The organism is Arthrobacter sp. Soc17.1.1.1 (genome assembly GCF_036867195.1).
In the GTDB taxonomy this organism is placed as follows: Bacteria; Actinomycetota; Actinomycetes; order Actinomycetales; family Micrococcaceae; genus Arthrobacter_D.
Map to the genome: position 1 here is coordinate 56,589 of NZ_JBAJII010000001.1, position 57,671 is coordinate 114,259.

Annotated in this window: 52 protein-coding genes (2 of these 52 cut by a window edge); 35 read left to right on the forward strand and 17 right to left on the reverse strand. The window is 71.1% G+C overall.

Features of this window, described 5'->3' with window-relative positions; all coding sequences use genetic code 11:
- Window positions 1-1,292: the 3' portion of a carboxyl transferase domain-containing protein gene (locus V6S67_RS00280; RefSeq protein WP_334208342.1), read on the forward strand. Its footprint begins 205 nt before the window's first position; only the last 1,292 of its 1,497 coding nucleotides appear in the window; the start codon falls outside the window, past its left edge; its stop codon occupies window positions 1,290-1,292.
- 21 nt (window positions 1,293-1,313) lie between these two features.
- On the opposite strand, the gene V6S67_RS00285 is transcribed toward V6S67_RS00280, so the two are convergent.
- Complete coding sequence (locus V6S67_RS00285) at window positions 1,314-2,423, reverse strand: GTP pyrophosphokinase (protein WP_334208343.1); 1,110 nt, start codon at window positions 2,421-2,423, stop codon at window positions 1,314-1,316.
- A gap of 149 nt (window positions 2,424-2,572) precedes the next feature.
- Here V6S67_RS00285 and V6S67_RS00290 point away from each other — a divergent pair, with 149 nt between their 5' ends.
- A complete protein-coding gene (locus V6S67_RS00290; RefSeq protein ID WP_334211478.1) occupies window positions 2,573-3,397 on the forward strand; it encodes an alpha/beta hydrolase in 825 nt (274 codons plus the stop codon).
- A 30-nt stretch (window positions 3,398-3,427) separates the two neighbouring features.
- Here V6S67_RS00290 and V6S67_RS00295 read toward each other — a convergent pair whose 3' ends face one another.
- Genes V6S67_RS00295 through V6S67_RS00305 form a run of 3 tightly spaced genes read right to left on the reverse strand, consistent with a single transcriptional unit; the run spans window position 3,428 to window position 5,832 of the window.
- Window positions 3,428-4,216, reverse strand: coding sequence for an isocitrate lyase/PEP mutase family protein (locus V6S67_RS00295; RefSeq protein ID WP_334208344.1), 789 nt, complete (start codon window positions 4,214-4,216; stop codon window positions 3,428-3,430).
- A complete protein-coding gene (locus tag V6S67_RS00300; protein ID WP_334208345.1) occupies window positions 4,209-4,850 on the reverse strand; it encodes an alpha/beta hydrolase in 642 nt (213 codons plus the stop codon). Before V6S67_RS00300 ends, V6S67_RS00295 begins: the two co-directional genes overlap by 8 nt.
- Before the next feature lies 1 nt (window position 4,851).
- Complete coding sequence (locus V6S67_RS00305) at window positions 4,852-5,832, reverse strand: ring-cleaving dioxygenase (RefSeq protein WP_334208346.1); 981 nt, start codon at window positions 5,830-5,832, stop codon at window positions 4,852-4,854.
- A 154-nt stretch (window positions 5,833-5,986) separates the two neighbouring features.
- Between V6S67_RS00305 and V6S67_RS00310 the strand changes: the two genes are divergently transcribed.
- The 5 genes from V6S67_RS00310 to V6S67_RS00330 all read left to right on the forward strand — a co-directional run bounded on the left by V6S67_RS00310 (window position 5,987) and on the right by V6S67_RS00330 (window position 9,757).
- Window positions 5,987-6,469: a PGPGW domain-containing protein gene (locus V6S67_RS00310; RefSeq protein ID WP_334208347.1), complete on the forward strand. Its 483-nt coding sequence runs from the start codon at window positions 5,987-5,989 to the stop codon at window positions 6,467-6,469.
- 130 nt (window positions 6,470-6,599) lie between these two features.
- Window positions 6,600-7,523, forward strand: a complete 924-nt coding sequence (locus V6S67_RS00315) for a carbohydrate kinase family protein (RefSeq protein ID WP_334208348.1) — start codon at window positions 6,600-6,602, stop codon at window positions 7,521-7,523.
- Between the two features lie 35 nt (window positions 7,524-7,558).
- Window positions 7,559-8,086 (forward strand): YbhB/YbcL family Raf kinase inhibitor-like protein, encoded by a 528-nt coding sequence (locus V6S67_RS00320; protein WP_334208349.1) that lies wholly within the window; start codon window positions 7,559-7,561, stop codon window positions 8,084-8,086.
- 47 nt (window positions 8,087-8,133) lie between these two features.
- Complete coding sequence (locus tag V6S67_RS00325) at window positions 8,134-8,943, forward strand: HAD family hydrolase (protein WP_334208350.1); 810 nt, start codon at window positions 8,134-8,136, stop codon at window positions 8,941-8,943.
- Window positions 8,921-9,757 carry a glycerophosphodiester phosphodiesterase family protein gene (locus tag V6S67_RS00330; RefSeq protein WP_334208351.1) on the forward strand — a complete coding sequence of 279 codons (837 nt, stop codon included), beginning with the start codon at window positions 8,921-8,923 and terminating at the stop codon, window positions 9,755-9,757. The genes V6S67_RS00325 and V6S67_RS00330 overlap by 23 nt, the downstream gene beginning before the upstream one ends.
- A 261-nt stretch (window positions 9,758-10,018) precedes the next feature.
- Here the strand turns inward: V6S67_RS00330 and V6S67_RS00335 are convergent, their stop codons facing one another.
- Both V6S67_RS00335 and V6S67_RS00340 read right to left on the reverse strand, forming a co-directional pair.
- Window positions 10,019-10,279, reverse strand: coding sequence for an ANTAR domain-containing protein (locus tag V6S67_RS00335; protein ID WP_334208352.1), 261 nt, complete (start codon window positions 10,277-10,279; stop codon window positions 10,019-10,021).
- A gap of 187 nt (window positions 10,280-10,466) precedes the next feature.
- Complete coding sequence (locus V6S67_RS00340) at window positions 10,467-11,123, reverse strand: response regulator transcription factor (protein WP_334208353.1); 657 nt, start codon at window positions 11,121-11,123, stop codon at window positions 10,467-10,469.
- 491 nt (window positions 11,124-11,614) lie between these two features.
- Here V6S67_RS00340 and V6S67_RS00345 point away from each other — a divergent pair, with 491 nt between their 5' ends.
- Window positions 11,615-19,834, forward strand: a complete 8,220-nt coding sequence (locus V6S67_RS00345; RefSeq protein WP_334208354.1) for a choice-of-anchor G family protein — start codon at window positions 11,615-11,617, stop codon at window positions 19,832-19,834.
- A 62-nt stretch (window positions 19,835-19,896) separates the two neighbouring features.
- On the opposite strand, the gene V6S67_RS00350 is transcribed toward V6S67_RS00345, so the two are convergent.
- Entirely contained in the window at window positions 19,897-20,895 is a 999-nt protein-coding gene (locus tag V6S67_RS00350; RefSeq protein ID WP_334208355.1) for a hypothetical protein, read from the reverse strand.
- Between the two features lie 52 nt (window positions 20,896-20,947).
- Window positions 20,948-22,276 (reverse strand): uracil-xanthine permease family protein, encoded by a 1,329-nt coding sequence (locus V6S67_RS00355; protein WP_334208356.1) that lies wholly within the window; start codon window positions 22,274-22,276, stop codon window positions 20,948-20,950.
- Window positions 22,277-22,376: 100 nt separating this feature from the next.
- On the opposite strand from V6S67_RS00355, the gene V6S67_RS00360 reads away from it, so the two are divergent.
- Together V6S67_RS00360 and V6S67_RS00365 are read left to right on the forward strand one after the other, a co-directional pair.
- A complete protein-coding gene (locus V6S67_RS00360; RefSeq protein ID WP_334208357.1) occupies window positions 22,377-23,228 on the forward strand; it encodes an SDR family NAD(P)-dependent oxidoreductase in 852 nt (283 codons plus the stop codon).
- On the forward strand, window positions 23,228-24,595 hold the full coding sequence (locus V6S67_RS00365) for an aldehyde dehydrogenase family protein (RefSeq protein ID WP_334208358.1): 1,368 nt from the start codon (window positions 23,228-23,230) through the stop codon (window positions 24,593-24,595). The genes V6S67_RS00360 and V6S67_RS00365 overlap by 1 nt, the downstream gene beginning before the upstream one ends.
- Window positions 24,596-24,599: 4 nt before the next feature.
- On the opposite strand, the gene pgm is transcribed toward V6S67_RS00365, so the two are convergent.
- Complete coding sequence (gene pgm / locus V6S67_RS00370) at window positions 24,600-26,231, reverse strand: phosphoglucomutase (alpha-D-glucose-1,6-bisphosphate-dependent) (protein ID WP_334208359.1); 1,632 nt, start codon at window positions 26,229-26,231, stop codon at window positions 24,600-24,602.
- 119 nt (window positions 26,232-26,350) lie between these two features.
- Between pgm and V6S67_RS00375 the strand changes: the two genes are divergently transcribed.
- On the forward strand, window positions 26,351-26,518 hold the full coding sequence (locus V6S67_RS00375; protein ID WP_334208360.1) for a hypothetical protein: 168 nt from the start codon (window positions 26,351-26,353) through the stop codon (window positions 26,516-26,518).
- A gap of 157 nt (window positions 26,519-26,675) precedes the next feature.
- On the opposite strand, the gene V6S67_RS00380 is transcribed toward V6S67_RS00375, so the two are convergent.
- The 3 genes from V6S67_RS00380 to V6S67_RS00390 all read right to left on the reverse strand — a co-directional run bounded on the left by V6S67_RS00380 (window position 26,676) and on the right by V6S67_RS00390 (window position 31,251).
- A complete protein-coding gene (locus V6S67_RS00380; RefSeq protein WP_334208361.1) occupies window positions 26,676-28,199 on the reverse strand; it encodes a long-chain-fatty-acid--CoA ligase in 1,524 nt (507 codons plus the stop codon).
- Window positions 28,200-28,347: 148 nt separating this feature from the next.
- Complete coding sequence (locus V6S67_RS00385) at window positions 28,348-29,811, reverse strand: peptide MFS transporter (protein WP_334208362.1); 1,464 nt, start codon at window positions 29,809-29,811, stop codon at window positions 28,348-28,350.
- Window positions 29,812-31,251, reverse strand: a complete 1,440-nt coding sequence (locus V6S67_RS00390) for an amidase (protein ID WP_334208363.1) — start codon at window positions 31,249-31,251, stop codon at window positions 29,812-29,814.
- 171 nt (window positions 31,252-31,422) lie between these two features.
- On the opposite strand from V6S67_RS00390, the gene V6S67_RS00395 reads away from it, so the two are divergent.
- The 4 genes from V6S67_RS00395 (at window position 31,423) to V6S67_RS00410 (ending at window position 34,283) form a co-directional block, all read left to right on the forward strand.
- The gene (locus V6S67_RS00395) at window positions 31,423-31,749 is read left to right on the forward strand and encodes a rhodanese-like domain-containing protein (protein WP_334208364.1); all 327 of its coding nucleotides are present in this window, start codon (window positions 31,423-31,425) and stop codon (window positions 31,747-31,749) included.
- Window positions 31,750-31,838: 89 nt separating this feature from the next.
- Window positions 31,839-32,810 carry a prephenate dehydratase gene (gene pheA, locus V6S67_RS00400; protein ID WP_334211479.1) on the forward strand — a complete coding sequence of 324 codons (972 nt, stop codon included), beginning with the start codon at window positions 31,839-31,841 and terminating at the stop codon, window positions 32,808-32,810.
- Between the two features lie 44 nt (window positions 32,811-32,854).
- Entirely contained in the window at window positions 32,855-33,829 is a 975-nt protein-coding gene (locus V6S67_RS00405) for a DNA topoisomerase IB (protein ID WP_334208365.1), read from the forward strand.
- Between the two features lie 88 nt (window positions 33,830-33,917).
- On the forward strand, window positions 33,918-34,283 hold the full coding sequence (locus V6S67_RS00410) for a hypothetical protein (RefSeq protein WP_334208366.1): 366 nt from the start codon (window positions 33,918-33,920) through the stop codon (window positions 34,281-34,283).
- A gap of 13 nt (window positions 34,284-34,296) precedes the next feature.
- On the opposite strand, the gene V6S67_RS00415 is transcribed toward V6S67_RS00410, so the two are convergent.
- Window positions 34,297-35,406, reverse strand: a complete 1,110-nt coding sequence (locus tag V6S67_RS00415) for a diacylglycerol/lipid kinase family protein (RefSeq protein WP_334208367.1) — start codon at window positions 35,404-35,406, stop codon at window positions 34,297-34,299.
- Between the two features lie 68 nt (window positions 35,407-35,474).
- On the opposite strand from V6S67_RS00415, the gene serS reads away from it, so the two are divergent.
- Complete coding sequence (gene serS, locus V6S67_RS00420) at window positions 35,475-36,755, forward strand: serine--tRNA ligase (protein WP_334208368.1); 1,281 nt, start codon at window positions 35,475-35,477, stop codon at window positions 36,753-36,755.
- Between the two features lie 44 nt (window positions 36,756-36,799).
- On the forward strand, window positions 36,800-37,639 hold the full coding sequence (locus tag V6S67_RS00425; RefSeq protein ID WP_334208369.1) for an HAD family hydrolase: 840 nt from the start codon (window positions 36,800-36,802) through the stop codon (window positions 37,637-37,639).
- A gap of 14 nt (window positions 37,640-37,653) precedes the next feature.
- On the opposite strand, the gene V6S67_RS00430 is transcribed toward V6S67_RS00425, so the two are convergent.
- From V6S67_RS00430 to V6S67_RS00445, 4 genes are all read right to left on the reverse strand, one after another.
- The gene (locus tag V6S67_RS00430) at window positions 37,654-37,974 is read right to left on the reverse strand and encodes a DMT family transporter (protein WP_334208370.1); all 321 of its coding nucleotides are present in this window, start codon (window positions 37,972-37,974) and stop codon (window positions 37,654-37,656) included.
- Window positions 37,971-38,348, reverse strand: coding sequence for a DMT family transporter (locus tag V6S67_RS00435; protein WP_334208371.1), 378 nt, complete (start codon window positions 38,346-38,348; stop codon window positions 37,971-37,973). Before V6S67_RS00435 ends, V6S67_RS00430 begins: the two co-directional genes overlap by 4 nt.
- Window positions 38,349-38,399: 51 nt before the next feature.
- Window positions 38,400-39,029, reverse strand: a complete 630-nt coding sequence (locus tag V6S67_RS00440; RefSeq protein WP_334208372.1) for a hypothetical protein — start codon at window positions 39,027-39,029, stop codon at window positions 38,400-38,402.
- A 159-nt stretch (window positions 39,030-39,188) separates the two neighbouring features.
- A complete protein-coding gene (locus tag V6S67_RS00445) occupies window positions 39,189-39,755 on the reverse strand; it encodes an inorganic diphosphatase (RefSeq protein WP_334208373.1) in 567 nt (188 codons plus the stop codon).
- Between the two features lie 169 nt (window positions 39,756-39,924).
- On the opposite strand from V6S67_RS00445, the gene dacB reads away from it, so the two are divergent.
- The 18 genes from dacB to V6S67_RS00535 all read left to right on the forward strand — a co-directional run.
- Entirely contained in the window at window positions 39,925-41,361 is a 1,437-nt protein-coding gene (gene dacB / locus V6S67_RS00450) for a D-alanyl-D-alanine carboxypeptidase/D-alanyl-D-alanine endopeptidase (protein ID WP_334208374.1), read from the forward strand.
- A gap of 72 nt (window positions 41,362-41,433) precedes the next feature.
- Window positions 41,434-42,567 (forward strand): zinc-dependent metalloprotease, encoded by a 1,134-nt coding sequence (locus tag V6S67_RS00455; RefSeq protein ID WP_334208375.1) that lies wholly within the window; start codon window positions 41,434-41,436, stop codon window positions 42,565-42,567.
- A complete protein-coding gene (tilS, locus tag V6S67_RS00460; protein WP_442884671.1) occupies window positions 42,560-43,708 on the forward strand; it encodes a tRNA lysidine(34) synthetase TilS in 1,149 nt (382 codons plus the stop codon). The genes V6S67_RS00455 and tilS overlap by 8 nt, the downstream gene beginning before the upstream one ends.
- Window positions 43,709-43,711: 3 nt before the next feature.
- Entirely contained in the window at window positions 43,712-44,263 is a 552-nt protein-coding gene (gene hpt, locus V6S67_RS00465) for a hypoxanthine phosphoribosyltransferase (RefSeq protein WP_334208376.1), read from the forward strand.
- 175 nt (window positions 44,264-44,438) lie between these two features.
- Window positions 44,439-46,496 (forward strand): ATP-dependent zinc metalloprotease FtsH, encoded by a 2,058-nt coding sequence (gene ftsH / locus V6S67_RS00470; RefSeq protein ID WP_334208377.1) that lies wholly within the window; start codon window positions 44,439-44,441, stop codon window positions 46,494-46,496.
- Between the two features lie 59 nt (window positions 46,497-46,555).
- Window positions 46,556-47,173 (forward strand): GTP cyclohydrolase I FolE, encoded by a 618-nt coding sequence (folE, locus tag V6S67_RS00475; RefSeq protein WP_334208378.1) that lies wholly within the window; start codon window positions 46,556-46,558, stop codon window positions 47,171-47,173.
- A 10-nt stretch (window positions 47,174-47,183) separates the two neighbouring features.
- Window positions 47,184-48,095 (forward strand): dihydropteroate synthase, encoded by a 912-nt coding sequence (folP, locus tag V6S67_RS00480; protein ID WP_334208379.1) that lies wholly within the window; start codon window positions 47,184-47,186, stop codon window positions 48,093-48,095.
- Window positions 48,092-48,499 (forward strand): dihydroneopterin aldolase, encoded by a 408-nt coding sequence (gene folB / locus V6S67_RS00485; RefSeq protein WP_334208380.1) that lies wholly within the window; start codon window positions 48,092-48,094, stop codon window positions 48,497-48,499. The genes folP and folB overlap by 4 nt, the downstream gene beginning before the upstream one ends.
- Complete coding sequence (gene folK / locus V6S67_RS00490) at window positions 48,496-48,990, forward strand: 2-amino-4-hydroxy-6-hydroxymethyldihydropteridine diphosphokinase (protein ID WP_334208381.1); 495 nt, start codon at window positions 48,496-48,498, stop codon at window positions 48,988-48,990. The genes folB and folK overlap by 4 nt, the downstream gene beginning before the upstream one ends.
- A gap of 6 nt (window positions 48,991-48,996) precedes the next feature.
- Window positions 48,997-49,482, forward strand: a complete 486-nt coding sequence (locus V6S67_RS00495; RefSeq protein ID WP_334208382.1) for a DUF3180 domain-containing protein — start codon at window positions 48,997-48,999, stop codon at window positions 49,480-49,482.
- On the forward strand, window positions 49,475-49,990 hold the full coding sequence (locus V6S67_RS00500; RefSeq protein ID WP_334208383.1) for a PH domain-containing protein: 516 nt from the start codon (window positions 49,475-49,477) through the stop codon (window positions 49,988-49,990). The genes V6S67_RS00495 and V6S67_RS00500 overlap by 8 nt, the downstream gene beginning before the upstream one ends.
- Window positions 49,987-51,768, forward strand: a complete 1,782-nt coding sequence (locus tag V6S67_RS00505) for a PH domain-containing protein (protein ID WP_334208384.1) — start codon at window positions 49,987-49,989, stop codon at window positions 51,766-51,768. The genes V6S67_RS00500 and V6S67_RS00505 overlap by 4 nt, the downstream gene beginning before the upstream one ends.
- The gene (locus V6S67_RS00510; RefSeq protein ID WP_334208385.1) at window positions 51,755-52,693 is read left to right on the forward strand and encodes a Rossmann-like and DUF2520 domain-containing protein; all 939 of its coding nucleotides are present in this window, start codon (window positions 51,755-51,757) and stop codon (window positions 52,691-52,693) included. Before V6S67_RS00505 ends, V6S67_RS00510 begins: the two co-directional genes overlap by 14 nt.
- A gap of 74 nt (window positions 52,694-52,767) precedes the next feature.
- Window positions 52,768-53,697, forward strand: coding sequence for a pantoate--beta-alanine ligase (gene panC / locus V6S67_RS00515; RefSeq protein WP_442884672.1), 930 nt, complete (start codon window positions 52,768-52,770; stop codon window positions 53,695-53,697).
- 53 nt (window positions 53,698-53,750) lie between these two features.
- Complete coding sequence (gene lysS / locus V6S67_RS00520) at window positions 53,751-55,253, forward strand: lysine--tRNA ligase (RefSeq protein ID WP_334208386.1); 1,503 nt, start codon at window positions 53,751-53,753, stop codon at window positions 55,251-55,253.
- Window positions 55,254-55,255: 2 nt separating this feature from the next.
- Window positions 55,256-55,453, forward strand: coding sequence for a hypothetical protein (locus tag V6S67_RS00525; RefSeq protein WP_334208387.1), 198 nt, complete (start codon window positions 55,256-55,258; stop codon window positions 55,451-55,453).
- A gap of 82 nt (window positions 55,454-55,535) precedes the next feature.
- Window positions 55,536-55,880 (forward strand): histone-like nucleoid-structuring protein Lsr2, encoded by a 345-nt coding sequence (locus V6S67_RS00530; protein ID WP_334208388.1) that lies wholly within the window; start codon window positions 55,536-55,538, stop codon window positions 55,878-55,880.
- 124 nt (window positions 55,881-56,004) lie between these two features.
- Window positions 56,005-57,671 carry the 5' portion of an ATP-dependent Clp protease ATP-binding subunit gene (locus tag V6S67_RS00535; RefSeq protein WP_334208389.1) on the forward strand. 841 nt of this gene lie beyond the right edge of the window, so only the first 1,667 of its 2,508 coding nucleotides appear in the window; its start codon is at window positions 56,005-56,007; the stop codon falls past the right edge of the window.

Genomic DNA, 57,671 nt, shown 5'->3' on the forward strand with positions numbered 1-57,671 from the left:
TCATCGTCTCGGAGTTCACCTTCCTGGCGGGCTCGATCGGTGCCGCCGCGGCGCACCGCATCACGGCGGCCGTCCGCCGCGCGACCGCGGAGCGGCTACCCCTGCTCGCTGGCCCGGCGTCGGGCGGCACACGCATGCAGGAGGGGACACCCGCGTTCCTGTCGATGGTGGAGATCACCGGGGCGGTCCGCGCGCACCGGCAGGCCGGGCTCCCGTACCTCGTGTACCTCCGGCACCCGACGACGGGGGGCGTCATGGCGTCCTGGGGCTCGCTCGGCCACGTCACCGTCGCCGAGCCGGGGGCACTCCTCGGCTTCCTCGGGCCGCGCGTGTACGAGGCGCTCCACGGGGAGCCCTTCCCGGCGGGCGTGCAGACCGCGGAGAACCTCTTCGACCAGGGCCTCATCGACGCCGTCGTGCCGCCCGGGCAACTGGCCGGGATCGTGGACACGGCGCTCGCCGTCCTGCTCGCCGACCCGCCGGAGCTTCCCGAGGAACCCTCGACGTCGTCCGTGCAGCCCGGCACCGCGGACGCCTGGACCTCCATCCTGATCTCGCGCAACCGCCGCCGACCTGACCTCCGCCGCCTCCTCGCCTACGGTGCCCGGGACGTCCTGCCCCTCAACGGCACGGGCCAGGGGGAGAAGGACCCCGGACTGCTGCTCGCGCTCGCCCGCTTCGGGAGCCGGCCCTGCATCGTCCTCGGGCACCAGCGGCCCCGGAAGCCCGGCGACCCCGGGATGGGCCCGGCGTCGCTGCGCGAGGCACGCCGCGGGATGAAGCTCGCCGAAGAGCTCGGGCTGCCGCTGCTGACCGTCATCGACACCGCAGGCGCGGATCTCTCCAAAGCGGCGGAGGAGGGCGGGCTCGCCGGGGAGATCGCCCGGTCCCTGCACGATCTCATCGGTCTGGCCTCACCGTCGGTGTCCGTGCTGCTCGGGCAGGGCGCCGGCGGAGGGGCGCTCGCGCTGCTGCCGGCGGACAGCACCATCGCCGCGGAGCACGCCTGGCTCTCGCCCCTGCCGCCCGAGGGTGCGAGCGCCATCGTGCACCGCACCGTGGACCGGGCGCCGGAGATGGCGGAGGCGCAGGGCGTGAAGGTCGCGGCGCTCATGGCGCGCGGCGTCGTCGACCACGTGGTGGACGAGCGCCCCGATGCCGCCGAGGAGGGACGGGCGTTCTGCGAGCGGATGGCGACGGCGATCGAGTACGAGCTGGCGCGGGTCGGGGCCCTGCCGGCCGCCGACCGCCTCGAGCGGCGTGCGGGGAAGTACCGGGCAGGGGCGGGCTGACGCGGGGCGTCACCGGACCCGTCAGCGCACCGGGTGCTGCGCCCGGTACAGCTCCATCTGCCGGTGCCGGCGCTGCAGGCTGTCCCGGCGGGGTGTGTTCTCCGCGTCGGCCGGCTCGGCGGTCAGGTCGATGTGCCGCTCGCCGTAGTGCCAGAGCAGCATGTCGTCGAGGAGCCGATCGGGGCCTGGCGAGTACCGGTGGTCGAGGGCCTTGCGCACCGTGGTGATGGTGTCCGCCTGCAGCAGCGACACCAGTTCCAGCGTGGTCTTGAGGCCGTGCGCGGCGAGCAGCTCTGCCGCCCAGCCCCAGTTGTCGTCCGTCTTCCGGTCCACGTGCGGCAGCAGGGTCTGCCAGATGTCCCGGATGCGGTTCGGCGTCAGGGGCGCACTGCCCTCGCCGTCCTCGTCCCAGAACCCCGTGACCGTCTCGTACCGCTCGTGGAGTTCCGCGAAGGCCGACTCGACGGTCTCGAGCATGGCGGCCGTGCCGGTGAACTGCCGGTCGAAGTAGGGGCTCCAGGCCTTCGGGTTGGAGGCCTTGAAGCGGATGTCGTGCTCGATCTCCGACCAGGCGTGCGCGAGCACGGTCCGCACCTGCACCTCGAACAGGTAACTGCCGGCGGCCTTCGTCTCGGGGTCAACGGTCTGCTGGAATGCACGGACCACGTCGCTGTGGATGGTGCGCATGATGAGGTGGCGGCTCGAGTAGCCGTAGGTGCCGGACTCGATGGACCCGATGTCCTTCTCCCGGTCGCCACGGCAGTCGAACTCCTGGCGCTGCCGCTTGAGCAGGTTCGCCGCGAGATCCACCTCGTGCGGGAGCGTGGTGATGATGCGCACGCCCACCAGGTCGGTGAGGTTGCGCAGGGGATCCGGGAACACGAGGATCGGTGTTGCCCCGGCGTCGGGGGACGGCAGGGTGCGGGAGGCCTTGTCGCGGAAGGACTCCACGGTCTTGGTGCGGGCCGTGACGAACAGCGGCTTGAGGTCCGTGCCGTCGAAGATGCGCTCGATGCTGTCCCGCATGGCCGAGGTGACGCGGTCGAGGGCCGGCCGGACGCGCTCGTACTCACGCGTATGCGCCTCGACGGCCGGCCTCAGCCGTTCGTCGAGATCATCCCATGCGCCCATGCACCGTGCCTTTCCGAAGGGGAGACTTCATCGTAGCCAACGCGGGCGACGGTTACGCTTCAGCTGTGAATCCGGTGAGGCCCGTGGGCCGACGCTCCCTCCTCGCCCTGCTCGCCGCCGCGGGGGCCGCCGTCCTGACAGCCTGCGGCATCAGGGGCACCGGGGCCGGGAGCGGGTCCGCCGGAGGTGCGGCTCCCCAGCGGTACGGCTACGGCGAGGACCCCAGTCAGTTCGCCGATCTCTACCTCCCCGACCGCGGGGTCCGCGGCGTCGTCGTCATCATCCACGGCGGGTACTGGCGTTCCACCTACGGTGCGGAGCTGGGGGAGCCGCTCGCCCGTGACCTCGCGGGCCGCGGGTACGCCTGCTGGAACCTGGAGTACCGGCGCGCGGGCAACGGAGGCGGCTGGCCCGCCACGTTCGACGACGTCGCCGCCGGCATCGACGCGCTCGGGAGGGCCGCGGCGGAGCACGGCCTGGACCTCGGGTCGACGACAGCGCTCGGCCACTCGGCGGGCGGGCACCTCGCGGTCTGGGCCGCAGGCAGGGCCCGGCTGCCCTCCGGAGCGCCCGGCTCCGGGATGCCCGCCGTGCCGCTGACCGCCGTGGTCAGCCAGGCAGGGGTACTGGACCTCGGCGAGGCGCGGGAGCTGCGACTGAGCGACGGCGCCGTGGAGAACCTGCTGGGAGCCCCCGGGGACGCGGAACGGTACCGGCTGGCGGACCCGATGACGGCGATCCCCCTCGACATCCCCGTCTACGCGGTCCACGGCACGGAGGACACCACGGTGCCGCCCAGCCAGGCCGAGAACTACGTCGCGGCGGCGACCGCGGCGGGCGCGGCGGCAGAACTGGTCCTCGTCCCCGGGGACCACTTCGACGTCATCACCCCGGGAACCGAGGCCTGGGAGCGGATCGTGGGCCTGCTCGACGCCGCCGCCGGCGCAACGGACCCCGGCCCGCCCGAGGGCTGACCGGGGTCCGCTGCGTCCGTCGAGGCGCGCTCAGTTGAGCGGGAGCGTGCCCTCGGGCAGGGCGCCGCCGGCGAGCAGCTCCCGTGCGGAGTCCGCCAGGGCGGTGAGCGCGACGCGCTGCGTCCACGGCCCGTAGGAGATGCGGGCCACGCCGAGCTCCTGCAGGCGCGACGGCGCGAGGCTGCCCGGGACGTTGATGACGCTCAGGCGCTGCGGGCCGAAGGCCTCCACGAGGGCGGTCACGGCGCGCTCGTCGAGCAGGCCGGGGACGAAGACGTTCGTGGCGCCGAGGTCGAGGTACGCCTTGCCACGCTCCACGGCGTCGGCCAGGACGTCCGCCGGATCGCGGTCTCCAGCCTTCACGAAGGCATCCGTCCGCGCGTTCAGCACGAAGTCGACACCCTCCGACGTCCCGGCCTTCAGGACCGCCTCCATCTGCGTGACGGCGTCTGCCAGCGGCCGCATCTGGTCCTCGATGTTCGCGCCGACGATCCCGACGCCGATCGCGCGGCGGACCGTGTCCCCGGGGTCGCCGTAGCCGGCTTCGAGGTCGGCGGAGACCGGCAGGTCCGTCGCGGCGGCGATCCGCCCGACGGCGGTGATCATCTCCTCGAGCGGGATGTTCTCGCCGTCCTCGTAGCCGAGCGACGCGGCGATGGAGTGGCTCGCCGTGGCGAGCGCCTTCGTGCCCGGGATGCCGGCGATCGTCTTCGCACTGATGACGTCCCAGACGTTGACGACCTGGAGGATCTCCGGGGCGGAGTGCAGCCGGGCGAGCGTGGTGGCCTTCGCCGCGGTATCGGTGCGTATTTCAGTCATTGAGTACCTTCCGGGTATGCGAGGCGATCCAGGCGGCTGCGCCGTCCACCTCGGTGGGATGGATCCCGTGACCGCCCTCGCGGACGTTCCGGTCTACTTCGGCGCCGCGGCTCTCGAGGATCGAACCGACACGGATCACGCTGTCGATCGGCGCCATGGCGTCGGACTCCCCGTTGAACAGGGCGATCGACGAGCCGGAGAGGTCCGCGTCGATGGTACGCCCCTCCAGCGGGAACATGCCCGAGAACGCGACGGCGCTCCGGACGGCGTCCGGGTGGAGCAGCGCCGTGGCGAGCGCGATGTTCGCCCCGTTGGAGAAGCCGACGGCGACGAGCGGCCGGTCGGTGATCCCGTGGTGGTCGCGCGCCCAGCCGATGAAGGCCGCGAGTTCACCCGCTCGGCGCACCACGTCGTCGACGTCGAACACGCCTTCGCCGAAGCGGCGGAACCAGCGGTTCAGCCCGTGTTCCTGCACGGGTCCTCGCGGGGCGAGGTAGCCCGCGCCGGGGGCGAGGCGCTCCACGAGCGGCAGGAGGTCGTGCTCGGTACCGCCCGTGCCGTGCAGGAGCAGCAGCACGGGCGTGCCGGCCGCTCCTGCCGCGAACAGGTGCGGCCAGTCGGAGGGTGTGCTCATGTCAGCTCCTGAAGAAGGCCTGGACGGCGGGGTTGTTCTCGGCCGGCAGGTCGATCTTCGCGACCGAGTGCGCGATGGCCTCGCGGTTGGGCTCGAGCCACGGCGGCAGCTTCAGGGAGCGGCCGAGCTCCAGCAGGGGCTCGTCGATGTCGAACCCCGGGGTGTCGGTGGCGATCTCGAGGAGCGTGCCCCCCGGCTCGCGGAAGTAGATCGAGGTGAAGTACTGCCGGTCGAGGATCGCCGTCACCCCGTAGCCGCGCTCGGCGAGCTCCTGGCGCCAGAGCTCCTGTGTCTGCTGGTCGGGGACGCGGAACGCGATGTGGTGCACCGTGCCGCCGGCCACGAGGCCGCGCTCGCCACGCGGGTCAGTGACGACGTCGACGACCGTGCCGGGCTCGCCGGCATGCGTGCTGAGGCGGTAGCGGCCGTCCTTCTCGGCGAGGACCGTCATGCCGAGGTCGCGGGTGAACGTCTCGAGGGTGGCGGTGGGGTCCTGGACGGTCAGGACGGAGGAGTGCTGGCCGCGCACCGCGTACTCGGCGGGCACGGAGGCGGAGTCCCAGGGGTTGCGCGGGTCGGAGAGGGAGGAGGCCACGAGGTCGATCTGCAGGCCGTCGGGGTCGCGGAGCGAGAGGCGCTCCTCGACGGATGACGCGCGGGAGACGGTGGACTCCACGCCGAGGGCCTTGAAGTGCTCCTGCCACCAGCCGAGGGTGCCCTGCGGCACGGAGAAGGCCGTGGTGGTCGACTGCCCGCTGCCGATGCGCCCGCTGCGGATGCCCTGCCACGGGAAGAACGTCAGGAGTGAGCCGGGGCGGCCTGATTCGTCGCCGTAGTACAGGTGGTAGGTGCCGGGGTCGTCGAAGTTCACGGTCTTCTTGACGAGCCGCAGGCCCAGTCCCCTGATGTAGAAGTCGATGTTCCTCTGGGGGTCGCCGGCGATCGCGGTGACGTGGTGGAGACCTTCGGTTTGTACAGTCACGCTGTCCTCCTTGGTGGGGCCGGCCGGGCGGGCGCCGGCATGTCCATGCAAACGCATGAATTCTGGGTTTTGTTCCCCGCCCCGGGGAGCCGTGCGCCGATCGGCAGCCTGCTGACCGTCGTGGGCTATCGGCTTCCTGTGTCATCCTGTTCGCATGGCAGCGAGAGAGCGGGTCTCCGGATGGGTCCGCCGCACCGGCATCGAGGTGGTCGGCTGGACCCTCGTGGTACTCGGTGTCGCGGCCCTGGTACTGCCCGGCCCGGGGCTCCTGATGCTCGCCGCCGGCCTCGCGGTCCTGTCGCAGCAGTACCACTGGGCCCGCCGCTACCTGGCGCCCCTGAAGCGGAACGCCTACCACGCGGCCGCGCTCGGGGTGAAGACCATCCCCCGGATCGCCGTCAGCTGCGTCAGCGCGCTCGTGATCATGAGCCTCGGCGTGGTCTGGATCCTGCAGCCCGGCGTGCCGGCCTGGTGGTTCCTCGCGGACAGGTGGTGGCTGTTCGGGGGAGCGGGGACCGGCATCAGCCTCATCGCCTCCTCGATCATCGCCCTCGTGCTGATTGTGTACAGCGTCCGCCGGTTCCGCGGCCGCCCGATCCCCGCACGCCCGCACGGACTGCGCGCCGGGACGGAGTAGGCCCGCTCCGCCCACCCGGGACGGTGGCCGCGGAACGCCGGTCCTCCCGTCCGAGCCGCAGCGTCCGCGAGGCGGGGCCGAGGCGAAGCTGCCCCGATGACGGGGGTGCGGCGGCTGGTACGTTGAGGGGGTGCTCACCGTGATCGGGGAAACCCTCATCGACGAAGTCGTCAGCGACACCGCTCCCATGCGCGCGCACGTGGGCGGCAGTCCGATGAACGTGGCAGTGGGGCTCGCGCGTCTCGGGCATCCCGCCCAGTTCGTGGGCCGGTACGGGGACGACGCGTACGGGCGGATGATCGAGAAGCATCTCCGCGACAACTCGGTCCCCTTCCCCGTGAAGCCGGATGCCTCGCCCACGAGCGTGGCCACCGCGCGCCTCGGCCCCGCGGGAGGGGCGTCCTACGAGTTCCGGCTCGTCTGGGACCTGCCGGGCCTCGCGGCGCAGAAGGACAGGCTCCTCGACGGCACCACCCTCCTGCACACCGGGTCCATCGCCACGATGCTCACCCCCGGGGCCGATGACGTCCTGGCCCTCGTGACGGCCGCCCACCCCCTTGTCACCGTCACCTACGACCCGAACTGCCGGCCCACGATCATCCGTGATGTCGCGTTCGCCCGGGCCCAGGCCGAGAGATTCGTCGCCCTGGCCGACGTCGTGAAGGCCTCCGACGAGGACCTCGAGTGGCTCTACCCCGACCGCAGCGCCGAGGACACCGCCCGTGCCTGGCTGGCCGCCGGCGCCGCCGTCGTCGTGGTGACCCGTGGCTCCTCCGGACCCTGGGGCGTGAGCCGGGCCGGCGAGGCCTCCGTCCCCGCCCCCGTCACCAGCGTGGTGGACACCGTGGGCGCCGGGGACTCCTTCATGGCCGCCCTGGTGGGATCCCTCGTGGACCTCGAGCTCGACGGCGCCCATCGCCGGGAGGAGCTGCGCCGAATCACCCTCGGACAGCTGACCGCCATGCTGCAGTACGCGGCCCGGGCTGCGGCCGTCACCGTCTCCCGCGCGGGCGCCAACCCGCCGTCGCGGGACGAGATGGCATCCCCGGCCTGACCGCCGCGTACCACGACGACCCGAGGAGCACACCCATGACCCGCGACCCCTACGCCGACCTCCCGCAGGTACCCGAGTTCACGCTGACCAGCGAGACCGTCACGCACAACCAGCCCCTCGACCCCGCGCAGGCATCCGGCGTGATGGGTGCGGGCGGCAAGGACGAGTCGCCGCAGCTCAGCTGGAGCGGCTTCCCCGACGGCACGAAGAGCTTCGCCGTGACCGTCTACGATCCCGACGCCCCCACTGCGAGCGGCTTCTGGCACTGGTCCGTCGCCAATCTCCCCGTGACCACCACATCCCTGCCCGCGGGCGCGGGGACCGACGGCTCCGGGCTGCTGCCCGAGGGTGCGGTACAGCTGCGCAACGACGGCGGTTTCGCGGGCTTCGTGGGCGCCGCACCGCCGGAGGGGCACGGCCCCCACCACTACCACGTGGTGGTGCATGCCCTGGGCGTCGAATCCGTGGACATCTCGCCCGAGGCCTCACCCGCCTACCTCGGCTTCACCCTGTTCTCGAGCACGATCGGCCGGGCCCGGCTGGTCGGCACCTTCGAGCGGTAGGCCGGGGCGCCGGTAGGGTGGTAGTCCGGAACCTGAAGGAGTCAGCGATGCGCCTCGTGGCGAGCGACATGGATGGGACCGTCGTGGGCCACGACGGCAGGATGAGCGAGCGCACCGTGCGTGCGTTCCGCGCGTGCATGGAGGCGGGGGTCGACGTCGTCTTCGTCACGGGCCGCCCTCCGCGCTGGCTGCAGCCCCTGCGGGACCAGCTCGGCCACACCGGGACGGTCATCTGCTCCAACGGAGCCCTGACCTACGATCTCGAGGCAGAACGGGTCCTCGACGCCCAGCTGCTGGAGCCGGAGGCCGTCTACGCGGCCCGGGACATCATCCGCGGGCTCTTCCCCGGAGCGACATTCGCCGCCGAGACGGTCACCGGGTTCAAGATCGAATCCGGATTCGCAGAGGCGGCCACCTCGGAGCTCCTCGGCGGGATCTCGGCGCAGCCCTTCGAGGAGTCCCTGCCGGGCGAGCACGTCGTGAAGTTCCTGGCCCGGGAGAGGACCGTCTCGCCCGACCAGTTCCTCGCCGCCGTCCGGCCCGCGGTGGCCCACCTCGTCTCGACGACGCACTCGGCGCCCACCATCGCCCTGCTCGAGATGGCCGTTCCGGACATCAACAAGTCCGTCACCCTCGCCCGGTACGCGGCGGAACGCGGGATCGACGCCGCGGACGTCGTCGCCTTCGGGGACATGCCCAACGACGTGCAGATGCTCGACTGGGCGGGCCAGGGGTACGCGATGGCCTCGGGCCACCCGGACGCGCTCGCCGCCGCGAACCTCGTGGCACCGCCGTTCGAGGAGGATGGTGTGGCGCAGGTGCTGGAGGAACGGCTTGCGGCGCTCCGCACGGCCTGACCCGGGCCGCTACCACTACCTGGTCGACCGCTCCGCGCCGCACGACGGCGCCGTCCCCATCGCGTTCGCGCACCGCGGGTTCGCCCCGGACGGCGGTGAGAACACCATGGACGCCTTCGCCCGTGCCGTGGGGCTCGGCTTCCGCTACCTCGAGATCGACGTCCGCGCGTCCAGCGACGGCGTGGTGATGGTGTTCCACGACGAGGCCCTGGACCGTGTCACGCCCGCCCGCGGCCCGGTGGCTGCAAGGACGGCCGAGGAACTCGCGGCCCTGCCGGTCGGCGGGGCCGGCGGCATCCCTCCGCTCGAGGACGTCCTGCTGCGCTGGCCGGATCTCCGCCTGAACATCGACATCAAGAGCGACGACTGCGTGCGGCCCTTCGCGGAGCTCGTCAACCGGCTCGGCGTGCACGACCGCGTGCTCGTCGCGTCCTTCTCGGACCGTCGACGCCGGAGGGTGCTGCGTCTGCTCGACGCGCCGGCGGCGTCCTCCGCCGGCATGGCGGTGAACGCCCTCCTGAAGGCGACCGCGCCGCTCGGACTGGCGGGACCGGTCGGCCGGCTGGCCCGTGTCCAGGCCCTCCAGGTCCCCGAGGTGTACCGCGGTGTGCGCGTGGTGACGCGCCGGTTCGTCGCCGCGTGCCATGCGGCCGGCCTCCAGGTGCACGTCTGGACCGTCAATGAGCGCGAGGACATGGACCGGCTGCTCGACCTCGGCGTCGACGGTCTCGTGTCCGACGCAGGGGACGTCCTCGTTTCCTGCCTGCAAGACCGCGCGGCGCGTCCGCCGTCCGCGCCGCCCTCCGGGGCGTGAGCGCCGGAGGGGCAGGAGCCCGGTTGCAGCCACTCCCGCAACCGGGCTCCCTGGGTGTCGGTGCACCAGCGCGGTATCGCGCCCGCCTCTGATCCACCGAGTCCGTGCCTGCGCCGCGGGCGCCGCAGGAGTCTGCCGATGCCCCCAGGTGCCGCGGACGTCCCACCCACCCGTGGTCGGACGTGCCCGCCGCCCTTCGGGTCTACATCGTTGTAGAACGATGACATGTCACAGCCGGGACAGTCAATCGGTATCCGCGCGCTACGTCCGCCCGGCCGACGACACGAGACCGCGGGCGAGTTCGGCCACCGTGACGTCGAAGGTGCGCGCCGTCTGCTGCAGGTTGGACAGTGCTGTGACGCGATCACAGTCGTGCTTGCCCATGACGATCCCGACAGCCGTGTCGACGAGCCTACGGCCCTCCAGGGCGGCCTCGAATTCGTCGTCCGTAGCTGTCCGCCGGAAGGAGGGGGAGCGCAGGAGGTCCGCCCCGGGATACGTGACGGCGTCAGTGTTGTTCATGGGCCCCAATCTGGTTCGGATCGGCTGTTCACCGCGCAGGCAGGAAGAACTCCGTCCCTCCTGCTGCAGGCATCCGCCCCCGAATGCGCCACGCGTACCCACAGGCTAACGCCAGAGCGATCAGCTGACCACTCTGCGGCACGGACCACCGGGGCAGGGCCGACCGCCGGAGGGATCCGTGCGATGGTCAGGGAAGCGTGATGCCGGCCCTGACGGCGAGCACGGCCAGTTGCACGCGCCCCCCGACGTTGAGGTTCGCCATGATCTTGGTGATCTGTGCCTTCACCGTGGCCTCGCTGACGTGCAGCGCTCCCGCAATCTGCGCGTTCGTCCGGCCGGCCGTCAGCGCAGCGAGGATCGCCCTGTCGCGGGTGGGCAATCGCTTGATCAACTGGACCTCGAAGGAGTCCTCGGGCTCGGTGGGCACGGGGAACCGCTCGAGTTCCGGCGGCATGGAGAAGATGCTCTCGCCCCGGTGGATCATCCGGATGGCGGAGCCCAGGTCGGAGGACACGGAGTACTTCGACAGGTAGCTGACCGCGCCCGCCCGGTAGGCGTCGCACATGACATCGAAGGTGGTGGCCGAGGACAGCATGGCGACCTTCACCTGGGGAGCGCGAGTGGTGATCTCCTGCACGGCCCGGACGCCGTCGACGTTGCGCACCATCGTCTCCATGAGCACGACGTCGGGCGCGAGCGCCAGCGCATCCTTGATGGCGGCGTCACCGGTCGAGCTCACCGATTCGAGCTCGATGTGCGACAGCCCCTCGAACAGCCGCTCCATCCCGAGCCGGACGAGATAGTCGTCGTCCACGAGATGCACGCGGAGCATCTGATGTGCCACAGCTGAGACCTTCCCCCATGAAACCAGTGACCTGCACGTCACTTTGCAGTGGCTCGAACCGCCCAACACGGTCCACCCCACCCGTAAGACATATCCGAATCCGCCCCGGATCACCACGCCGGACACCTGCTTTAGCGGATCGGACCCCAGAATTAGCGGCTCGGCTACCTGTTTCTTTCGCTCTTCTTGCGGGATCGGGACGCCCGCCGGTACGCGGAAGGCTGTCGGCCGGCGGAGCGGCCTCCCGTCCCCCGGACGCCCGGTCCACCCGATGGAGCTGACCGACCGGACGACCGGCCTGTCGGATGGGACAGTCCGGTCTCGCTGGAGAGCCAGCCCTCGCTGGCCTGTTGCGTCCATACCCTCACGATGGGTTCCCCACGTCGTGGCGGGCCGGTCTCGATTCACCGCAGCAGGGGGCACACATGTTCACGAGAAGATCGACGCGAGGGGTCCTGAAGAGCCTTGTCGCGGGAAGTGTCGCGGCGTTGATGGTGGCAGGACCAGCCACCAGCGCCATGGCGGCACCGACGGATCGATCGGAGGCGCTCGGCCGGTTCCTGGGCGGTGAGGCCCTGGGCATCGACCTCGACACCCTCGCTGCTGTCCGGGGGGCCCTCGAACAGAACCCGAGCGGCAACCACCCGGCCGGTCCGACCGCCAACCCCCTCACTGCCGAGGTACTCAGCACCCTCGGCGTGAACCTCGACGGGACTCTGCAGCTCTTCGGCCCCAATGGCATCATCCAGCTCGGAGCCGCGGCCCAGTACGCGGAGGCGGCCGACAACGGCGACGCCGTCGCGGCTTCCGGTGCGGTCAGCGACCAGGGCGGCATCTCCCTCGGGGGCGCAGGCACGCCTCCCTCCGACGCCCGCATCTCACTCACGCCCGTGCTCGGTTCCGTGCCGGGAGCCGGCGCGGCCGTGTCGCAGCTCGACGTCCAGCTCGGCGCACTCGGTTCGATCGCGTCGCAGACGCAGGGAGCTCCCGTGGTCAGCGACTACCTGATCGCCGACGCCCGGCTGGACCTGACGAGCCCTCTGGTCGGATCGACCGTCTCGGGGACCGTCAACGCACTTCAGGCCACGGTGAACAGCGTGGAGGGCCTCCTCGAGACGGCCCTCGGTGCCCGACTCAACGTCCGCGGTCTCGCGACGGCGACGGCGGACGTCGACATCGCCGAGCCGAACCTGCAGGCACTGCTCCCCACGGCCTTCACCTCGACCACCACGCCGGGCGTCACCCTCGACCTGCAGACCGGTCAGGTGTCGGTCGACGTCGACACGGTCCTCGCGGCCAACGGCCTGGACATCAACGACCTGCCGCCGAACAGCCCCCTTCTGAGCGGTGCGACCGGTGACGCCATCGCACGCGCCGTCCTCACCACGCTGATCGAGGCCGTCGACCAGGTGGAAGCGAACCTCATCACGACGGTCCGCTCGCTCGCCGTGACGGGCAAGGTCGCCGTCACCGTGGATCTCCCCCTGCTGCCGGACGTCGTCGTCGGTGTGGCGCTGGGCGGAACGCTGAATGACATCACCGTCACGACGACGGGCGCGACGGGCGCCGTCCTGGGACTGCTGAACGTCGACAGCCTGGTGAACCTCGCGGTCGACGGGGTCCTCAGCGGAGTGGTGGAGCCGGCGCTGGCCCTCGTGAGCACCACGCTGAACGGGGTGGCAGCGGGCCTGCCCACTGCCGTCGTCGACCCGATCCTCGACGTCGTGGAGTCCGTGGTCCTCATCCGCGCCAATGTGCAGCCGCAGGCAGGCGATCTCGGCACGGGGTCCTTCACGGTCCGTGCCGTCGATGTCCAGGTACTTCCCGGATCCGGGCTCGCCACCGTGAACCTCGCGTCATCCACGGTGCGCGGCACCGCCTACGTGGCACCCGCCCCCGCGATCGCGCTTACTCCGTCGACCGTCACCGCCGGTGGATCGACGACCGTGACCGGTTCCGGGTTCACGCCCGGTGAGAGCGTCACGGTCCGCCTGCCGAACATCAACGGAGGACCCGCGCCGACCGTCACGACCGCTGCTGCCCCGGACGGGACCATCTCCGTCATCCTGCCCGTCCCGGCCGCCTACCCCGTCGGCCTGGCCGGCGTGGTCGCCACCGGCGCGCAGTCGAACCGCCCCGCAGCGGCAGAGCTGACCGTGACCGCGCCCGCCTCCGACCCTGCCATCACCCTGGACCCCGCCACGATCAGCGTCGGCGGGACCACCACCGTCTCCGGCACCGGGTTCGCCCCCGCCGAGGCGGTCACGGTCAGTCTCCCCGCGGCCGGCGGCGCCGCCCCGAGCGTCACGGTGACGGCCACTCCGGAGGGCACCATCTCCATCCCGCTGACGGTGCCCGCAGGCTACCCGGGCGGCACCGTCGATGTGACGGCCCGCGGGGTCGTCTCCGCGGATCCCGCCACGGCGGCCCTCACCGTCACGGCCATCACCTACACCCCGACGATCACCGTGGATCCGGCCACCGTCATCGCAGGGGATGACGTCACGGTGACCGGCGGCGGCTTCGCCGCCGGTGAGACCGTCACGGTCTCCATCCCCGGCGCTGACGGTGGCGACCGCATCTCCGAGGATGTCACCGCCGGTACTGACGGGACCATCACTGCGACGCTTCCTGTTCCGGAGGACTACCCCGCGGGCGACGTCGATGTGACAGCGGTCGGCCCGGTGTCGAACGCACCCGCCAGTGCCGACCTGACGGTGGACGCGCCAGTCGTCTACGCCCCTGCCATCACTTTGGACCCGGCGACGATCGTCGCCGGCGGCAGCACCACGGTCACCGGCACCGGTTTCGCTCCCGGTGAGACCGTCGAGGTCTCGATCCCCCGCGCCGGCGATGGTGCCCCGATCTCGGTCGGCGTCACCGCCGGCCCTGATGGAGACATCACAGCGACGGTGCCGGTGCCCGCGGACTACGTCCCGGGCAACGTCACCGTGACCGCGCTCGGCGAGGTATCGGACACTCCCGCCACGGCGGAACTCACGGTCACCTACGAGCCCGGCATCACCCTGGACCCCGCGACCCTCGTCGCCGGCGGCAGCACCACGGTCACCGGCACCGGCTTCGCTCCCGGTGAGACCGTCGAGGTCTCCATCCCCGGCGTGAACAACGGCGACCCCATCTCGGTGGATGTCACCGCCGCTGCCGACGGGGGCATCGAGGCTGTCCTCGTCGTTCCCAGCGGCTACCCCTTCGGTGGAGTCGTGGTGACTGCTAAGGGCCAGGTGTCGAAGACCCCTATGACCGCCGACCTCGCCGTGACCTACGACCCCGCCATCACCCTGGACCCCGCGATCGTCGTCGCCGGCGATGACGTCACAGTGACCGGCGACGGCTTCGCCGCGGACGAGACCGTCACGGTCTCGATCCCCGGCGCCAACGGCGGCGCCCGGATCGAGGTCGAGGTCGGTGCCGACGCGGAGGGCACCATCTCCGCCACGCTGCCCGTCCCCGCCGACTACCCGGCCGGCACCGTCGACGTGACGGCGCTCGGTGGAGTCTCCGAGACTGCTGCGACGGCCGACCTCGAGGTCGTGTACCGGCCGACGGTCACGGTCCCCGAGCGCATCGTCGCCGGTGACCGCATCCCGGTGACCGGCAGCGGGTTCGTCCCGGGCGAGATCGTCGCGGTCTCCCTCCCGGATGCTGCCGGCACGCCGATCACCGTGGAGGTCAGTGCCGATCGTTACGGCGCCATCACCGCCACCCTGCTGGTCCCCGGGAACTACCCGGCTGGAGCGGCCGATGTGACAGCGACCGGCGAGGTCTCCGGTGTGCCCGTGACGGATCGGCTCACGGTCGTCTACGAGCCGTCGGTCACCGTCCCCGAAGTTGTGGTCGCAGGCGGAGGCATCGCGGTCGACGGCGAAGGATTCGCCTCCGGCGAGACCGTCGTGGTCTCGATCCCCGGCGCGAACGGTGGCGCTCCGATCGAGATCAGGACGACCGCGGATGCCGACGGCGGCATCACCACGACGCTGCCCGTGCCGACCGACTACCCGCTCGGTCCGGTCGACGTGACCGTGGTCGGCAACGTCTCGCGCACCCCTGTGACGGAGGAGGTCCTGGTGGAGGAACCGGCGACCACCTACACCCCCGGGATCGGCCTGGAGCCGGCGACGGTGGTGCCTGGTGGCACCACGACGGTGACCGGCGAGGGCTTCGCCCCGGGTGAGACCGTCACGGTCTCCCTCCCCGGCGTGGGTGGAACGCCGATCCAGGTCGAGGAAACGGCAGACGGCGACGGCGCCATCGACGTCGGCGTCACCGTCCCCGGGAACTACCCGGTGGGTCCGGTCGACGTGACCGTGGTCGGCGACATCTCGAAAACCCCGGTGACCGGGGAACTCATGGTCGAGGAACCGGACGTCGTCTACACCCCGGTGATCGCCGTGGACCCGTCCACGGTCGTCGCGGGTGGCAGCACGACGGTCACGGGTACCGGCTTCGCCGCCGGGGAGACCGTCACGGTCTCCCTCCCTGGCGTCGACGGTGGCGCCCCGGTCTCGGTGAGCACCACCGCCGGGCCTGACGGGGTCATCACGGCGAATCTTCGCGTCCCCGCGAACTACCCGGCCGGCGACGTCACCGTGACAGCGCTCGGTACTGTGTCGAAGGCGGGAGGGAACGACGACCTGGTGGTCGTGTACGAGACGTCGATCACCGCCGCTGAGACGGTGATCGCCGGTGACAGCACGACGGTCACGGGCGCCGGCTTCGCTCCGGGTGAGACCGTCACGGTCTCCCTCCCTGGCGTCGACGGTGGCGCCCCGGTCTCGGTGAGCACAACCGCCGGGCCTGACGGGGTCATCACGGCGAATCTTCGCGTCCCCGCGAACTACCCGGCCGGCGACGTCACCGTGACCGCGCTCGGCGCCGTGTCGAAGACGGCGGCGACCGACGATCTGTCGGTGGCCTACGAGCCGTCGATCACCGCCCCCCGGACCGTGCTGGCGGGCAGCGACGTCACTGTGATCGGCGGCGGCTTCGCTCCGGGTGAGACCGTCACGGTCTCCATCCCGGGCTTCGACGGCGGCGCCGACATCCTGGTGCAGGTCACCGCAGGTTCTGACGGAACGATCTCCGCGACGCTCGCGGTGCCGGGCGCCTACCCGGCCGGCGACGTCACCGTGACCGCGCTCGGTACTGCGTCGAAGACGGCGGCTACCCATGAGCTGTCGGTGACCTACCGGACCACGATCACGGTCCCCGGGACGGTGACCGCCGGTGATGACATCGCTGTGACAGGCGGCGGCTTCGCCCCCGGTGAGACCGTCACTGTCTCCATCCCCGGTGCTGCCCAGGGTGATGCCCTGATCGACGTCGAGGTCACTGCAGGTGCCGATGGGACCATCACCGCCAACCTCCAGGTTCCGGGGAATTACCCGGCGGGAACCGTCGACGTGACGGCGCGCGGTGCAGTCTCCGCGACGCCGGCGACGGCTGACCTCACGGTCGACTACGAGACCGCCATCACCGTGGATCCGGCGACCGTGGTGGCCGGGAGCAGCACGACGGTAACCGGTGACGGGTTCGCTGCGGGGGAGACCGTCACGGTCTCCATCCCCGGGGTGAACGGCGGGCAGGCGATCTCGGTGAGCACTACCGCGAACGATGACGGTGAGATCAGCGCGACGCTGCTCGTGCCGGGCACCTACCCCGCGGGCGACGTCGTCGTGACCGCGCGCGGCGCCGTCTCGGATGCCGAGGCGACCACGGTGCTGGCAGTCACGTACGAGACGGCGATCACGCTGGATCCGGCGACGGTCGTGGCCGGGAGCAGCACGACGGTGACCGGTGACGGGTTCGCCGCGGGGGAGACCGTGACGGTCTCCATCCCCGGCGTGAACGGCGGGCAGGCGATCTCGGTCGACGTCACCGCGAACGATGACGGCGGAATCGACGCGATCATCGTGGTCCCCGGCGGATACGTCCCGGGTACGGTGACGGTGACCGCGCTCGGTGCGGTGTCGAAGACGGAGGCGACCACTGAACTGGCGGTCACCTACGATCCGACGATCACCGTGGATCCGGCGACGGTCGTGGCCGGCAGCAGCACGACGGTGACCGGTGTCGGGTTCGCCGCCGGCGAGACGGTGACCCTCTCGATCCCTGGCGTGAATGGAGGGGCTCCGATCTCGGGGACCACCACCGCGAACGATGACGGCGAGATCACCGCGACATTGCTCGTGCCGGGCACCTACCCCGCGGGCGACGTCGTCGTGACCGCGCGCGGTGTCGTGTCCGCGACGGCCGTCACCGCCGGGTTCGAGATCACCTACCGCACGGCCATCACGGTTCCGGCAACGGTGGCCGCGGGTGGGGACCTCGGGGTGAGCGGTACCGGGTTCGCCGCGGGTGAGACGGTGACCCTCTCGATCCCTGGCGTGAACGGAGGGCCGGCAGTCTCGGGGACCACCACCGCGAACGGTGACGGCGAGATCATCGCGACGCTGACCGTGCCGGGCGACTACCCCGCGGGCGACGTCGTCGTGACCGCCCGCGGCGCGGTGTCCCGAGTGGCTGCCACGGACACGACGGCGGTCACCTACGATCCCACGATCACCGTTCCTGCGACCGTCGTCGCAGGCGACGGCATCACCGTGACCGGCGACGGCTTCGCCCCGGGTGAGACCGTCACGGTCTCGATACCCGGAGTGGACGGTGACGAACAGATCTCGGTCGGGACGACCGCGGGTGCCGAGGGGACCATCACGGTCACCGTCCCGGTGCCGGCCGACTACCCGGCCGGAGCGGTCGAGATCACTGCGGTCGGCGCCGTCTCGGGGACTCCGGTGTCCGGAGACCTGGCAGTCATCTACACCCCGTTGATCACCCTGGATCCGTCGACGGTCGTCGCCGGTGGCTCCACGACGGTGACCGGCGGCGGCTTCGCCCCGGGTGAGACGGTCAGGGTCTCGATCCCCGGTGTGGACGGCGGAGATCCGATCGAGGTCGAGGTCCCAGCGGATGAGGACGGCGCGATCGACGTCGACATCACCGTGCCGGGCGGCTACCCGGCCGGCCCGGTCGAGGTGACCGTGGCCGGCGACATCTCGGACACCCCGGTGACCGAGGAACTCACCGTCGAGGAGATCGACGACGCCTACACCCCGTCGATCACCCTGGACCCGTCGACGGTCGTCGCCGGAGGTTCCACGACGGTGACCGGCGGCGGGTTCGCCCCGGGCGAGACGGTCGAGGTCTCCATCCCCGGCGTGGACGGTGGCGACCCGATCCTGGTCGAGGACATCGCGGACGGAGAAGGTGCGATCGAAGCCGTCCTCGAGGTCCCGGCCGGCTACCCGGCGGGCCCGGTCGACATCACCGTGATCGGAGACATCTCGGACACTCCCGTGGTCGAGGAACTCGCGGTCGTCTACCAGCCCGTGGTCACCGTTCCCGGAACGGTCGCCTCAGGCGAGAACCTCCCGGTGACCGGTGGGGGCTTCGCCCCGAAGGAGACCGTCACGGTCTCCATCCCCGGCGTGGGCGGTGGCGATCCGATCGAGGTCGAGGTCGAGGCGGATGAGGATGGTGCGATCGACGTCGGCATCACGGTGCCGGGCGGCTACCCCGCGGGGCCCGTGGACGTGACCGTCGTCGGCGACGTCTCGAAGACCCCGGTGGTCGAGGAGATCGCGGTCGTCCACCAGCCGTCGATCACGCTGGATCCGTCGACGGTCGTCGCCGGCAGCAGCACGACGGTCACGGGCACCGGCTTCGCTGCCGGTGAGACCGTCACTGTCTCGATCCCCGGCATGAACGGGGGAGCCCCGATCTCGGTGAGCACCACCGCGGATGCGGACGGGACCATCGAGGTGGCCCTGCCGGTCCCCGCGGGCTACCCCGCGGGAACCCTCACGGTGACAGCGCTCGGGGAGGTCTCGGACGAGGAGGCGACGGCGGGCCTGTCCGTCACCTACGACACCGCGATCAGCCTCACCGAGAACGAGGTCACCGCTGGTGACGACGTCACGGTCACCGGTACCGGCTTCGCCCCGGGCGAGACCGTCACGGTCTCCATCCCGGGGACGAGCGAGGGCGACGAGCGGATCTCGGTCACGGTCACGGCTGCTCCTGATGGAACCATCCGGGCGACCCTGCCCGTGCCGGACGGCTACCCCCAGAGGGACCTCGTGGTCACGGCCCTGGGCGACATCTCGGACACCCCGGCGACGGCGGAGCTGACCATCGACACCGAGGGTGAGGGTGACGAGGCCGCACCGGACATCATCGTCGATCCCGGCACCGCCGCCCCCGGAGACACCGTCGTCGTCATCGGTGACGGATTCACCCCCGGCGGGACGATCACCGTCTCGCTCGGATGCGGAGGAGTCGCGACCGTGGTCTCCGATGGTGAGGGCTCGTTCTCCGTCGAGGTGACAGTGCCGCAGGACTGCCCTCCCGGTCCCACGACGGTGACGGCCGACGAGGATGCCAGTGACGAGGCGGCGACGGTCGTACTGGTCATCGCGTCGTCCGGCGACGTGACCCCCGGCACCGACTCGGGCACGGACACCGGCACCGATACCGGTGCCGGGACCGACGGCGGGAACATCGGCGGGAACAACCGCGGTGGGGACCTCGCCAGCACCGGCACCTCCGGGCTGTTCGCGCTGATCGGGGTCGCCCTGGCGGTCCTCGTGGCCGGAGGAGCGGTTCTCGCGTCCAGCAGGTCGCGCCGCGGCTGATCCGCACCACGGTACGACAGAAGGGCCGGCCCAGGCTGGCCCTTCTGTCGTACCGTCGCCCGCTACGCGGCGAGCACCGGCTCTGTCAGCGTCCTCAGGTAGCGCAGGGCGGCAGGAGCGTACGCGCGCATCGACGCGTCGTCCGCGTACACCAGCAGGCGCAGCCAGGAACCGTACCGATGCACCCTGGCCAGTTTCAGGGCGGGCTCGACGGCGGCACGCAGCTCCGGCAGGGAGGCGTGGTCCGTCCACCGCTCGAGGTAGGCGGTGACGACGGCCTGGATCCGGGGATCGCCCGCCGCCGTGCCCCACTGCTCGCGCATGTGCTCGATGGGTACCAGGAGGGCGCTGAACGGGTGCGCCCAGTACGCGTCCGCGAAATCGAAGAACCGCAGCGGCTCGTTGCTCGCCCCGGGGAGGAAGCAGTTCCGGGCATGCAGGTCGTTGTGGTCCAGGGAGAGGGGCACCCCGACGCCGCGGAGCACCTCGACCGCGCGGTGGATGGCGGGGAGTCCGTGCACGACGCCGTCCGCCTCCTCCGCGGACAGGAACAGCGGGTGCCCGGCCGGCAGGCCCGTGTGGAGCAGGAGCTGGTTCTCGACGAAGTTGGCGGCCACCTCCGGGTTCATGAGTACCAGCCCGGCCTCGGACAGCCGTTCCCCGTGGGGGGCGACGAGTTGCTGGAGATCGGCGAAGTCGCTCGTGATGCGTGCCCAGACGGCGGGATCGTCCGATCCCAGGCTGTCCAGCGTGGCTCCGTGGTCAGCGGTGAGCATCCATCCCCGGGACGGCTCGATCGCCAGGGGTGCCGCCACGTGGTCCGGCACCAGCTCGCCGAGGAGGGACATGACGGAGGCCTCCGGCAACTGGCCCAGGTTGTTCTCCTTGAACCACAGCGTCCCGTGATCCGTGGGGACGGTGAGCTGGGTGGACCAGAAGCGGATGCGCGGCTGCTCGGCCGGACCGAGCCGCCGCACCCCGAAGGCCTCGAGCGCGGCATCGATCCACTGCTCTGCTTCGTTCCGCCACTCGGGGGAGGTCCAGACCTGGAGGGAGTTCATCGGCCGCAGGGCCCGGTGAGGATGTGGCGCATGTGATCATTGTTACATCCGGTCAGCCGAGCTTCGAGGGCCTGCTCCCGTGGTCGCTGGATTCCAGTTCCTCCGGACCGGCCACGTGTTCACTGCCTCGCGCCCGGGCGATCCCCGTCATGCCGTGGAAGATGAGGAGCGCTGCAGCGGTGCCGAGGGCGATCCCCGCGAAGGTCAGGTCCCCGATGACCCAGGTGAAATCGGCGATCCCGATGACCAGCGCCACGCCTGCCGTCGACAGGTTGATGGGGTTGGAGAAGTTCACCTGGTTCTGCACCCAGATGCGGACCCCGAGGATGCCGATCATGCCGTACAGCACCACGCCCGCGCCGCCGAGCACCCCGGCGGGGACGGTGGCGATGAGCGCCCCGAACTTCGGGAAGAGGCTCAGCAGGATGGCGACGATCCCGGCCACCCAGTAGGCGGCCGTCGAGTAGACGCGGGAGGCCGCCATGACGCCGATGTTCTCGGCGTACGTGGTGGTGCCGGACCCGCCTCCGGCGCCGGCGATCATGGTGGCGATCCCGTCCGCCATGAGTGCGCGCCCGGTCAGGGGATCGAGGTCCCGATCGGTCATCGCCGCCACGGACTTCACGTGGCCGATGTTCTCCGCCACGAGCACGAGGACCACGGGGACGAAGAGGCCGACGACGGACAGGTGGAACTCGGGGGTGGAGAAGTCCGGGAGGCCGATCCATGCGGCGTCGCCGATCGCGGCGAAGTCCACCTCCCCGCGGATCATCGCCACGACGTAGCCGGCGAGGACGCCGACGAGGATCGAGAGGCGCCCGAGGATGCCCTTGAACAGCACGGTGACGAGCAGGATCGCGATCACGGTGACGAGCGCGGTGAGCGGTGCCTGCTCGAAGCTCGCCTTCGCGGTCGGGGCCAGGTTCAGGCCGATCAGGGCCACGATGGAGCCGGTGACAATCGGCGGCATGGCGACCTGGATCCACCGGGCGCCCGCGGTGTGGACGATCAGCCCGATGATCGCGAGGGCCGCCCCGGCCATGATGATGCCGCCGAGCGCACCCGCCGGTCCGTACTGGCCCTGCGCAGCGGCGATGGGCGCGATGAAGGCGAAGCTCGAACCGAGGTAGCTCGGCACCTTCCCCGCCGTGATGACGAGGAACAGGATGGTCCCGATCCCCGAGAACAGCAGGGTGGTCGACGGCGGGAAGCCGGTGATGAGCGGGACGAGGAAGGTCGCCCCGAACATCGCGACGACGTGCTGGGCGCCGATGCCGATGGTCCTCGGCCAGCTCAGGCGTTCCTCCGGGGCGACGAAGCGGCCCGGGAGGACGTTCCGGCCGTCCCCGTGGAGGGTCCAGCTCATACCGCGTGCGCTCATGGACATGCCTTCCGAAGGGTGGCGAGGGGCTTCCCGGAATCCTATCGGCCGCGCGTGACGGGCATGTTACGTTGCTGGTTCTCGAGGAGAAGGGCAGGAGATGGTATTCACGGTCCGAGGGCGCACCGTACTGGTCACGGGCGCAGGGAGGGGCATGGGCCGGCTGTACGCGGAGCGCGCCGTCCGGGAGGGCGCCGTCGCCGTCGTCCTGTGGGACGTGGACGGGCAGGCCCTCGAGGAGGTGGTGGCGGGCCTCGCCTCGGAGGCGAGCACGCTCCACAGCTACGTGGTGGACGTCGCGTCGGTGGAGTCCATCCGGTCCGCTGCGAGCGCTGTCCTCGGCGAGGTCGGCGTGCCGGACGTGCTGGTGAACAACGCGGGGATCGTGCGCGGCAAGTACTTCTGGGAGCACGACCACGACGCCGACATCGACCTCACCCTGCGCATCAACACGGGCGGTCCGATGCACGTCACGCGCGCCTTCCTCCCGGCCATGATGGAGCGCGGCACGCCCGCGAGGATCCTCAACGTCGCCTCGGCGTCGGGGACGGTCTCCGTGCCGAGGATGAGCGTGTACGCGGCGTCCAAGTGGGCCGTGATCGGATGGAGCGATTCGCTGCGGCTCGAACTCGTGGCGGCCGGTCACCCGATCGCCGTGACCACCCTCATCCCGAGCTACATCAGGACCGGCATGTTCGAGGGGGCCCGCGGGCCCCTGCTGACGCCGCTCATGGAGCCGGAGTACGTGGTGGACAGGGCATGGCGCGGCCTGCTCGCCGGTCGGGCGCGCATCCAGCTGCCCTGGACCGTGCAGCTCGCCGGGACGCTGCGGAACCTGTTGCCCCAACCCGCATGGGACGTCGTCGCCGGCCGGATCTTCAAGGTCTACAGCTCCATGGAGCACTTCACGGGTCGTTCGGACGACTCCCCGGTGGACGGGCGGAAGGCCTGATGGGCGCAGCGCGGCTCCTGGCCGCCCAGCGCCGCTACTTCGGATCCGGGGCCACGCGACCCGCCGCCTGGCGCCGCGGGCAACTGGACGCGCTCCTCCGGCTGCTCCGCGACCGGGAGGAGGACCTGACCCGCGCCCTCGCCCAGGATCTCGGCAAGAGCAGCACGGAGGCGTTCCTCTCGGAGATCGCCGTCGTCCGGGCCGAAGCCGGGCACGCCCTGAAGCATCTCGACCGGTGGATGGCGCCGGAGAGGATCCCGGTGCCCGGCGGCCTCCGCCCGGCCAGGGCCTGGACGCAGGCGCGCCCTCTCGGCTCCGTCCTCATCATCGGTCCCTGGAACTACCCGATGCAGCTCGTCCTGGCCCCGCTCGTGGGGGCACTCGCGGCAGGCAACACGGCCGTCCTGAAGCCCAGCGAACTCGCCGCCTCGACGTCCCGCGTGCTCGCCCGCCTCGTCCCGCAGTTCCTCGACCCCGAGGCGGTGGCCGTCGTCGAAGGCGGCCCCGAGACGACCACGGACCTGCTGGCGCAGCCGTTCAACCACGTCTTCTACACCGGCGGGGAACGCGTGGGGAAGATCGTGATGAGGGCGGCCGCCGAGCACCTCACGCCCGTGACGCTGGAACTGGGCGGGAAGTCGCCCGCCGTCGTCGTGGGCGGTGACCTGCGGGTCGCCGCGCGGCGGATCGCCTACGGCAAGTTCATGAACGCGGCCCAGACCTGCGTGGCCCCCGACTACGTCCTCACGACGCCGGACGCCGCTCCCGTCCTGGCCGAGGCGCTCGCGGACGCCGTCCGGGAGTTCTACGGCAGTGACCCCAGGGCCTCCGCCGACTACGGGCGCATCATCAACGAGCACCACTTCGACCGCCTCGTGGGGCTCCTGTCCGACGGCACCGTCGTGTCCGGAGGGCGGCACGAGCGGGCCGGGCGCTACCTCGAACCGACCGTCCTGCGCGATGTGGATCCGGCCTCCGCGCTCATGCAGGAGGAGATCTTCGGCCCGCTGCTGCCCATCCTCGAGGTGCAGGACCTGGACGAGGCGATCGGCTTCATCGGCGCACGGCCGCATCCCCTCGCCGCCTACCTGTTCAGCGACCGCGACGAGGACCTGCGCGCCTTCACGGACGGTGTCCAGGCGGGCGGGCTGGCGCACAACGTCTGCACGGTCCAGCTCGCGGTCCCCGGGCTGCCGTTCGGCGGCGTGGGCGCGAGCGGCACCGGCAGCTACCACGGCCGCCAGTCCTTCACGACGTTCAGCCACCTGCAGTCCGTGTTCTCCAAGCCCTCCGGACTCGACACGCTGCGTCTCGCGTACCCGCCCTTCGGGCCCTTCAAGAGGAGGCTGCTGCGCAGGCTCCTCTGAAGGGTCAGCTGATGACGCCGTCCACGAGGGCCTTCGCCTCTGCCTGCACCTGCTTCAGGTGCTCCTCGCCGCGGAACGATTCCGCGTAGATCTTGTACACGTCCTCCGTGCCCGAGGGACGCGCGGCGAACCAGGCGTTCTCGGTGGTGACCTTGAGGCCTCCCACGGGCGCGCCGTTGCCGGGGGCCTCCGTCAGCCGCGCGGTGATCTCCTCGCCCGCGAGGGTCGTCGCGGTGACGTCCGACGGCGAGAGCCTGCCCAGCGCCGCCTTCTGCTCCCGTGTGGCCGCGGCGTCGATCCGGGCGTAGACCGGGGCGCCGAAGCGCTCCGTCAGGCCGGCGTAGTGCTGCGACGGGGTCTTCCCGGTCACGGCGGTGATCTCCGAGGCCAGGAGGGCCAGCAGGATGCCGTCCTTGTCCGTGCTCCAGGGGGTGCCGTCGTGGCGCAGGAAGGAGGCGCCGGCGGACTCCTCGCCGCCGAAGGCGAGGTCGCCGGTCAGCAGGCCGGGGACGAACCACTTGAAGCCCACGGGGACCTCCTGCAGTACGCGACCGAGGTCGAGGGCGACGCGGTCGATGATCGACGACGACACGAGGGTCTTGCCGATCACGGCGTCGGCGCGCCAGTTCGGGCGGTGCGCGTAGAGGTACTGGATCGCGACGGCGAGATAGTGGTTCGGGTTCATCAGGCCGGCGTCGGGGGTGACGATGCCGTGGCGGTCCGCGTCGGCGTCATTGCCCGTCGCGATGTCGAACTCCGTGGCCCGCCCGATCAGCGACGCCATGGCCGACGGCGAGGAGCAGTCCATGCGGATCTTCTCGTCCCAGTCGAGCGTCATGAAGGCCCACTGCGGGTCGACCGTTGGGTTGACCACGGTGAGGTTCAGGTTGTGGCGCTCCCCGATGGCACCCCAGTAGTCCACCGAGGCGCCGCCCATCGGATCCGCGCCGATGTGCACGTTCGCGGAGCGGATGGCGTCGAGGTCCAGCACGGACGGGAGGTCGTCGACGTAGTTCTGGAGGAAGTCGTAGGAGCCGATCCCCTCTGCCGTGCGGGCCTGAGCGATCGGCATGCGCCGGACGTCGCGGAGTCCGCCCTCGAGCAGTTCGTTGGCGCGGTTCGCGATCCAGTTCGTGGCGTCCGAGTCGGCGGGGCCGCCGTGCGGCGGGTTGTACTTGAAGCCGCCGTCGCCCGGGGGGTTGTGCGAGGGTGTGATCACGATGCCGTCGGCCTGCTCGACCTTGACGGCGTTGTACGTGAGGATCGCGTGCGACACGGCGGGGGTGGGCGTATACGCGCCCCGGGCGTCGACGAGGACCGTCACCCTGTTGGCCGCCAGCACCTCGAGGGCCGTGTTCTGCGCCGGCTCGGAGAGGGCGTGCGTGTCCTTGCCCATGAACAGCGGGCCGGTGATGCCCTGCCCGGCGCGGTACTCGACGATGGCCTGCGTGATCGCCGCGATGTGCCCTTCGTTGAAGGAGGACTTGAGCGACGAACCGCGGTGCCCGGAGGTCCCGAAGGCCACGCGCTGCGCGGGGTCCCCCAGGTCGGGTTCGACGTCGAAGTACGCGTCGAGCAGTTTGGTCACGTCGACGAGGTCGCTGGGGAGGGCCACTGTGCCCGCTCGGTTAGCCATGGCCCCAGCATGCCAAAGAACGCCGGCGATTACACCAGTCGGTTGCCCGCCCTCCGATCATCAGTAAGCTGAGTATCAGCACCCAGCCAGGGGCAGACGGATCACGGGAAGGCACCACCATGAGCGAGAAGCCCAGCGACACCCCCACCGGCGACCCCGAGGAGCAGGGTTCGCAGGACGCCGGCAAGCTCGAGGAACAGGACGCCGGCGGCTACGGCGGACCCGGTACGGAGGACGAGATCGCTCCCGACTTCGAGGTGGACAACGACGGCGGCTCGGGGGCCTGACAGGACCTGGCAGGCCCCCCACCACGGTGGCGCCTGCCGGTTCACGGCCGGGGTGCGGGCATGAGCACGCCCGCACCCCGGCCCTCCCGGGAATGTCCTCGCCCCGGATGCGCAGGTCCGGGCGCCTCCGGTGCAGGCCGGATCAGCCCGGCGGAGGCTAGACCTTGATCTCGCGCTTGAGGATCTTGCCGGTGGGGCCCTTGGGCAGGGCGTCGACGAGCACCACGCGGCGCGGGTACTTGTAGGCGGCCACGCGGTTCCTGGCGAAGTCGACGATCTCGGCGCCGAGGGCCTCGCGGGCGGCGTCGTCGGCCGGTGCATGCTCGGCCTTGAGGCCGATGACCGCCACGATCTCCTCGCCGTGCAGGTCGTCCGGCACGCCGATCACGGCCGCCTCCGCGACCGCGGGGTGCTCGTACAGCACCTCTTCGACCTCGCGTGGGTAGACGTTGTAGCCGCCGCGGAGGATCACGTCCTTCTTGCGGTCCACGATGAAGATCAGGCCGTCCTCGTCGATCCTCGCGAGGTCTCCCGTGCGGAACCAGCCGTCCGGGATCGCGGCGCTCGTCGCGTCCTCGTTCTGCCAGTAGCCCTTCATGACGCAGTGCCCGCGGACGGCGAGCTCGCCCACCTCTCCCTGCGGCACCTCGGCGCCCTCCGGGTCCAGCATCCGCACCTCCACGCCGTCCACCGGGGTGCCGATCGAGCCGGGCTTGCGCAGGTGCCCCACCCGGTTGAAACTCACGATCGGGGAGGTCTCCGACAGCCCGTAGCCCTCCAGGAGGTCCGCGCCGAAGACCCGCTCGAACTCGTGCAGCACCTCCACCGGCAGGGCCGAACCGCCGGAGACGGCCACGCGCACGGAGGACAGATCCGTATCCGTGACGGATCCGTGGCGGAGCATCGCGATGTACATGGTGGGCACGCCCTCGAAGATCGTGACCCGGTCGCGGGCGATGATCTCCAGTGCCTTGCCGGGCTCGAAGCGCGGCAGCAGGGTCACGGTGGCACCGGTGAGGACGGCCGCGTTGAGCGCGCAGGTCTGCCCGAAGATGTGGAAGAACGGCAGGCCGCCGAAGAGCACCTCACCCTCCGCGGTGCCCATCAGGTCCCGGGAGATCTCCGTGTTGCGGGACAGGTTCGCATGGGAGAGCGTCGCGCCCTTGGGCCGGCCGGTGGTGCCGGAGGTGTACAGGACGACGGCGGTGTCCTCGCCGTCGAGCTCCACGACCCCGGGCGTCGGTTCGGCCGAGGAGACGCGCTGCATGAACGCGGTGCTGTCCACAGAGATGACCACCACGTCGCTGCCGGTCGTGGCGCCGGACTCCTCGGCCCCGGCCTGCGCCTCGGCGAGGACACCCTCCCAGGCGAAGACGAGCCGGGCACCGGAGTCGGTGAGGTGGTAGGCGACCTCGCGTCCCTTGAGCAGCGGGTTCAGGGGCACCACGACGGCGCCGGCCCGCAGGACGCCGTAGTAGACGAAGGCCATCTGGGGGATGTTCGGCATGATCAGGGCCACCCGGTCGCCCCGCTGCACGCCGTGCTCGGCGAGGAGCGTCGCGACCTTCCGGCTGAGCACCTCCAGGGCACCGAAGGTGACCTCGAAGTCGTCGAGCTTGATGGCGACCGCCGAGGGACTCCTCGTCGCGGTGGCCACGAGATTGTTGGCGAGGTTCGGCACGCGATCTCCTTCGATCTACGGTACGGCTGCAGCAGAGCCCGGTACGGATGTTACCGGTGGGTAGAAGTCTGTTGGATCAGGGGCGCACACGCAACAGGACCCGCCCGGTGGTACCGGGCGGGTCCTGCGGCCTGGCAGGCGACCGGCGCTACCGGACGCCGCTCATGCCCTTCCGGATGGCCGGGGCCCCCACGAGGAGCGCGCCGCCGAGGACGATCGCGGTGATGCCACTGAACGCGAAGTACGGCACCTCGTTCTGCTCGGAGTAGAAGCCCGCAAGGAGCCCCGACACCGTGGTACCGAGTGAGATGGACAGGAAGAACAGGGCCAGCATCTGGGTGCGGAAGGCCTCCGGTGCCAGCTTGGTGGTCACGGACAGGCCGATCGGCGAGATGAACAGCTCGGCCCAGGTGAACAGCAGCAGGATCGCGGCCAGGCCGATCAGCGGCGTGCTGTTGGGTCCGCCGCCGGCGAAGGGGATGAACGCGAGGAACGCCAGACCCATGACGATCAGCCCGAAGGAGAACTTCACGGGCGATGACGGCTGGCGGCTGCCGAGGCGTGTCCAGAGGGCCGCGAAGACCCCGGCGAAAAGGATGATGAAGATGGGGTTGATGGACTGCACCATGCCCGGCGGCATCTCCCAGCCGAGGATGTCCCGGTCCAGCCGGCTCTCGGAGTACAGCGCCACGACGGTGAACTGCTGCTGGAACAGGGACCAGAACGCGGCGCTGGCGACGAACAGGGGCATGAAGGAGAAGACGCGGCGCCGTTCGACGGCCGTGACCTTGCTGCTCGTGAGGATCACCGCGAAGTAGGCGATGGTCGCGGCGATCGCGGTGTAGGCCATGACGTCGGCCAGGTTCCCGGCGTTGAGCAGGCCGGTGGCCAGGGCCACCCCGATCACGACGACGGCGACGACGGCGACGACGATCCAGCGCGGGTAGGCGGCGCGGGGGAGGGGGTTCTCGATGTCGTGCGCGGCGGGGGGCAGGTTCTTGCGGGTGGCCGCGTACTGGATGAGCCCGGCAGCCATGCCGATCGCGGCCAGGCCGAAGCCCACGTGGAAGCCGTACGTGTCCCACGCGAGGTTGGTGAGCAGCGGACCCACGAGGGCGCCGATGTTGATCCCCATGTAGAAGATGGAGAAACCGGCGTCGCGGCGGTCGTCACCGGGAGCGTACAGGGTGCCGACGAGCGAGGACGCGTTGGCCTTCAGCCCGCCGGAGCCGACGCCCACGAGGACGAGGCCGATCGCGAGGCCCACCACTCCGGGGAGCAGGGCCAGCGCGATGTGCCCGCACATGATGATGATCGCCGAGTAGAACAGCACGCGCTCCGACCCGAGGACGCGGTCCGCGAGCCAGGCGCCGAGGATGGTCGAGAGGTACACGCCGCCGCCGTAGGCGCCGACGAGCCCTGCTGCCGTGATCTGGTCGAACGCGAGGCCGCCCTCGGCCAGGGAGTAGGTCATGTAGTACAGCAGCAGCGCCTGCATACCGTAGAACGAGAACCGCTCCCACAGTTCCACGCTGAAGAGGTTCGCCAGCATCCGCGGGTGACCGAAGAACGTTTTCCCGCCCGTGGCGGTGGTCTGCTTGGTTGTACTCACTCACTCCATGGTGCCACCGGGCACAGGGGGTGTAAATCCGACAGCACCCTGACGGACTGCCTCGATCTGTGCCGTCACGGCGAGGAGCTGGGCCTCCTCCCCGGGGCGTCCGATGAGCTGCACGCTCATCGAGAGGCCGTCGGGCAGGCGCAGCGTGGGGACGGTCACGGCCGGCAGCCCGCACACGTTGACCATCGACGTGTAGGGCGAGTACTGGCACTGCCGGCGGTAGTCGGTGTCGCCGTCGGCGTCGGTGGACCAGCCGATGGGGCGGGGCGTCATGGCCACCGCCGGGGTGAGGACCATGTCGTAGCGGGAATACTGCTCGATGCTGTCCTGCTCGAACCGGCGCAGCACCTCGACGGCGCCGACCAGGTCGGTCGCGGACCGGCCCAGGGCACGACGGCGCAGCACGCGTGTGATGTCCGTCAGCCGGTCCTCGCGGTCGTCCGGGATGGGCGCCGCGGCCAGTCCGGCGGTCCAGACGAGCTGGAAGGCGTCGTGGTAGCGGTGGTCGTAGGTCAGGTCCGCCTCGACGACGTCGTGCCCGGCCCGCTGCAGCAGCTGGATCCCGGCATGGAACGCGTCCGTCGCGGCGGCGTCCAGGGTGATGTCCATCGCGGCGGAGAAGGGCGAGGCGGTGCTCACGCCGATCCGGAAGCGGCCCTCGGCACGCAGCGCGGCCTCCATGAAGGACCCCGGGTAGCGGGACGCGGCGCTCGTGGGCCGGTAGTTCGGCTCCCGCACCAGGGCGTCGAGGAGCAGTCCCGCGTCCACGGCGGAGCGGGCCAGGGGCCCGGCGACGACGAACTGCCCGAGATCGGCCTGCCCCGAGCCCGAGGGCACGCGGCCGCGGTTCGGTTTGAGGCCCACCAGCCCGGTCGCGGCCGCGGGGATGCGGATGGACCCGCCGCCGTCGGTGCCGGGCGCGAAGGGGATCATGCCCGAGGCAACCGCCGCCGCGCTGCCGCCGGAGGACCCGGCCGGGCTGAGGCGGGGGTCCAGCGGGTTGCGGGCCGGTGGTGCCACGAGGTTCTCGCTGTAGCAGCTCAGCCCGAACTCGGGGACCTGCGTCTTGCCGAGGCTGATGGCTCCGGCGCGTCGGAGCACCGCTGCCAGGGGTGCGTCCTTCTCGGCGACGGCGTGCTCGAGCGCTGCGGTGCCGAGCGTCGTCCGCACGCCGGCCACATCGGTGAGGTCCTTGTGAGCCAGGGGTACGCCGTGCAGCGGCCCGAGCGCAGCGCCGGAGCTGCGCAGGCCGTCCGCGTGGTCGGCGGCCCGGAGGGCGTCGTCGTGGGTGACGGTGACGAAGGCTCCGAGGTCCGGGTCGAGGGCGTCGATCCGACGGAGGAAGTGCTCCGTGGCCTCGCGGGCGCTGACCGCCCCCCGTGCGAGGGCGTCCCGGAGGGTGAGGGCGGAGAGGTCGTGCAGTTCGCTCATGGGGCTCCAGTCGGCGGCGGGCCGTCGCGGGCCATCCCGCCCGAAGGCCCTGGCGGGACGAGGGGGACGGGAAAACGACGAGGCAACAAGGACAACTATAGGAGCGTGGGTCGCCCGGCCGGACGGGCGTGGTGATGGCGGTGCCGCGTCCTGCCGTGAAAGGGTAGGTGCATGAGCGAACCCCAGAACGTACCGGTGACCGCCGTACCCGGCGACGCCAGGATCCTCGATGTGCGCGAGGACTACGAGTGGGAGGCGGGCCACGTGGACGGCGCCCTGCACATCCCGCTCGAGCAGCTGCCCGCCCGGCTCGAGGAACTGGACCCCGACGAGGACCTGCACGTCATCTGCCGCAGCGGCGGGCGCTCCCGGCGCGCGGCGGACTGGCTCGAGGGCAACGGGTACACCGCCATCAACGTCAGCGGCGGGATGGGCGCGTGGCTCGAGGCCGGCAAGCCCATGGTGTCCGAGACGGGGAGCGAGCCCACGGTCCTGTGACCGGCCCGTCCAGTACCGACGCCACCTCCCACGCCTCGGACGTCGTCTCCGCCGACGTCTCTTCCGACGTCTCCGCCTCCTACGCGTACCTGGGCCCGGAGGGCACCTTCACGGAAGCCGCCCTGCTGCAGGTGCCGGGCGCCGGATCCGCCCGCCGTGTCCCGGCGTCGACCGTGGGCGCGGCCCTCGACGCCGTGCGGAAGGGATCGGTCGACGCCGCGATGGTGCCGATCGAGAACTCGGTGGAGGGCGGTGTGAGCGCCACGCTCGACGCCATCGCCGTGGGCGATCCGCTGCGGATCCTCCGCGAGGAACTCGTCCCCATCACGTTCGTGCTCGCGGCCCGGCCCGGGGCCGCCCTGGGTGCGGTCCGCCGCATCGCCACCCACGGCCACGCCTGGGCGCAGTGCCGCACCTGGGTGGACATTAACATACCGGATGCGGAATACTTCCCGGCGTCCTCGACCGCCGCCGCCGCGTACGGCCTCGTCGGGGGTCCCGGTGGTGCGGCCGAGGGCGATGCGCCGGCCGCCGGCGGATACGATGCGGCGATCTGCTCCCCGCTCGTGGCCGAACGCCTCGGCCTCGCGGTCCTCGCGGCGGACATCGGGGACGTCTCGGACGCCGTCACACGGTTCATCCTCGTCGGTCGGCCGGATGCGCTTCCGCCGCGCACCGGCTCGGACAAGACCACCCTCGTGATCCCCCTGCCCGAGGACCGCCCGGGCGCCCTGATGCAGATCCTGGACCAGTTCGCCGCGCGGGGCGTGAACCTCAGCCGGATCGAGTCGCGGCCCACGGGCCAGTTCCTCGGCGACTACTTCTTCAGCGTGGACGCCGACGGCCACGTGGAGGACGCCCGCATCGCCGACGCCCTCAAGGGGCTGCACCGCATCAGCCCCGGGATCCGGTTCCTCGGGTCGTACCCGCGCGCGGACCGCCGATCGCCCGCCGTCGAACGCCATACCTCCGACGGCGCCTTCGGTGCCGCGGACGCCTGGCTCGCCACCATCCTCCGCCCCGCGGCGGACGCGGCACCGCCGGGAGCCGAAGCACAGTAGGCTTACTATCGAAGGTCCTCCTCCGATCGAAGGCTGGTTCCACGATGGCTCGACTGCGCCGCAGCAACACGCGTCGGCCCGGCATCACCCGACGCCGCCACGGCAAGGGCTTCAGCTACCGTGCACCGAACGGTGACCTGCTGCAGGACCGCGACGAGCTCGCGCGCATCAGGGACCTCGTGATCCCGCCGGCCTGGAAGGACGTGTGGATCGCCCCGTACCCCAACGGGCACGTCCAGGCCATCGGCACGGACGACGCCGGACGGCGCCAGTACATGTACCACCCGGCCTGGCGTGAGCAGAAGGACCGCGAGAAGTTCGACCGTGCACTGGATTTCGGCGCCAAGCTCCCGAGTGCACGCCGCGTCATCACGCAGCACCTGCGCAGCGACGGACTCTCCCGGGAGCGGGCGTTCGCCGCGGCCCTGCGGATCGTCGACTCCGGCGCCCTCAGGATCGGGTCCGCGCAGTACGCGGAGGCCAACGGGTCCTTCGGCGTGACCACCCTCCTCGTGGAGCACTGCAGTATCGATGGGCACACGATCGCCTTCGACTTCCCCGGCAAGAGCGGGCAGCACTGGGACACCGTCCTCGAGGACGAGGACCTCGCCGACGCGCTGCGCCCCATGATGGAGCGTGAGGACGCCGACACCGTGCTCGCGTACCAGAGCGACGACGGCAAGTGGCACCATGTGGACGGGTCGCAGCTCAACGAGTTCCTCCGCCAGGTCACCGGCGGCCCGTTCACGGCCAAGGACTTCAGGACGTGGCAGGCGACCGTCGTGGCTGCGATGGCCCTCGCCAAGGAGGACATGAAGGCCACGAGCCGCACGGCGCGCCAGAAGGCCGTCACCGCCACCATGAAGGCCGTCGCCGACCACCTCGGCAACACCCCCACCGTGGCCCGCAGCTCGTACGTGGACCCCCGGCTCGTGGACCGTTTCATGAGCGGCGAGGTCATCCCGATCACCACCTATTCGGCCTCGGAGAAGGCCGTGCAGGAACTCCTGCGCGACTGAACCCCGCGCATTTCCAACCATCCCGTTCGTCAGTACGCTGGCAGCGGGCGCCCCACGAGGAGCGCATCCTTCGACGAAAGGCAGAATCATGACCGAGAAGGCTCATGGAGGACACATCGTCAACCCCGACGAGGGCGACGCCATCCGCAACGAGGGTGACGGCTCGACGTCGGATCCGAACTGGCGCGGCGACCTGGGCGACCAGGGCAACGATGTCCGTTTCGCGGAGGAGCAGTCCCTGATCGAGGAGCAGGCCGGGCGCGCCGACCGCGACACGACCGAGGACGTGGACGCCGCCGAGGAGGGCACCTACACGAGTGCCGAGCCCGCAGGCGATGCCGGCGGGTACACCTCCGCGGAGGACCCGGCGGAGGAGGGCGAGTACACGGACGTGGACAAGCCCCTCGTCGACGAGCCGGAGGGCCAGGGCGGGTACACCGACACGGACCGCTAGGACGGACCGCGCGCTAGGAACGGCGCGGGACGCCCGACCGGACGGCCGGTACCACCGATGGTCCGGGCGCCGACGCCGGCACCCGGACCATCAGTGCGTCCGGATCCACGCGGGCCGTCATCGACGTGATCGATCCGGACGGGTCGCCGTCGAGCTGGGTGGCGATCGGATCCCCCGACCACACGGAGATCTCGCGTGCCCGGTAGTAGGTGATGACGGGGATGCCGCCGCGGTGGCGCAGGAGGATCTTCGCGGCCATCCACGTCCAGCCGAGGAGGCTCCGCGGGCTGAGCACCACCACGTCCAGATAGGCGTCGTCGATCACCGCGTCCGGCACGAAGTCGACGCCTGCCGGCAGCTTCCCGCAGTTCGCCACGAGCAGGCTGCGGACCTTCCGGCTCTGCGGCGGCTGTCCGTCGAGGCTGATCGAGATCCGGCGCCGCCGGCCCGGCAGGTGGCGGACGCCGGCCTCGCTGTAGGCGAGCCACCCGAACCTGTCCTTCAGGTCCTGCTTCGCATCGGTCATCACGCTCGCGTCGAAGCCCACGCCGCCCATCACGAGGAACGGGTGCTCCGAGGAAGCCCCGGTCCGGTCGTTGCGCAGGCTGATCCGCGCCATGTCGATCCGCCGCTCATGATCGTGCAGGGCGATCCGCAGGCACCCGGCGATGTCGTTGTACGGCAGGCCGAGATTCCGTACGAGCAGGTTCCCGGTGCCGAGCGGGAGCAGGCCGAGGGCCGCCGGCCGGTGGGCGAGGGCCTGCGCCACGGCGCGTACCGTCCCGTCACCGCCGGCCGCGAGGACGACGTCGGCCCCGGCCCGGAGCGCCTCCTCGGCCTGGCCGGTCCCCGGGTCCGCGATGGTGGTCTCGAGCACCAGGGGAGCCTCCCACCCCGCCTCGGAGCAGGCCTGCTCCACGAGGGCGCGCGTCGGGCCGGCCTGCAGCTTCGACGGGTTGAGCACGAGTGCCACGCGCTGCGGCCCCGGCTGTACCGGCGCCGGCGGGTGCACGGAGGCGGTGGGCGTGCGGGTCTGCTGCAGCCGCCGGACCGACCAGTAGCTCTGGATGGATGCGACGGCGGCGGAGGCCGCCGCGGTCCCGGCAAGCAGTTTGCGGCGCATGGTCACCCACAATAGCGGCACGGCACCGCCGGGCCGGCGGGCCCGCGGGCTTGGGTAGTCTTGACCGTGTGATCGACGTCAACGACCTCCGCCTCAATCCCGAGCAGTTCCGAGCATCGCAGCGCGCCCGCAGGGCGGACGAGTCGCTCATCGACGCCGTCCTCGCCGCCGACACCCGGCGCCGTGAGGCCGTCACGTCCTACGAGACCCTGCGCGCGGAGCAGAACGCCTTCGGCAAGAAGGTGGCCCAGGCCAAGGGCGAGGAGAAGCAGGCCCTCCTGGCCGAGGTGAAGGAGCTCGCCGCCGCGGTCAAGACGGCCGCGGCCGGCTCGGAGGAGGCCAAGGCCGAGCAGGAGGCCCTGCTGCGCCGGCTGCCGAACCTCGTGCAGGAGGGGGTCCCCGAGGGCGGCGAGGACGACTACGAGGTCGTGAGGACGGTCGGCACCCCCCGGGATTTCGCCGCCGAGGGGTTCGAGCCCCGCGACCACCTCGAGATCGGCGAGCTGATCGGCGCGATCGACATGGAGCGCGGCGCCAAGGTCTCCGGCTCACGCTTCTACTTCCTGAAGGGCGTCGGTGCCCGTCTCGAGCTCGCGCTGCTGCAGATGGCCATGGACCAGGCCATCACGGCCGGGTTCACCCCGATGATCACGCCCACCCTCGTACGCCCCGAGACCATGCAAGGAACCGGCTTCGACATCGCGCACGACGCCGAGATCTACCGGCTCGAGGCGGACGACCTCTACCTCGTGGGCACCTCGGAGGTGGCGCTCGCCGGGTACCACTCGGACGAGATCATCGACCTCTCCGCGGGCCCCGTCCGCTACGCGGGCTGGTCCTCCTGCTACCGCCGCGAAGCCGGCTCGCACGGCAAGGACACCCGCGGCATCATCCGGGTCCACCAGTTCAACAAGGTGGAGATGTTCACGTACACGACCGTCGAGGACGCCGCTGCCGAGCACGAGCGCCTGCTCGCCTGGGAGGAGGAGATGCTCGCGAAGGTCGAGCTGCCCTACCGTGTCATCGACACCGCTGCGGGTGACCTCGGGATGTCCGCCGCGCGGAAGTTCGACTGCGAGGCCTGGGTCCCCACGCAGGGCGACTACCGCGAGCTGACGTCGACGTCGAACTGCACCACCTTCCAGGCCAGGCGCCTGAACATCCGCGAGCGTCCGGAGGGCGAGGGGCAGAAGGGCACCCGCGCCGTCGCGACCCTCAACGGGACGCTCGCGACGACGCGCTGGATCGTCGCGATCCTCGAGCACCACCAGAACCCGGACGGCTCGGTGACCGTCCCGGCCGCGCTGCGTCCGTATCTTAACGGACTGGAAACGTTCCCGGTATTGTGACCGTCACCCTACCGGGGCCTCCGCGGCGTCTGGTTCACTGAGGTATGAGTACCCTGAGCAACCTCGGCAGCGTGGACGACCGGCAGGAGAACCGCAAGCACCACCTGGTCGCCCTCGACGTCGACGGCACCCTCGTGGACCACGAGGGCTCCATGACCGAGGAGGTCCGCGACTCGGTGCGGGCCGTCGTCGAGGCCGGGCACGACGTCATCATCGCCACGGGCCGCTCCCTCGGCGCCACCCTCCCGGTCATCGGGCTCCTCGGCATCACCCGGGGCCACGCGGTGTGCTCCAACGGCGGAGTCACGCTGCGGATCGACACGACGCTGCCCGAGGGCTTCGAGATCCTCGAGCGCGTCACCTTCGACCCGAAGCCCGCCCTCATGGCCCTGCGCGAACGCCTCCCGTCCGCGAAGTACGCGCTCGAGGACGATCGCGGCCGCTTCCTGTCCACGGAGAGCTTCCAGGACGCGAGCTTCGGCTCCGAGGCGCAGAGCGTGGACTTCGAGGAGATGCTCGAGAGCCGCGCCGTGCGCGTCGTCGTCTTCAGCACCGACAGCTCGGCGGAGGAGTTCGGACACGCCGTGGCATCGATCGGGCTGCACGGCGTGACCTATTCGGTGGGCTGGACCGCCTGGCTGGACATCGCCGCCTCCGGCGTCACGAAGGCCACCGCGCTGGAAGCCCTCCGGCAACGCCTCGGGACGGACCGGGAGCTCACGGTCGCGGTCGGCGACGGCCGCAACGACATCGAGATGCTCCAGTGGGCCGGCCGCGGCGTCGCCATGGGGCAGGCTCCCGAGGAGGTCCGCGCCGTCGCGTCCGAGGTCACGGGCAGCGTGCTCGACGACGGCGCCGCGAAGGTCCTGCGCTCACTCGTCTGACGCTGCCGGCGGCACTAGTAGCCGGCACCGAGTTCGATGAGCAGGACGCCCGCCATGATCAGGCCCAGGCCGAGGACCATCACGCGCGTGAGCGGCTCGCCGAACAGCACGCGCCCGGCCACGGCGGTGAGGGCCACTCCTGCGGCCGCCCAGATGCCGTACGCCACCCCGAGGCCCATGCCCTCCCTGAGCGCGAGGGTCAGGAACGTGAAGGCCAGCAGGTAACCGGCCACCACGGGCGCGTACCAGGCCTTCCGCCCCTCGGAGGCGACCCGCAGGCTGAGGGTGGCGGCCACCTCGGTGAGGATGGCTCCGATCAGGAAGAGCCACATCATGCGCCATCACCTCCCGGGGCCGCGGGAGTCGACGGAGCTGCGGCAGCCGCCGGGGCCGCCGGGTGTGACCCGAGTTCCACGCACAGGACCCCGGCGATCACCAGGGCGATGCCCGCGAGCATGATCGGTGTGAGGGCCTCACCGAACAGCGCCGCGGAGAGCAGTGCCGTGGCCGCGACGCCCATGGCAGCCCAGACGCCGTAGGCCACGCCCAGCGCCATCCCGCGTCGGAGCACCGCCGCGAGCAGGGCGAAGGCCGCGACGTATCCGAGCACGACCACGACGAAGAACACGGGCTGCTCGAGGGCCGCCTTCAGGGACAGGGACGCCGTCACCTCGCTCACGATCGCCCCGGCCAGCAGGATCCATCCCATGGCGTCCGTCCTCCGTGTGGCCTTCGGGCCGGTCGGTGGTGTGGTTTTCATTCAGTACGCGAGGCTCGCGGTGGGGAGCGACGCCGGTCCGTGCGTGAGATCCAGCAGGCGGGCGGCGGCCGGCCGTGTGGCCCACTCCTCCAGCCAGTGCGACCGCACGACGGCGCGGCTCACGGCCTGCGTGGTGATGCCCAGTTCCTGCGCGACGTACCTCTGCTGTCCACGCGCGCCGGGGGTCATGAGATCGAGCACCGCCCATTCGGCGTCGGTGCGCGTGGAGACGATCTGCCCCAGCAGGCGGAGGACGGCCTCCGCCTCGGCGGCGATCTCGCCGTCCGGCCCCTCGACCGCCAGGGGGATCCGCTCGCCGGTCCTCCGTGCCCTGTCGACGGCCCGTCGGGCGTAGACCAGTCCGTAGCCCTCGGCGTCGACGATCCGCTCGGGGACCGGGGGAGTGAGGCCACCGACGCCGATGCCCACGTGCCAGCGCCGGTGCCGGACGGCCCGCAGGGCGGCGTCGACCGCCGTCGTGGCCGAGTCCACCACGCCCTGCACCTCGTCGCCCACCGAACGCTGGAACGGGACCACGGCGGGCAGGTAGCGCAGCGCCCGCAGCAGCTCACCCGTGAGATCGCCCACCTCGCGCGAGTCACGCTGGTTGATGGTCAGGACATAGTGCATGGGTCAAGTATCGTCGCGGATCCCGTGGATCGATCGATGCACGGTGGTTCAGCGTGCCCCGTCGGAGCCGGACGAGGCGGGACGCACAGGAGCCCCCGCAGGTGCCGGGACCTGCGGGGGCTCCTGTTCCGGTGCGCCCGATGTTCTCCGGGTCCGGTACTAGCGGCCCTCGGGTGTCTGGGTCGCGTTGTCGGCCTCGACCTCGACGGACCGGCCCTGCGGCTCGTCCTGCGCGCTGCCTTCACCGATGGCCTGGAAGCGCTTGAGGGACGCCTCGACCTCGGCCTCGGCCTCTTCCCGGCCGGCCCAGTCGGCGGCCTCCACCCACTTGCCCGGTTCCAGGTCCTTGTACTTGGTGAAGAAGTGCTTGATCTCGTCCAGCAGGAAGTCGGAGACGTCCGACAGCTCCCTGATGTGCTCGAATCGGGCATCCACCGGTACGCAGAGGACCTTCGCGTCGCCCCCGCCGTCGTCGGTCATGTTGAACACGCCGATGGGGCGGGACTCCACCAGGACGCCCGGGATCAGGTCGAAGTCCTGGAGCAGCACCAGCGCGTCCAGCGGGTCGCCGTCCTCGCCGAGGGTGTTCTCGAAGTAGCCGTAGTGGGTGGGGTACTGCATCGACGTGAACAGCACCCGGTCCAGGCGGAGCCGGTGGGTGTCGTGGTCGATCTCGTACTTGACGCGCGAGCCCTTCGGGATCTCGATGGTGACGTCGAGCTTCATGGCAACTCCTGGGGTAGGTCGGGGGTGACAGGGGCCGCGCCCTTTCGGAGAAGGGGCTCCGCGCCGGTCTACTGTTAATCGTCAGCCCTAACATATCGGTCGGCCACCGGTACCCGGACATTTTCCCGAGGTTTCGGTGCTGCCCGCGAACGCCCGAGAAAGGACACCTGTGCGCCCGCTCCGCCTGCTGACGGGTCTCCTCCTCGTCCTGGCCATGGTGGCGCTCGCGGTACCCCTGGCCACACACCTCGTACCGGGGGTGCTCGCCGTCGTCGATCCGCCCCCTCCGGTCGAGCCTCCCGTCACGCCCGCGCTGCAGATCCCGCCCACCGCGGTGGCCGTGCCCGATGTCGTCCCTCCCCTGCCGCCGACGGCGCCCGCACCGGATCCCTCGGTGCTCGGTGCGCAGCTCGACGCCGCCCTGCAGCTGGCGGGCCCGGGAAGCTTCGCCGGGACCGTCGTCGACTCCTCCACCGGCACCGTCCTCTACGCGCGCGACGCCGGGCGCGTGCAGCCTCCGGCCTCCAACATCAAACTGTTCACCGCCGTCGCCGCCCTGGCGTCCGGGCAGCCGGGAAGGACGCTGACGACGTCGGTGCTCGCCTCGGACACCAGGGCCGGCGCCCTCTACCTCCACGGCGGCGGGGACGTCCTCCTCGGTTCCGGTGCCTCCGATCCGGGGTCCGTCGTCGGCCGTGCCGGCCTCGGCACCCTCGCCGCGGATGCCGCCGCCGCCCTGCCCGAGGGCTCCGGACCGTACTCCGTCCAGCTCGACGATTCCCTGTTCGAGGGCGCCACCCTGAATCCCACCTGGGCAGCGGGCGACATCGAGGCCGGGGAGATCGCCCCGCTGCACGCGCTCGCCGTCAACTCGGCCTGGCTCGAGGAGGGACGCTCCGGCGGGCCGCGCTCGCAGGACGCCGCGCTCGACGCCGCCCGCAGCTTCACGGCGGCACTCGTCGGAGCGGCCGCGGAGCGTGGCATCGAGGTCCACCCCGAGGTACAGCGGTCCACGGCCCCGGAGGACGCCGAGACGATCGCGGCCGTCGAGTCGGCGCCGCTCGAGGACCAGGTGCGCCGCATGCTGGAGATCTCCGACAACTACCTGGCCGAGGCACTGGCGCGGATCGCAGCCCTCGACAGCGGACGCCCGGCGTCCTTCGGGGGAGCCACCGAAACCCTCACCGCCGCGGCCGCCAGGCTGGGCGTCCCCCAGGAGGGGCTCCTGGTCGGGGACGCGGCGGGGCTGTCCGTGCGCAACGCCGTCTCGCCGGAGCAGCTCGCGGTGCTGCTCCGCGGCACCACCACGTCCGACGAGCAGGGGTTCGCCGCCGTCGCGGAGTCCCTGCCCATCGCCGGTGCGACAGGCACCCTGGCGACGCGCTTCACCGCCGACGACGGTCCGGCCCGGCCCGGCGCGGGAGTGGTGCGTGCGAAGACCGGGACGCTGAACGCCGTCACCGGACTCTCCGGGCACGTGGTCACCGCCGACGGCCGCCTGCTCGTGTTCTCCTTCCTCGCCCTGGGCCTCGAGGGCAACACCGTCGAGGCACGCGGCGCGGCGGACGGCGCGGCCGCGGTCCTCGCAGGATGCGGCTGCCGCTAGCCGGTCCCCCCGTGCCGCGTGCGGGGTCCGCACCTGGGAGCCTCCGTCAGCGGGATGTGATCGAATAGGCGCATGTCCAGGAACGAGTCCGCAACACCCCGCCCGCAGCTGGTCAACTGGGACGTCGCGGCCTCGACCGCCGCGTCCCTGACTCCCGCCGGACCCACCATGAAACCGGCCGACATCGCCCGCGCCGTGCAGAACATGCGCGAGCTCGCCGACGCCTCCGTGGGCCACGTCCACGCCATCTCCCGGCTCGACGCCGCACGCGACCTCCGCGACTCCGAACTGCTGATCGTCGACCGCGCGTCCTGGTCGAAGGCCAACTCGCAGAGCTTCCGCACCCTCATGGAACCCGCGCTGGACCAGCTCGCGTCGTCGCGCCCCGAAGCCCTGAAGTCTGCGTCCCTGGTACTCGGCGGAGCCGTCACCGGCGCCCAGCTCGGTGCCATCCTCGCGTTCCTCTCCAGCAAGGTGCTGGGCCAGTACGATCCGTTCGTGCCCTCCCGCAACGGGCAGGGCGGCCGGCTGATGCTGGTGGCGCCTAACATCATCTCGGTCGAACGGGAACTCAACGTCGATCCGTCCGACTTCCGGCTGTGGGTCTGCCTCCACGAGCAGACGCACCGCGTGCAGTTCGCCGCCGCTCCCTGGCTGAAGGACCACATGACCGGCCACATCGGGGAGCTGACCTCGGGACTCATCGACAAGGCCGATTCGCTCTCCGACCGCCTCGGCGCGGCCGTGAAGAACATCGCCGCGGGCAGGGCACGCGCACGCGGCGAGGCTACGACGCCGGACGTCCCCCCGCAGGAGATGGGCGTGCTGTCGATCCTCCAGGACCCGGACGACAAGGCCCGCCTGTCCCACCTGACCGCTGTCATGAGCCTCCTCGAGGGACACGCGAACGTGGTGATGGACGGCGTGGACGGGAGCATCGTGCCGTCGGTCAAGACCATCCGCCGCCGCTTCAACGCCCGCGGCAAGTCCCGCGGCCCGCTCGAGAAGGTCATCCGGCAGCTCATGGGCCTCGACGCGAAGATGCGCCAGTACAGCGACGGCTCCAAGTTCGTACGGAGGGTTGTCAGCCAGACCGGCATGGAGGGCTTCAACGCCGTCTGGGAAGCGGCGTCGCACCTGCCCACCGAGCGCGAGATCCACGCACCCGACGAATGGATCGACAGGATGAGCCTGCGCCGTGGCTAGGCGCCCCCGCCTGCTCCCGGCCGTCGGCACGGCCCGCAACCTGGTGACGGCCGCCCTCGAAGGGATCCTCGCGGAGCCGGCACCCCGACGGGGCCCCGGAGCGCCGGGGGAGGAGGCAACGGGCCCCGCGCCCGTGCGGGACCTGCCCCTCGTCCTCGTCGCCTGCAGCGGAGGGCCCGACTCGCTGGCGCTCGCCGCCGTGGCCGCGCACCTCGCACACATCGGACGCTGCCGGGTCGGCGCCGTCGTCGTCGACCACGGACTCCAGCCGGACAGTGCCGCGACGGCGGAGCAGGCCGCCGCGGCCGCACGGTGCCTCGGCCTCGATCCCGTGGAGGTGCACCGGGTCACCGTGGACGGTGGACGCACGGGCCCGGAGGCCGCTGCGCGGAGCGTCCGCTACGCAGCACTCGACGCCGCGGCGGCGCGCCTCGGGGCCGCCGCCGTCCTGCTCGGGCACACGCTCGACGACCAGGCGGAGCAGGTGCTGCTGGGCCTCGCCCGCGGCTCCGGCACCCGGTCCCTCGCAGGGATGCCCGCCCGCCGCGGCCTCTATCTCCGCCCGCTCCTCGAACTCCGCCGCGCCGACACCGAGGCCATCTGCGCCTTCTACGGCCTCGATCCCTGGCACGACCCCACCAATCTCGACCCCGCCTTCGCCCGCTCCCGCGTGCGCGGCGAGGTGCTGCCGTTCCTCGAGGACCGGCTCGGGCCGGGGATCGCCCAGGCACTCGCGCGGACCGCCCGCATCCTCGGACAGGACGCCGACCACCTCGAGCAGCTGAGCGCCGAGGCGTACGCCGCGCTGCGGATCCCGGGCGACGACGGCGCCGTGCTCCTGCCCGAGGACGGCCTGCGGGGACTGCCCGCCGCCCTGCGGCAGCGTGTCCTCGCGCTCGCCGCCCTCGAGCTCGGCGCGTTCCAGCCGAGCTTCGAGCGCCTGCGCGCCGCGGAGGCGCTGCTGGAGCGCCAGGGGTCCGCCGGGCCGGTGCAGCTGGGCGGGAAGGTGAGCGTCCACCGCCAGGTGCGGGGGCGTGCTGTTCTCCGGGGGCAAGCAAGCTATGGCAATCTTGTCCTTACTAGCAATGGCAGCAACGACGGCCCCGGTGTGATGCACTCGCGCCGTGAACCCCAGGAGTAATCGGTGGATTCCAACGACGTCCGGTCAGATCTCAAGCACGTCCTCTACACCAAGGAGGAGATCCAGCAGCGGATCAACGAGCTGGCACAGCAGATCGATGCCGACTACCAGGGCCGGGACATCCTCCTCGTGGGTGTCCTGAAGGGCGCGGTGATGGTCATGGCGGACCTCGCCCGCGCGCTGCACTCCCACATCACGATGGACTGGATGGCCGTATCGTCCTACGGGTCGGGCACGCAGTCCTCCGGCGTGGTGAGGATCCTCAAGGACCTCGAGACGGACCTCATGGGCAAGCACGTCCTGATCGCCGAGGACATCATCGACTCCGGTCTCACGCTGTCCTGGCTCAAGGCGAACCTCCTGTCCAGGGGCCCGGCCTCCGTCGAGATCTGCACGCTCCTGCGCAAGCCGGACGCCGCGAAGGTGGACATCGACGTCAAGTACGTGGGCTACGACATCCCCAACGAGTTCGTCGTCGGCTACGGTCTCGACTTCGCGGAGAAGTACCGCAACCTCGATTTCATCGGCACCCTGGCGCCGCACGTCTACGAATAGGACGTCCCCGCTGCCTGCGGGCAGTACGCCAAGAGGGAACTATCGGCCCGATCCACGCGTGGTGAATCTGGGACGGTGTATATGTTGAGGTGCTCATCCAGCACCCGCACGGCAATGCGCCGGCACACTTTTACTTGCATCAGCAGGAGGGACAGGGCTTGCTGCCCTGAGACGAATGACATTCAAGAACATCTTCAAGGGGCCCATCTTCTGGATCGTCCTGGCGGTCGTGGCGCTCCTGCTGATCCTCCCGAGCCTCTTCGGGACCGGTAGCTCCCGCGTCGACACCAACGTCGGCCTCCAGCTCCTCGAAGATGACCAGGTCTCGCAGGCCAAGATCTACGACGGCGAGCAGCGCGTCGACCTCACCCTGCGCGAGGACTACGAGGACAAGGGCAGGAGCGTCCAGTTCTTCTACAGCTCCGCGCGCGCCGAGGGCGTCGTCGACGCCATCGACGCCTCGGACACGGACGGCTTCACCGACCAGCCGGCCGAGAGCAACTGGCTGCTGAGCCTCGCCGGGCTGATCTTCCCGATCCTGATCCTCGGCGTCATCTTCTGGTTCCTCCTCAGCCGCATGCAGGGCGGCGGCTCCAAGGTCATGCAGTTCGGCAAGTCCAAGGCCAAGCTCATCTCCAAGGACATGCCCCAGGTGACCTTCAACGACGTCGCCGGTGCCGACGAGGCCGTGGAGGAGCTCCTGGAGATCAAGGAGTTCCTGCAGGAACCCGCGAAGTTCCAGGCCCTCGGCGCCAAGATCCCCAAGGGCGTGCTCCTCTACGGACCTCCCGGGACCGGCAAGACCCTCCTCGCGCGCGCCGTCGCCGGCGAGGCCGGCGTCCCCTTCTACTCCATCTCGGGCTCCGACTTCGTCGAGATGTTCGTCGGCGTCGGCGCGTCCCGCGTCCGCGACCTCTTCGAGCAGGCCAAGAACAACTCGCCCGCCATCATCTTCGTGGACGAGATCGACGCCGTGGGACGCCACCGCGGCGCCGGCGTGGGCGGCGGCAACGATGAGCGCGAGCAGACCCTCAACCAGCTCCTCGTCGAGATGGACGGCTTCGACGCCACCACCAACGTGATCCTCATCGCGGCCACGAACCGTCCCGACGTCCTCGACCCGGCGCTCCTGCGCCCGGGCCGCTTCGACCGGCAGATCGGCGTCGAGGCACCGGACATGCGGGGCCGCGAACACATCCTCAGCGTGCACGCCAAGGGCAAGCCGATGGCGTCCGGCGTGGACCTCAAGGGTGTCGCGAAGAAGACGCCGGGCTTCACCGGCGCGGACCTCGCGAACGTCCTCAACGAGGCCGCGTTGCTCACCGCCCGCTCCAACGCCCAGCTGATCGACGACCGCGCCCTCGACGAGGCGATCGACCGCGTGATCGCCGGCCCGCAGAAGCGCAGCCGCGTGATGAAGGAACTCGAGCGGAAGATCACCGCCTACCACGAGGGCGGCCACGCCCTGGTGGCGGCGGCGCTGCGCAACACGGACCCGGTGACCAAGGTGACCATCCTGCCGCGCGGACGCGCCCTCGGCTACACCATGGTCATGCCGAGCGACGACAAGTACTCGGTGACGAGGAACGAGCTGCTCGACCAGCTCGCCTACGCCATGGGCGGCAGGGTGGCCGAGGAGATCGTCTTCCACGACCCGTCCACGGGTGCCTCGAACGACATCGAGAAGGCCACCGGGACAGCCCGCAAGATGGTCACCCAGTACGGCATGAGCGAGCGCATCGGCGCCGTGAAGCTCGGGCAGGGCGCCGGCGAGCCGTTCCTCGGCCGTGACATGGGCAGCGACCGCGACTACTCGGACCAGATCGCCCTCGTGGTGGACGAGGAGGTGCGCCGCCTCATCGACAACGCGCACGACGAGGCGTACCAGATCCTCACGGAGAACCGTGATGTGCTCGACCGCATCGCCCTCGAACTGCTCGAGCGCGAGACGCTCAACCAGGCCGAGATCGCCGAGGTCTTCTCCACCGTCCGCCAGCGGGAGCTGCGCGAGGTGTGGCTGTCCAAGCAGACCCGCCCCGTGCATTCCCTGCCGCCCGTCACCTCCGCCAAGGAGCGTGCGGAGGCCCTCGAGAGCGGTCGTCCCGCCCCCGAGTCCGTGGCACCGCAGGACCAGATCGCCGACGCGAACATGCCGGGCGACTTCGACGTCAAGGACTCCGAACTCCCCTCGCCCGCCTCGAACGAGGGCTCCCGGGAGACCCGGGACAGCTAGACAGCACGACGCCGCCGGCCAGAGGGCCGCGGAGGTGCCGACGAAGGGGGAGATGACCCGTGACAGATTTCGACGACGAGGTGGTGGATGCCGCCCTGGTCGCCACCGGATCACCCGTCGACCAGCTCCGCATCCAGCGGGCGGTCCGGGAGATCCTGGCGGCGATCGGCGAGGACCCCGACCGGGACGGCCTGCTCGAGACTCCGAAGCGGGTCGCGAAGGCGTACGCGGAGATGTTCGCCGGCCTCCACCAGGATGCCGCGGACGTCCTGTCGACCTCCTTCGACCTGGACCACCAGGAGCTCGTGCTCGTGAAGGACATCCCGTTCTACTCGACCTGCGAGCACCATCTCGTGCCCTTCCACGGGACGGCGCACATCGGCTACATCCCCTCGGTGGACGGCCGCGTCACGGGCCTGAGCAAGCTGGCGCGGCTCGTGGAGGTCTACGCCCGCCGGCCGCAGATCCAGGAACGGCTGACGACGCAGATCGTCGATGCGATGATGGAACACCTGAAGCCCAAGGGCGCGATCGTCGTCATCGAGTGCGAGCACATGTGCATGTCGATGCGCGGGGTGCGGAAGCCCGGCGCGAAGACCGTCACGTCCGCCGTCCGCGGCCAGATCCGCGAGACGGCGACGCGCGCCGAGGCCATGAGCCTCATACTCGGAAGGTAGGACCACCCTGATGGATTCTCTCGCAGCAGCGCCCGGGACGGGACCGGCCACCTCGCCGCTCCCGGTCATCCGGCCGGTCCGCAGGGCCAGGACGGTGAGCGACCTGCCCGCGGACCGCACCGTGGTCATGGGGATCCTCAACGTCACGCCCGACTCCTTCAGCGACGGCGGCAGGTACGCCGGCACGGACGACGCGATCAGCCACGGCCTGCGGATGCACTACGGCGGCGCGGACATCATCGACGTCGGCGGCGAGTCCACGCGCCCCAACGCCCGCAAGGTACCGGTCGAGGAGGAACTGGCCCGGGTGCTGCCCGTCGTCGCGGCGCTCGTCAAGGCAGGCGCCCTCGTCAGCATCGACACCATGCACGCCGAGACGGCACGGCAGGCCCTCGACGCCGGCGCCGCCATCATCAACGACATCTCCGGCGCCGAACTCGACCCGGCGATGCCCGCCCTCGTCGCCGAGCGCGGCGTCCCGTACGTCCTGACCCACCGCCGGGGTACCGCGGCCACGATGGACGGCCTGGCGCAGTACGACGACGTCGTCGCGGAGGTGGCCGCCGAGCTCACCGTGCTGCGCGACCGCCTCGTCGACGCCGGTGTCGCTCCGGAGCGCATCATCCTGGATCCGGGACTGGGCTTCGCCAAGACCGACGAGCACAACTGGGCCCTCCTCCGCCACCTGGACACCTTCACCGGCATGGGGCACCGCGTGCTGGTCGGCGCGTCCCGCAAGCGCTTCCTGGGGACCCTGCTCACCTCCGCCGGGAAGGCCGCCACCCCGGACGAGCGCGGGCACGCCTCGCTCGCCGTCGCCACCCTCGCGGCCGCCGCCGGCGCGTGGGGCGTGCGCGTCCACGAACCGGCCGCGACGCTCGACGCGGTCAAGGTCGCCGCCGCCGCCGGTCCGCGCCCGTGACGGTCCAGGCCGCCCCCGGCCGGCCCGGCTCGCCCTCCGGGGACCTCGACACCGTGGTGCTGAAGGGCATCACCGCCACAGGCCACCACGGCGTCTTCGACCACGAGCGCCGCGACGGCCAGCCCTTCGTCGTCGACGTCGTCCTCTACCTGGACCTCCAGCCCGCCGGGACGAGCGACGACCTCACCCGGACCGCCCACTACGGCGAGGTCGCCGGGCTCGTGCACGGGATCATCGAGGGCGAGCCGTTCGACCTCATCGAGGCCCTCGCGGAGACCATCGCGGCGTCCGTCCTCCGGTCCTTCCCGATCACGGCCCTCGACGTCACGGTCCACAAGCCGCAGGCGCCCATCGAGGTGCCGTTCGGCGACGTGGCCGTCACCCTGCGCAGGAGCCGGGCATGAGCGGCACCGTGCGGTCCGTGCTCGCCCTCGGCAGCAACCTGGGTGCCAGCAGCGACACGCTGGTCCGCGCGGTCGCGGACCTCGTGGAATCGGACCGCGTGCGCCTGCACGCCGTCTCGCCCGTGGTGCGCACCAGGCCCGTGGGCGGACCCGAGCAGCCCGACTACCTGAACATGGTGATCGAGGTGGAGACGGACCTCGGCCCGTACGAGCTCCTCGAGCACTGCCAGGCCGTGGAGGAGCAGCACCACCGCACGCGCACGGTGCGGTGGGGTCCGCGGACCCTCGACATCGACATCATCACCTACGGGTCCTGGACCTCGGACGACGAGACCCTGACCGTCCCGCACCCACGTGCGGCGTCGCGCGCGTTCGTCCTGCAGCCCTGGGCGTGGATGGACTCCGGGGCCGTGCTGGACGGCCGGCCGGTGGCGGAACTCGCTGCGGAAGCCGAGGACCTTGCGGGCCTGGTGCCCTTCGAGGGAGTCTAGGACGCTGTGAGCACCCTTCGGTTCCGCTGGCTGGCCCTGGTGGGGCTGGCGGCCGGATTCACCGGGTGGCTGGTCAACTGGCTGGCCACCCGCAACGGCTTCGGCACGCCCACCCTGCCCCTGACGTCGCTCGTCACGACGGCGGTCATCATCGGGATCACCCTCGTGTTCGGGCGGCGCGTGCTCCGCTGGCGCAACGGCGACCACGACCGCCCGCTCGACCCGATCCTCGCCACGCGCACGCTCGTCCTCGCGCAGGCGTGCGCCTATGCCGGGGCACTGAGTCTCGGCTGGCACGCGGGCATCCTCGTCGACCAGGTGGCGCTCCTCTCGGTACGCTCCACCACGGCGCCCCTCTGGGGGTCGGCCGCCCTGATGGCGGGCGGGATCATCATGATTATGGTGGGATTGGTTGTCGAGGACTTCTGCCGGCTGCCGCCCGACGACGACGGCTCGGGCACAGCGGGCTCCAGCGAGGGGGAGTATGCGTAGGGAACCGATCGATCCGTCCGGGCTCGAGTGGTCCAGGGTGTCGCCGAAGTACCTGCGCGTGAGGGTGATCGGGTGGCTCATCGGGTCACTGGTCTGGCTCGTCCTGGCGAGCGTCCCCCTGACCCTGCGCCTCACGGGGATCTGGGACTCCTTCCCGCCCCTCTGGCTCGCCTGGGGGCTTCCCGCCGCCGTGCTGGTGATGGCCGTCTGGCGCGGTGTCCTGCTGCCGCGGCAGGTCGCGTCGATCGGCTACGCGGAGCGCGACGACGACCTCCTGGTGCGCCAGGGTGTCTTCTTCCAGCGCACCCTGGTGGTCCCGTACGGCCGCATGCAGTACGTCGACGTCGCCGTCGGCCCCCTCGAGCGCGCCTACGGGATCTGCACGCTCAAGCTGCACACCGCGGCGCCCGCCACCAACGCCCTCATCCCCGGGCTGCCGGCCGAGGAGGGCTCGCGCCTGCGCGAGCAGCTCTCCGCGCGGGGAGAAGCCAGGCTGGCGGGGCTGTGACCCCCGAGGGCGGATCCCCCGCGGCGCTGCCGGCGCCCCCCGACGGTGCGGGCGGTATCGGCGGCGCGGGCGGCGCGAAGGGCACCGGCGACGACGCCTGGCAGCGCGTCCACGTCATCTCGCCGCTCGTGCGGGGCTGGATCGTACTCGTCGCCATCCTCTACTTCGTGGGGCGGGACTGGTTCGAGGGACTGTTCTCGGCGGAGACGCGCGGGCGCGGCCCCCTGCCCGAAGGCGTCGGTCTCCTGCTCGCCGGCGGGGTGCTGCTCGCCGTCGTCCTCCTCGTCGCCGGTGCGTTCCTCGTCTCCTGGTACTTCACGCGCTACCAGGTGACCGCCGAGCACGTGCGCGTGCACTCCGGCGTCGTGTTCCGCCAGCAGCGCCAGGCGCGGCTGGACCGGGTGCAGGCGATCGATATCGTGCAGCCGTTCCTCGCCCGGATCTTCGGCCTCGCGGAGCTCAAGTTCGAGGTGGCCGACGCCGGCGAGTCCGCCGTCCGGCTCGCCTTCCTGAAGCTCGACGACGCCCAGAAGCTCCGCGCCACGATCCTCGCGCGGGCCGCAGGCGTGGCCGCGGACCCCGATCACCCCGAGCAGGTCGCCGAGGCGCCCGAGCGCGAGGTGGTGGCGATCCCGCCCGGCCGTGTGATCGGCGCGGCCGTGCTGTCCGGGATGACCGTGGCGCTGGTGGTGGCGGCCGTCGTGATCGTCACCCTCGGCGTCGTGTTCGACACGCCGTTCATCGCGACGTCCTTCATCCCCCTCCTCATCGGCGTGATCGGCGGCTACTGGTCCGCCCTCAACACCGGCTACAACTTCCGTGCCGCCACCTCCCCGGACGGCATCCGGATACGCTACGGCCTGCTCGACACGAGGGCGCAGACCGTCCCCCCGGGCAGGGTGCAGGCGCTCGGCATCGTGCAGCCGCCGCTGTGGCGCTTCAAGGGCTGGTACCGGGTCACCGTGAACGTGGCAGGGTACGGCGCCTCGGCCTCCAGCGAGGGTCAGGCCCGCGCCACCCTCCTGCCCGTCGGCACCCGGGACGAGGTGCTGCAGATCCTCGCGCTGGTGCTGCCCGATCCCGGGACGGAGCGCCCCGTGGAGGTCTTCACCGCGGGCATGGTGGACAGGGACGGCGGGGAGGGGTTCGTGACCACGCCGCGCCGTGCCCGGTGGCTCGCACCGTTCGCATGGCGCCGCAACGGCTTCGCCGTCACGCGGACCGCGCTGCTCCTGCGCTCCGGCGTCCTGTGGCGCCAGCTCGTCGTCGTCCCGCACGAGCGCACCCAGTCGATCTCCCTCCACCAGGGGCCCGTGAGCCGACGCGTCGGCGTCTCCGACCTGCAGCTCCAGACCACGCCAGGCCCGGTCGGCGCCCGCGTGGTCCTCGCCGACTCCGCCACCGCCTGGCAGCTCTTCCACGGCCAGGCGGCGCGCGCCGGGGAGGCGCGGCGGCGCAGCGGCCCCGAGCAGTGGATGAAGCCCGTCCCCGCGGCAGCCCCTCGGGCCGACGGTCCCGGTAGCGCTCCGTTCAGTCCTCCGGACAGTGCCCCGGACAGTGCTCCTGGCGGCGCTCCGCACGGCGTTCCGGGCGGTCCTGACAGTGCCCCGGACGGCGTCCTGCAGGGCGCGCCGGTCCCTGCCGCGCTCACCGCGCCGCCGGCCGACGGCGAGGCCGGCACCGGCGGACCCGAGGACGTGCGCGAGGTCATGCCCGACGTCCCGCGGTACGTCCCGGCCCCCTCCGATCGTGAGGTGCCCGCCGATGGCCCGCGCTGACGCGTCGAGACGCCCCGGACGGCTCGGCGTCGGCGTGGTCGGTGCCGGTAAGGTCGGCGCCGTCCTGGGTGCTGCCCTGCGGTCGGCCGGCCACGCCGTCGTCGGCGTCTCCGCGGTCTCCGACGCGAGCCGGGAGCGCGCCGAGAACCTGCTGCCCGGCGTCCCGGTGCTGGAGGTCCCCGACGTCATCGAGCGCGCCGAACTGGTGCTGCTCACCGTGCCCGACGACGCCCTGCCCGACCTGGTGGAGGGACTCGCTCAGCTGGGCGCATGGCAGGCGGGGCAGCTCGTGGTGCACACCTCCGGGCGGTACGGCACCTCCGTGCTGGGCCCGGCCCGGGCGGCGGGCGCCATCCCGCTGGCCATCCATCCGGCCATGACCTTCACGGGGCTGAGCCTCGACCTCGGGCGCCTGCCGGACAGCATGTTCGGCATCACCGCCCCCGCCGCGGTCCTGCCGATCGCGCAGGCCCTCGTGGTGGAGATGGGTGCCGAGTCCGTGGTCATCGAGGAGGAGTCCCGGGCGCTGTACCACGCGGCCCTCGCCCACGCCTCGAACCACCTCGTCACGATCGCCGCCCAGTCCGCGCAGCTCCTGGGCGACGTCGGGGTGCAGCACCCGGACCGCCTCCTCGGGCCTCTCATGAAGGCGTCGCTCGAGAATGCACTGTCCTCCGGGGAGGGCGCCCTGACCGGCCCCGTGGCCCGCGGTGACGCCGGCACGGTGCGCGCACACCGGGCGGCGCTGGACTCCCACGACGCCCCCGACACCCGGCAGGCGTACCTCGCCATGGCGCGCGTCACGGCCCTGCGCGCGCTGGAGCGCGGCATCCTCTCGTCCGCGCAGGGACAGGCCATCCTCGCCGTGCTCGCCGACACCGTCGAGGACGAACCGCCCGGGGCGCCGGACGCCCCGCGTCCCTGACACGTCCCGGCCCCGCCCGGACCACCCGCTCGCCAGAACCCCGCCAGACCGCCTCCGTCCCGGAAGGACTCCCCGTGACCTCGACCGGCACCCCACGCCCGGCCACCCCGCTCCTCGTCTCCACGCCCGCCGACCTGCGGGCCGCGACCACGGCCCTGCTCGACGACGCCCGGAACCGGCGCGGCGCAGGGGCCGGCCGGCCGTCGCTCGGTCTCGTGCCCACCATGGGCGGCCTGCACGAGGGCCACGCGACGCTCGCCCGCACCGCCCGCGAGGCCGAGGACGTCGTCGTCGTGTCCGTCTTCGTGAACCCCCTGCAGTTCGGCGACCAGGCGGACCTCGACCGCTACCCGCGCACGCTCGACGCCGACCTGCGGCTGCTCGGCGGGTGCGGGACCGACATCGTCTTCGCACCGTCCGTGGAGGACATGTACCCCGGGGGCGAGCCGCTGGTCCGCGTGAGCGCCGGCCGAATGGGGGAGGTGCTCGAGGGGGCATCCCGGCCCGGCCACTTCGACGGCATGCTCACCGTCGTCGCCAAGCTCCTCAACCTCGGACTGCCCGGCACCGGGGCCGACTACCGCGCCTACTTCGGCGAGAAGGACGCCCAGCAGCTCGCGCTCATCCGGCGCATGGTGCTCGACCTGAACGTGCCCGTCCGCATCGAGGGCGTGCCCATCGTCCGGGACGCCGACGGGCTGGCCCTCTCCAGCCGCAACCGCTTCCTCTCCGCGGACGAGCGCCGCGCGGCACTGGTGCTCTCGCGCGTGCTCGGGACCCTCCGTGCCGGTGCGCGCGACGGCGTGCCCCCGGACCTCCCGGCGGCCCGCGCCGAGATCCTGGCCGAGCGGGGAGTGGACCTCGACTACCTCGAGATCGTCGACCCGTCGTCGTTCGCGCCGGCCGGGCACGACGCGCGGACCGCTCCTGCCCTCGCGGTCGTCGCAGCGCGGGTGGGCGCGGTGCGCCTCATCGACAACGCCTTCCTGCCCCCTGTGGCCTGACGCACACCGCGCACCCACCGCGGGCCCGGCGGGGAGCCGTAAACTTGTCTTCCGTGACCCCTGACGACACCCTCTCCCCGGACGACCTCAACGAGCAGATGCGCTTCCGCCTGCAGAAGCGCGCGGCCCTCCTCGACGCCGGGATGGAGCCCTACCCGGTCAAGCCGGAGCGGACCGACTCGCTCGCGGCGGTGCGGGAGCGGTTCGCGGACCTCCCCACGGGAGAGTCGAGCGGCCACCAGGTGGCCGTCGTCGGCCGTGTGGTGTTCATCCGCAACTCGGGCAAACTGTGCTTCGCCACCCTGCAGGAGGGCGACGGCACGCGCCTGCAGATCATGCTCAGCCTCGCCGAGATCGGCGAGGAGGGCCTGGCCGGGTGGAAGTCCCTCGTGGACCTCGGCGACCACGTCCAGGTGCGTGGCGAGGTCATCAGCTCCCGCCGCGGCGAGCTGTCCGTGATGGCGTCCTCATGGACCATGGCGTCCAAGGCCCTCCGCCCCCTGCCCACGCTGCACGCCGGCGTGAACGAGGAGACGCGTGTCCGCCAGCGCTACGTGGACCTCATGGTGCGCGAGGAGGCCCGCCAGATGGTCCGCACCCGCGCCGCCATCACCCGGACGCTCCGGGAGACGCTGAACCGCCGCGACTACATCGAGGTGGAGACCCCCATCCTGCAGCTCGTCCACGGCGGCGCGACGGCCCGCCCGTTCGAGACGCACCTGAACGCGTTCGACCAGAAGATGACCCTCCGGATCGCGCTCGAGCTGTACCTGAAGCGCGCCGTGGTCGGTGGGATCGACCGCGTCTACGAGATCGGCCGGATCTTCCGCAACGAGGGGGTCGACTCCACCCACAGCCCCGAGTTCACGATGCTCGAGTGCTACGAGGCCTATGCCGACCAGTTCGTGATGGCCGAGCGTATGAAGGAGATGATCCTCGCCTGCGCGGACCTCCTCGGCTCCCGCACCATCGAGACCGCCAAGGGCACCATCGACCTCGACGGTGACTGGGCCTGGCTCGCGGTGTACCCGGGGCTGTCCTCCGCCGTGGGCCGCGAGATCACGCCGGAGACGGGGGTGGAGGAGCTGCGGGCCGTCGCCGAGCAGCACGAGGTGCCGCTGAACCCGGCCTGGGGCGCGGAGAAGATGGTCCTGGAACTGTTCTCCGAGATCGTCGAGCCCACCCTCCTGCAGCCGACCTTCGTCTACGACTATCCGCCGTCCGCCCAGCCGCTGGCACGGCCCCACCGTGAGGATCCACGCCTCATCGAGGCATGGGACCTCATCATCGGCGGCATGGAACGCGGCACGGCGTTCTCCGAGCTCATCGATCCGGTCATCCAGCGCGAGCGTCTCACCGAGCAGTCGCGCCAGGCGGCCGCCGGTGACGACGAGGCGATGCAGCTTGACGAGGATTTCCTGCGGGCCCTCGAATACGGTGCTCCGCCCATGGGCGGGATCGGGCTCGGAATCGACCGCCTCGTGATGCTTTTCACGAACGTCGGAATTCGCGAGTCGATACTCTTCCCCATTCTCAAGCCCGAGGCAGGGCAGTAGCCGTGGAATATGTGGCAGTGCTCCTGCCGTCCTTCTGCCTGGCCGTCCTCTTCTACTTCGTGATCAAGGCCATATTCAACGCGGACAGGGCGGAACGCGAGGCCATGGCGCGGGCGGAGGAATTACAGGACGCCGAGGATGCACGCCGGCGCGAATCATCGGACGAGGAAAAAGGAAATCCGGAGATAAACCCGGGATGAAACTCCTTCTTTGACCTCGATACAATTGTGGCCCATAATCGTCGAGGGGGCACCGATATCGAGGAACAAATAGGAGATCATTGTGGCGCAGAAGGTAAAGATAATCCTCATCGACGACATCGACGGCGGCGAAGCCGATGAGACAGTGCGCTTCGGCCTGGACGGCGTCCAGTACGAGATCGACCTCTCCGAAGCGCACGCCGCGGAACTCCGCGCCGCCCTGGGCGACTACGTGGGCGCCGCGCGCCGCAGCAACTCCTCGAAGCAGCGCTCCAGCGGCTCGGCCGCCTCGGGTGCGCCGTCGCCCTCGCGCAACCAGGAGGCGGCTCAGATCCGTGAGTGGGCCAGGGAGAACGGCTACGACGTCTCCTCCCGCGGGCGGGTCAACAGCGAGATCGTCGAGGCGTACCGCGCCGCCCAGCGCTGACCATCCCCACCGGGCGCCGGAGCGGAAGACCCTCCGGCGTTATCTCGCCTGTGGCGAACACGGGCCCAAAGCACACCCCGGCCCCGTAGCATCGAATTACGCGTTAGCTAGGAGTGTGTTCCTCATGTTTGAGAGATTTACTGATCGTGCCCGTCGTGTTGTTGTGCTGGCCCAGGAAGAGGCCCGCATGCTCAACCACAATTACATCGGCACCGAGCACATCCTGCTTGGCCTCATCCACGAGGGCGAGGGTGTAGCCGCCAAGGCCCTTGAGTCGCTCAGCATCTCGCTGGGCGCCGTGCGGGAGCAGGTCCAGGAGATCATCGGGCAGGGCCAGCAGGCCCCGTCCGGTCACATCCCCTTCACCCCCCGGGCCAAGAAGGTACTGGAGCTCTCCCTCCGGGAGGCCCTGCAGCTCGGCCACAACTACATCGGCACCGAGCACATCCTGCTCGGTCTCATCCGCGAGGGTGAGGGCGTCGCCGCGCAGGTGCTCGTGAAGCTCGGAGCGGACCTCAACCGTGTCCGCCAGCAGGTCATCCAGCTGCTGTCCGGCTACCAGGGCAAGGAGCCGGCAGCCGCCGGCGGGCCGCAGCAGGAGGGAACCCCTGCCGGTTCCGTCGTGCTGGACCAGTTCGGCCGCAACCTCACGCAGGCTGCGCGCGAGTCCAAGCTCGATCCCGTCATCGGGCGCGAGCAGGAGATGGAACGCGTCATGCAGGTCCTCTCCCGCCGCACCAAGAACAACCCCGTCCTGATCGGTGAGCCGGGCGTCGGCAAGACCGCCGTCGTCGAGGGTCTCGCCCAGGCGATCGTGCGCGGCGACGTCCCGGAGACCATCAAGGACAAGCAGCTGTACACGCTGGACCTCGGATCCCTGGTGGCCGGTTCGCGCTACCGCGGTGACTTCGAGGAGCGGCTGAAGAAGGTCCTCAAGGAGATCCGCACCCGCGGGGACATCATCCTGTTCATCGACGAGATCCACACCCTCGTCGGTGCGGGTGCCGCCGAGGGTGCCATCGACGCCGCGTCGATCCTGAAGCCCATGCTCGCGCGTGGCGAGCTCCAGACCATCGGCGCCACCACGCTCGACGAGTACCGCAAGCACATCGAGAAGGACGCCGCCCTCGAGCGCCGCTTCCAGCCCATCCAGGTCGCAGAGCCCTCCGTGGCCCACGCGATCGAGATCCTCAAGGGGCTGCGCGACCGCTACGAGGCGCACCACCGCGTCTCCATCACCGACGGCGCCCTGTCCAGCGCTGCGACCCTGGCCGAGCGCTACATCTCGGACCGGTTCCTGCCGGACAAGGCGATCGACCTCATCGACGAGGCGGGAGCGCGCCTGCGCATCCGCCGGATGACCGCCCCGCCGGAGCTCAAGGAGATCGACGAGCGCATCGCCGACGTCAAGCGCGAGAAGGAGTCGGCCATCGACTCCCAGGACTTCGAGGGTGCCGCATCGCTGCGCGACAAGGAGCAGAAGCTCCACGACGAGCGTGCCGACAAGGAGCGCCGCTGGAAGTCCGGCGGACTCGACGACATCGCCGAGGTTGATGAGGAACTCATCGCCGAGGTGCTCGCCAACTCCACCGGCATCCCCGTGTTCAAGCTGACCGAGGCCGAGTCCTCGCGACTGCTCAACATGGAGGCCGAGCTGCACAAGCGGGTCATCGGGCAGAACGAGGCCATCAAGGCCATCTCCCAGGCCATCCGCCGTACGCGTGCCGGCCTCAAGGATCCGAAGCGCCCGGGTGGCTCGTTCATCTTCGCCGGCCCCACGGGCGTCGGCAA

What these genes read in the sequence shown, in the direction of transcription:
- V6S67_RS00440 (WP_334208372.1), bottom strand. Translation starts at nt 39,029, where the DNA reads ATGCACTATGTCCTGACCATCAACCAGCGTGACTCGCGCGAGGTGGGC.
- V6S67_RS00390 (WP_334208363.1), bottom strand. Translation starts at nt 31,251, where the DNA reads ATGAGCGAACTGCACGACCTCTCCGCCCTCACCCTCCGGGACGCCCTC.
- V6S67_RS00325 (WP_334208350.1), top strand. Translation starts at nt 8,134, where the DNA reads ATGCGCCTCGTGGCGAGCGACATGGATGGGACCGTCGTGGGCCACGAC.
- V6S67_RS00300 (WP_334208345.1), bottom strand. Translation starts at nt 4,850, where the DNA reads ATGAGCACACCCTCCGACTGGCCGCACCTGTTCGCGGCAGGAGCGGCC.
- V6S67_RS00310 (WP_334208347.1), top strand. Translation starts at nt 5,987, where the DNA reads ATGGCAGCGAGAGAGCGGGTCTCCGGATGGGTCCGCCGCACCGGCATC.
- V6S67_RS00345 (WP_334208354.1), top strand. Translation starts at nt 11,615, where the DNA reads ATGGTGGCAGGACCAGCCACCAGCGCCATGGCGGCACCGACGGATCGA.
- V6S67_RS00395 (WP_334208364.1), top strand. Translation starts at nt 31,423, where the DNA reads ATGAGCGAACCCCAGAACGTACCGGTGACCGCCGTACCCGGCGACGCC.
- V6S67_RS00360 (WP_334208357.1), top strand. Translation starts at nt 22,377, where the DNA reads ATGGTATTCACGGTCCGAGGGCGCACCGTACTGGTCACGGGCGCAGGG.
- V6S67_RS00285 (WP_334208343.1), bottom strand. Translation starts at nt 2,423, where the DNA reads ATGGGCGCATGGGATGATCTCGACGAACGGCTGAGGCCGGCCGTCGAG.
- V6S67_RS00510 (WP_334208385.1), top strand. Translation starts at nt 51,755, where the DNA reads ATGGCCCGCGCTGACGCGTCGAGACGCCCCGGACGGCTCGGCGTCGGC.
- V6S67_RS00350 (WP_334208355.1), bottom strand. Translation starts at nt 20,895, where the DNA reads ATGAACTCCCTCCAGGTCTGGACCTCCCCCGAGTGGCGGAACGAAGCA.
- V6S67_RS00365 (WP_334208358.1), top strand. Translation starts at nt 23,228, where the DNA reads ATGGGCGCAGCGCGGCTCCTGGCCGCCCAGCGCCGCTACTTCGGATCC.
- V6S67_RS00445 (WP_334208373.1), bottom strand. Translation starts at nt 39,755, where the DNA reads ATGAAGCTCGACGTCACCATCGAGATCCCGAAGGGCTCGCGCGTCAAG.
- V6S67_RS00335 (WP_334208352.1), bottom strand. Translation starts at nt 10,279, where the DNA reads ATGAACAACACTGACGCCGTCACGTATCCCGGGGCGGACCTCCTGCGC.
- V6S67_RS00425 (WP_334208369.1), top strand. Translation starts at nt 36,800, where the DNA reads ATGAGTACCCTGAGCAACCTCGGCAGCGTGGACGACCGGCAGGAGAAC.
- V6S67_RS00500 (WP_334208383.1), top strand. Translation starts at nt 49,475, where the DNA reads ATGCGTAGGGAACCGATCGATCCGTCCGGGCTCGAGTGGTCCAGGGTG.
- folK (WP_334208381.1), top strand. Translation starts at nt 48,496, where the DNA reads ATGAGCGGCACCGTGCGGTCCGTGCTCGCCCTCGGCAGCAACCTGGGT.
- V6S67_RS00415 (WP_334208367.1), bottom strand. Translation starts at nt 35,406, where the DNA reads ATGCGCCGCAAACTGCTTGCCGGGACCGCGGCGGCCTCCGCCGCCGTC.
- V6S67_RS00435 (WP_334208371.1), bottom strand. Translation starts at nt 38,348, where the DNA reads ATGGGATGGATCCTGCTGGCCGGGGCGATCGTGAGCGAGGTGACGGCG.
- pgm (WP_334208359.1), bottom strand. Translation starts at nt 26,231, where the DNA reads ATGGCTAACCGAGCGGGCACAGTGGCCCTCCCCAGCGACCTCGTCGAC.
- V6S67_RS00355 (WP_334208356.1), bottom strand. Translation starts at nt 22,276, where the DNA reads ATGAGCGCACGCGGTATGAGCTGGACCCTCCACGGGGACGGCCGGAAC.
- V6S67_RS00455 (WP_334208375.1), top strand. Translation starts at nt 41,434, where the DNA reads ATGTCCAGGAACGAGTCCGCAACACCCCGCCCGCAGCTGGTCAACTGG.
- V6S67_RS00295 (WP_334208344.1), bottom strand. Translation starts at nt 4,216, where the DNA reads ATGACTGAAATACGCACCGATACCGCGGCGAAGGCCACCACGCTCGCC.
- folP (WP_334208379.1), top strand. Translation starts at nt 47,184, where the DNA reads ATGGATTCTCTCGCAGCAGCGCCCGGGACGGGACCGGCCACCTCGCCG.
- V6S67_RS00410 (WP_334208366.1), top strand. Translation starts at nt 33,918, where the DNA reads ATGACCGAGAAGGCTCATGGAGGACACATCGTCAACCCCGACGAGGGC.
- V6S67_RS00320 (WP_334208349.1), top strand. Translation starts at nt 7,559, where the DNA reads ATGACCCGCGACCCCTACGCCGACCTCCCGCAGGTACCCGAGTTCACG.
- V6S67_RS00375 (WP_334208360.1), top strand. Translation starts at nt 26,351, where the DNA reads ATGAGCGAGAAGCCCAGCGACACCCCCACCGGCGACCCCGAGGAGCAG.
- V6S67_RS00405 (WP_334208365.1), top strand. Translation starts at nt 32,855, where the DNA reads ATGGCTCGACTGCGCCGCAGCAACACGCGTCGGCCCGGCATCACCCGA.
- V6S67_RS00430 (WP_334208370.1), bottom strand. Translation starts at nt 37,974, where the DNA reads ATGATGTGGCTCTTCCTGATCGGAGCCATCCTCACCGAGGTGGCCGCC.
- ftsH (WP_334208377.1), top strand. Translation starts at nt 44,439, where the DNA reads ATGACATTCAAGAACATCTTCAAGGGGCCCATCTTCTGGATCGTCCTG.